Raw genomic sequence first — 57671 nt, forward strand, 5'->3', positions numbered from 1 at the left:
CCGCCACGGTCGCCACCGCGGTCACCGCGGTCGTCACGGTTGAAGCCACCCGACGGACGGTCATCGCGACGGAAACCACCCGACGGACGGTCATCACGGCGGAAACCGCCACGGTCGCCACCGCGGTCACCGCGGTCGTCACGGTTGAAGCCACCCGACGGACGGTCATCACGACGGAAACCACCCGACGGACGGTCATCGCGACGGAAACTACCCGACGGACGGTCATCGCGACGGAAACCACCCGACGGACGGTCATCACGGCGGAAGCCACCACGGTCACCACCGCGGTCGCCGCGGCGGTCGTCACGGTCGTCACGGCGGAAGCCGCCGCGGTCGCCGCGGTCGCCACCGCGGTTGTCCCGGCGCTCGTAGTTGCCGCGGTCGTCGCGCTGGGCGCGGTTCTCCTCGCGGCGCTCCTGCGCGGCGATCTCGGCGGCGGCGGCAGCGGCGGCAGCCGCGACCTCGGCCTCGGCGGCCTCGGCCACCTCGGCGACGGCGGCCTCCGGGTCCTCGCCCCGCTCGCGCGCGGAACGGGCGACCAGGCGGTCGGCCTCCTCGCGCAGTTCGGCGGCGCGGCGCGTCATGCGCTCCAGCTGCTTGGTGAGCTCGGCGACCTCGCGCTCGGCCTGCTTGGCGGCGTTGTTCGCGGAGTCGGCCTGGACCTCGGTCAGCGAACGGGCACCGGTGATCTCGGCGACCTCCGGCTCGAAGGCGCCCGCGCCCTGCACGATGTGGCGCGAGGCGTCGACGCCCGCGTCCTCCATCAGGCGGAAGATCTGGCGGCGCTGGTGCGGCAGCGCGAGGGAGACGACGACACCGGACTTGCCGGCACGGGCGGTACGGCCCGAGCGGTGCAGGTAGTCCTTGTGGTCACCGGCCGGGTCCACGTTCAGGACCAGGTCGATGCCGTCGACATGGATGCCTCGGGCGGCGACGTCGGTGGCGACGAGCGCGTTGACGTAGCCGTCCTTGAAGTCCGCGAGGACGCGGGTACGGGCGCCCTGCGTCATACCGCCGTGCAGCGCGTCGGCCTTCACGCCGGCCTCGACGAGCTGCTCGGCGATGCGGTCGGCGCCCAGCTGGGTGCGGACGAAGATGATGGTGCGGCCCTTGCGGGCGGCGATGGCGGCCGTGACCGGCGCCTTGTCCTTCGGCTTCACGACGAGCACGTGGTGCGTCATGGTCGTGACGTTGCCCTGGGCGCTGTCGACCTCGTGCGTGACGGGGCTGGACAGGTAGCGCTTGACCAGGGTACCGATCTCGTTCTCCATGGTGGCGGAGAAGAGCATGCGCTGGCCGCCCTCGGGGATCTGGTCGAGCAGCTCGGTGACCTCGGGCAGGAAGCCCAGGTCGGCCATCTGATCGGCCTCGTCGAGGACCGCGACCTGGACGTTCTCCAGGGAGCAGGCACCGCGGTTGATGATGTCGCGCAGTCGGCCCGGGGTGGCGACGAGGATGTCGACACCGCGCTCCAGAGCGTAGATCTGGTTGCTCATGGAGGTACCGCCGCAGACAACCTTCATCTTCAGGCCGAGGACGTCGCCGTACGGCTGCAGCGCGTCAGCGACCTGCATCGCGAGCTCACGGGTCGGCGTGAGGATGATCGCGCGGGGCTTCTTCTTCTCGGTGTGGCCGCCGGCCAGCGTGGCCAGGGTCGGCAGACCGAAGGAGAGGGTCTTGCCGGAGCCGGTGCGGCCGCGGCCGAGGATGTCCTTGCCGGCCAGGGCGTCCGGGATGGTCGCGGCCTGGATCGGGAAGGGGGTGGTGACGCCGTTCTGAGCGAGCTTGCGCACGATGCCCTCGGGCAGACCCAGGTCACCGAAGGTGATCGTGGGCTCGGCGTCGGCATCGGCGTCGAAGTCGGAGGAGTCCTCGAAGGACCCGCCGCTCACGTCCGCCTCGAGAGCCTCGATGATTCCCTCGGCCTCTGCGGCCTCGATGGCCTCGGTGACCACAAGGGCTTCGGTGTCGATGATCTCGTTGGAGTCGTTCTCGGGCATGACGGAACGGTCAGAACTGGAAATGGACATGCGAAATGCGAAACCTTCCGGAGTCTCGGCACGCGCCCAAACTCCGTGAATCGCAAATCGACCGCCTCAATGCGGTCAGCCACGGCTAGGGAGAGTACGCGCCACGCGGCGCTCTTCGGATTCGGCGCCGGGCAATGGGATCAAACGATCTATAACCATACGCACCCTCCCCGGGGTCTGGCAAGTCGGCCCGGTGGATTCACTGCTGACCTGCACAAACACCTCGGATCGGGAGGGTGCCGCCACGCCTCCGGAAGCCGTCACCGGCCGAGGACGCCCCTAGACGTGGGGTTCGGGCTGGGTGCTGGGCTCCGGCTGCGGGCTCGACGGACTCGGCGTGGGTTCCGTCACAGGGGGCGTCGGAAGCGGCGGCTGCGGGGTCGGGCTCGCCGACTGCTGGCCGCCGCCCGAGCCGCCCGAGCCGCCCGGCCCGCCCGGGCCACCGGGACTCGAACCGCCGGAACCACCCGTCGGCGGCTGCTGGGGACCCTGGCCGCCGGCCCCGCCGCCCGGTCCCGCCGACGGTGCGGCCGCGCCCGGCGCCCCGCTCGGCGTAGCCGGGCCGGGGGTGGCCCCGGTCGCGCCGGAGGCCTTGCCGTCCTCCTTGTGCTCGCCGCCCTCGCTCTGCGTACCGTCCTTCGCTCCGTGCCCGTTGCCCCGGATCCCGGAGCCCCGCCCGGGGGTGTCCCCGGTGCCCGCCTCGGAGCCCGCGCGCTGCTCCGCTTCTGCGGAGGGCCCGGGCTTCGCCGCGTCCTCGCCGATGCTCATGCAGCCGGCCGTCGCCGCGACCGCGAGCGCGGTGACGGCCAGTCTGAGGGAAGCGGACAACTGGCGCACGGGGGCACCTCCGGAGCCTGGGGAGCCTGGGGACGGGAGGCCCGCAGGAGCGGGTCGTCGTGCCCAACTCCCTTTGCCCCGTAAGGGACACGCCCTCAGGCGAACAGTTGTCGCGCCACTTGCGAGCCGAGGTGCACCGCGCCCAGCCCGACCAGCACCGACATCGCGACGTTCGCCGCCGCCAGGAAACCCCATCCGCGCTCGGCCAGCCGCAGCGTCTCGTACGAGAAGGTCGAGTACGTGCTCAGCGCCCCGCACAGCCCGGGCCCCAGCAGCAGCACCACCCACGAGGAAGCGGCCCCGGCGAGCGCCGCGCCGGTCAGCACCCCCAGCACCAGGCAGCCGGCCGCGTTCACGACGAAGGTCCCCCACGGGAAGACGGAGTCGTGCCGCTGCTGCACCGCGCGGTCCGTCAGGTAGCGCAGCGGGGCACCCACGACCGCGCCCGCCACCACGAACAGCCAGTTCACCGGAGCTCCGGAGCCGTTCCCCGGCCCGCCCCGCGGCCACGCACGGCGAACCGGGTCACCGAGGCCGCCGCCCACACCGCGCCCAGCGCGGCCACCACCGTGAGCCCCGCGTAGGCCAGCGCGGTCCGCGCCTCCCCCTCGTCCAGCAGTCGCGAGAAGTCCGTCGCGTAGGTGGAGAAGGTGGTGAAGCCGCCGAGCACGCCGACCCCGGCGAAGGGCCGCAGCAGCGGGTGCGGCGCCGTCCGCCCGCCCTCGCTGATCAGCACCATCAGGACGCCGATCAGCGCACACCCGGAGGCGTTGATCCACAGGGTCGCCCACGGGAAGGCGCCGGGCGCGGCCGGCCACAGCAGGGAGATCCCGTACCGGGCCGAGGCCCCCACGCCGCCGCCGACGGCCACCGCCGCGAGCACCCGGCCCTGCGGCTCGGCCCGCTGCGCGGGCACGTGCAGGTCGACGTCCGGGTCGATCGCCTCGGCGACGCCGGGGACGGGCCGGGAGCCCCTCCGGCTCACCCGTACCCCAGCGCGTGCAGCCGTTCGTCGTCGATCCCGAAGTGGTGGGCGATCTCGTGCACGCAGGAACACCCGCCAGACACCTTGTCCGACCACGGATTTAGGCTGGTCAGCGGGGTAAGGGGAGGTTTGTATGTCACCACGAGAGCCATTCTCGCGCGCCGCCGCCATCCTGCGCGCGATCCTGTACCTGCGGATCTCGGATCTCACGGACACGTCCACGTCCATTCCCCGCCAGGAGAAGGCGGGCCGGGGCCGGGCCGAGGACCTGGGCGCGGAAGTGACCAAGGTCTTCAAGGACGAGGACAAGTCCGGGTTCCACACCTACGTGAACCGGCCCGACTGGGAAGCCGCCCTCACCATGCTCCGCGAGCGCCTGGCGGACGTGTTGATCGTCTTCAAGGTGGACCGCGCGACGCGCCAGGGCATCCCGCAGGCATCGGAGATCATCCGGATCGTCTACGAGACCGGGTGCCGCTTCATCTCCATCGCGGACGGGATCGACTCGAACAACGAGGGCTGGGAGATCCAGCTCACATTGGCCGCGCACCAGGCCCACAAGGAATCCAAGAACACGTCCATCCGGGTCACGGACCTGCGGGCGGACGAGCGGGACGAGGGCCGCTGGATGGGCAGCCGCCCGTACGGCTTCGTCGTCACGCCGGAACGGAAGCTCACCCCTCACCCGGAGGAGTCGGAGATCATCCGCGCCGTGGTCGCGAAGCTCCTGGACGGCCAGTCCCTGCGCTCCGTCGCGAAGTGGATGAACGACCAGGGCTACGACTCCCCGCGCTGGGCGAGCCGGAAGCAACGCATCGCCCAGCTCGAAGCCAAGGGCGAACCTCTCAAGGCGCAGAAGCTCCGCGAGAAGCCGATCAAGACCCCGAACTCATGGTCGTGGCCCGTCGTCCGACAGCTTGTGATCTCGCCCACCCTGGCCGGGTACCTGCCTCACAAGGGTGAAGTCCACCGTCACACCGTGACCGGCGAGATGGTCCGGGTCAGCGAGGAGATCATCAGTTTCGCGGATCACACACGCCTGCGGTCGATGTTCGGCAGCCGGGTCCCCGTCCACTGGACCCGGGAGGCCACGCCCGGCAGCAAGTCCAAGGAGACGGGCCGGGCGGTCACCGGTCTCATGTCGGATTACCTCTACTGCGGCGAGTGCGGGTCCCGTATGTCCTACGACACAGCGTTCGTACGGAAGGGTGAAGTCTGGCCCCGCTACCGCTGCATCCGCCGACACTTCAGCGGACGATGCCCCGGCGTACTGATCAGCGGCACCCATGCCGATGCCCTGGTGACCGAAGCGATGATCAACCGCCTCGGCGCCCTCGATGACGACGACCCGGCGATCCTGGCCATCGCTCAGCGCTGGGCCGACATGAAGCACCCGGACCGCAAGGCCCGCCGATCCCAGCTTGAGGCCCTGATCCGGGAAGAGGAACAGTTCCTCGACCGCTTGGAGGACGAGAAACTGAACGGCCTCTTCCAGGGCACGCGCGGCGAAGCCCGCTTCAAGCGCCGCTACGACGTGAGCAACGGGCGGCTGGACGGGTACGAGAAGGAGCTGAGGGAGCTCCCAGAAGGACAGGCACTCGACATCACGTTCCTGCGGGACACGGAGCTCTTCAAGGAAGCGTGGGCGAACTGGCCGCTGGCCGAGCGCCGCGAGACCGTCGGTCTCGTGCTGGAACGCGCCTGGGTCTTCAAGGCCCGCAAGACCGGTGTCCGCCCGTCCTTCGACCGCCTACGCTTCTGGTGGGTCGGGGAGGAACGCCCCGAAGGTCTGACGTTCCCCACAACGCTCGCTGAGGCCAACGCCAAGCCGGCGCCCGCCTAGCCGCTCAGAGACCCCCAGTCATGCGTACAGCCCCGGATGGTCCCCGCGGACCACCGGGGCTGTCTTGTGCCCGCAGGCAGGCGTACGGGCGTTCCGTGGCTGTTCGCCAGCGAGCCGCGGGGTAGGGCTGCCTGACCAGCGGGGCGATCGGTGTTGGAGTGACGGTTACAACCGATTTTTTGGAACACATAGAAAAAATAAGAAAGAAGAGAGAACGGCGTCTCGAACAGCACTGCGCCACTGGCAGTCCGTCGGGCGCCCCTTGCTCTCCTCAACACACAGAGGGACGGAGGAGAACACCGATACTGCCTGGCAGGGTCCGGGAAACCTCCGGCTTCCACTATGGCAAACCCAAGAATCAACCGGATCCCCAGCGCGCAGTGCGGGCAAGGCTTGCTCTCCACCACTACGGAAAGAGCAACCGGCACGGCCCCGCGAACTGCGAGGGCAGGCAAGGGCTGCTCTCCACGTAGACCGGAGCAAGAGCGTCCAACCTCACTCCGAGCGGGGCCACCGCCCATGAGTAACCACCCTCCGGGGTGCCGAAAGGGGTTGTAAGCGCGTGCGGTCCCCGTTGCGTCCGGACCGGACCCGAGCCGGCGAGGACATCGAGCACCAGGACCACGGCGAGCACCAGGGGGCCGCACATGCGCTGTATCGACTGCACCGAGCCCGCGACCCATCGGGGACGCTGTACGGCTCATCACGCCGCGTACGAGGGACGAGCGAGTGTCCGTTCCCGCCGAGCACGTAGCCGGCGACGAGCGGCCCGGTACGACGCTGCGGCCCGACTCCGCCGGAGGGTGGACGGGCGGGGCTCGGCCTGGTGCGACTGGTGCCTAGCCGACTTCCCCGCGGACGGGGTGGATGTGGATCACGTGCGCCCGCCGTCCCTCGGTGGCGAGGACACGGACGGCAACGTGCAGGTGCTGTGTCACGGCTGCCACCAGCTCAAGACAGCAACCGAGTTCGGTGGGGTGGGGGGCTCTAGCGCTGCGCCCACCACGTGAGTGCAGCTCCGCATCCTGTGGACACGAGAGTCACGAGCCATGCCGGAACGCGCTGAACGCGGATGCCGGAGCCGTCGCGGAAGTGGAGCGTGAGCAGCGGCTTCTCATCAGGCTTCAAGGGCTCGTGCTGCGACATGGCTAGAGATCCTTTCAGGAATGGTCTGCCTCCGCAGTTTGGCGAGGCATGTTCATCCTGCCCAGGTCCGGCCTCCGATTACTACCACCCCTTTCGGCGGCATAGAATAGCTAGATTTAACTAAATGAAGTGAATTCTCGTTTCTGAGAACTCTCACTTCCGAGAATTCTCGCGTCCGAGAGGTGCCCCCATGCCCCGACGACCCCGCCCCCCTGGCTCAGTACCCGGGTGTCCGGAACTGGCCGCCCGTGGTGGCCGCTGGAGACGTGAACCACGTGCGCCCGTTGCCCCTCCGTGGCGAGGACAGAGACGGCAACGTGCAGGTCTTGTGTCACGGCTGCCACCAACTCAAGACGGGGACCGAGTTCGGGGGCGCGTCCTAGTGGTCGCCGGGGTCGCCTTGCTCGCCGTTCTGGGAAGCTCGCCAATTCGACAGCGCACAGACAGCCAGCACCCCGAGGACGCAGGCTCCCGCCGTGCGGATGATCGACAGTTGCACTCGCTCGGACACGTTCGCGCCCCGTACGTGCAGGCCGTCCTTCCCGGCGTTCAATTCGAACGTCGTGCTCGCCGGGGTGGGCTCCGCATCATCGGCACTGACCAGTTCAGACATGGGGGTAGGACACCGCATCCCCTGGGGCACGTCAAACCTGCATGTCCCTTGTCTGCGGAAGGCACCCCCCATGCCGCGTAGACCCCGCCCCCCGTGCTCTGTACCCGGGTGCCCCGAGTTGACCGCCCGCGGTGGCCGCTGCGCCGCTCATGAGCGCGAGGCGACTGCGCAGCGGGTCACACCGGGGACGAGCGCGTACGGGCCTCGCTGGCCTTACATCCGCCGCACGTACCTGTATCGGAACCCGTGGTGTGTGCTGTGCGGGAAGCCCGCCACGGTGGCGGACCACTTCCCTGACTCGCGCCGGTCGCTGGTGGCTCGGGGTGTTGCCGATCCGGACGTTGCCTCTCGTCTGCGTCCGCTGTGCCTGCCGTGCCACAGCAGAGAGACCGCGAGGCACCAGCCGGGGGGATTCGCTGCGGAAGCGCGGTCACGGCGTGAATCGCTGGAGCGTCCGCCGTTCTGACCCAGGGGGGTGACCCCTGCCCCTCCCGCGACCGCACGTGGGGGAGGCAAAAAACTTGCATGGCTCATTAGAGCCTTCTTGTGGAGCGATACCGAGTTCACGGTTTCGCTCCTTTTCTGTATCCGCTATCTCTATTGGAGAATTCAATGACGCTCACTCTGGCCGAATCCGCCAAGCTGTCGCAGGACCAGTTGCAGCGCGGTGTCATCGAGACGTTCGTACAGGAATCGCCGATCCTGGACCGTCTTCCGCTACTGAAGATCGCTGGCAATGCCTACCGATACAACGAGGAGTCCACCCTTCCCGGCGTCTCCTTCCGTGCGGTCAACGAGGCGTACCCGGAGAGCACCGGCACGCTCAACCAGAAGATCGAGACGCTCGCCATCCTGGGTGGTGACGCGGACGTGGACAAGTTCGTCGCGCAGACCCGCGGCAACCTCAACGATCAGCGGGCAGTTCAGATCATGATGAAGGTCAAGGCGGCATCCGTTCATTTCTCGGATCAGTTCTTCAACGGTGACGTGCTGGTGGACCCCAAGGGGTTCGATGGTCTGCGTAAGCGGCTCTTCGGCACTCAGGTGGTCGACGCCAAGGGGCTCGGACCGGTTGCGAACGGCTACGAGTTCTTCGATGCGCTGGACACTCTGACCGCGCGTGTCCGCGGCATCAACGGTGCCAACGGCGCGCTCTACATGAACGCCGACATCCGGGCCAAGATCGCGTCAGGGTTCCGCCGGCTCGGCGGTTCCGAACTGCTGACTTCGGAGATCGCGGGTAAGCGTGCCGTGATGTGGAACGGGATCCCGATGCTCGACGCGGGCCAGAAGCTCGACGGTACGGATGTCCTGCCCCTGACGACTGGGACCGGAGGCAAGCAGACCGGCGACATCTACGCGGTCCGCTTCGGGTCCACCGAAGCGGATGCAGGAGTCACCGGACTGACCAACGGTGGCGTGCAGGCCACCGACCTCGGCGAGTCCCACGACAAGCCCGTCTACCGGACCCGCATCGACTTCTACTGCGGCCTCGCGCTGTTCGGAGGGAAGGCAGCCGCCCGTCTGACCAACGTGCTGAACGGCTGATCGACCCACAGAGCCCCCGTGCTCGTCTCCCTTCACAGGGCGGCGGGTGCGGGGGCTTCTTTGCGTTCTCGCCCTAGGATCGCGGATCGTCCCCGCGTACCGCCCGGACGAGGAGCGTGCCAATGGTGCGCTTCTCATGGGACGGGGCGGGGATCACGGTCGCCGTCGTTTCCACGAACCCGTACTCCTTGAGGAGCGCGCACCAGATGTCGGGTTCGTAGTCCCAGCGCTTCACGATGGCGGGGTCCTGGTCGTCCCCTCGCGGGATGTACGAGGCCTGGCATCCGTAGCAGCCTTCCACCGGGGGGCGCTGAGAGAGGGCGAATACGCCCCCCGGCTTCAGCCCGGCGTGAACCTGCGGGATCAGTGAGCTGGGATCGGTGAACCAGGCCGCTCCGAACACGCTGTAGACCGCGTCGAAGACCGTGTACGTCGTGCTGAGGTAGGCGATGGCATCGCCTCGGTTCAGCTCCATGCCGTCCACGTCCGGCCAGCGCTCATGAGCCTTGGTGAGCTGTCCGGGGGACAGATCGATACCTACGGCCCTCATCCCCAGGGTGGCAAGATGCGCGAGGTTACCGCCGGACCCGCAGCCCAGGTCGAGTACCGATTCCCCGGGCTTGACCGAGAGGACTTCGGCTCCGGGGCCATGGTCCGCGTACTGGGTCCAGTTGAACCACGTGGTGTCACCCCTGGCGTTGGTATGCCTCCTCTGGGGCTTGCTCTGCGAGTACGTGTCCCAGGCAGCACTACGGGCGTCAGTCATTGCGTGTCCGATCTCGTTCACGGCAGCAGCCGCCCGGCACGGTACCGGGCGGCTGAGGCGTTCATGTGGCTGTCCGCGGGGTTGTTACTTCTTGCCGCCGTTCGGGCTGTCGGTGCAGCCGGCGTGGCACTGTGAGCAGTCGGCGGCGCCCTCGTGGGGCCAGAACTCGGCGTCGATGTCGAACCCGGACGCGCGGATCGCGGCGGTGGTCGCCGCCATCGCAGCCCGCCCCGCTTCGGGGTCCGCCCCGGTCGCTTCGTCCTCCGGGACGTGGTGGATGTAGTCGGCGCCAAGGGCTCGGGAGAAGGCGACGTACGGCACGCTCCGCTGCACGAACGCATGCCAGAACAGGTCAACTCGAAGTGACGGAGTCAGCGCCGCGTCCGTCTGGACGGAGGCGGCCAGAAAAGCCGCCATCTGTGTCACGCCGCGGGTGCCCATGTCGTCGGACAGGTCGGGCCAGGTCTTGCGCACGTCCTGGATGAGGCGGGCCCGGAGATCGGGGCTGATGAGGTTGAGAACCTCGGAGGGGTTCAGTCGGGTGATCGTCACGTCTGTGCCTTCCTTGTCAGGAGATCGGCTGAGCAGGCGACGGTGCAGGAGAGGGGGCGCAGCGGGAGCAGTCACACGGTGGCCAGCGTGCGGAGGCTGCCGGTGACAGGGGCTTCTCTGTAATGGCGCTGGGGTAGCTGACTTCGGCTCCCCAGGTCCGCCCAGAATCGCGGGAGACCCGGATGGTCAGGCTCACCGGGTGTTCCTGTGGTGCTGGTGGCTGCGGATCCTCACGTTCGCGTCCGAGACTGCGGAGTGGTCACCCCGCTTGAAGGCGGCACTGCGCAGTACGGCCTGCTCCCCGCAGATCTCGCAGCCCTCCACCGGGGTCGGGTGCAGTTCCGGCATGGACAGGGTCACGGCCCTGCCGACGCTGCCCCCAGGGAGCCCCTGCTTGTAGCTGGCCATCCACTCACGCCCTCTCGTCCGGTTGCCGTGTCGGTGCACCGATGTTCCCGCCGACGGAAGGACAGAACGACGGCATATCGGGCGTCGTCGGGGCGTCACTCGACGGGGCGTCAATGACGTCTGCGGGGGCGTCAAACCGGTGTCATTCGGAGGCTGTTCGTTCTAGCTTTGACGTCATGACGACAACCGCCGTGGTGCCGAATGATGTGCTGCGGGCCGTTCGAATCGGCCTGCGATTAAGCCAGGACGACTTCGCCAAGGCCCTTCGCCGAGCGGGCGAGGAGCTGGGCGAGCCCAACGAGGCGTCCAAGCGACTGGTGCAGCGCTGGGAATCAGGTACGAGCAAGACGCCCCGTGGCGTGTACGCGAGGGCGCTGGAGCGGGTCACGGGGCGTCCCGTGGAAGCTCTCGGGTTCTCCCTGCCGGTACCGACGGCACGGGTGCACGCGGACGGGATGGGAGGACATGACATGGACGCCGGGACGGAAGGGATCGCCGTGGCCACCGGGAGCCCGCTGGCAGCGCACGCGACCGAAGAGACGTTCTCGGGTGTGTGGCTCAGCCGGTACGAGTTCTACTCGTCGAGCCGGGACACCACCTACGAGTGCAAGCACTACGTGGTGATCGTGCAGCACGGGAACCGGCTCACCGCCCAGAGCCTGCCGGGCGCGAGCAGCAACCCCGAGAGCCCTCTCTCGCTGGACCTGACCGTGGACCGCAACGTGGTCACCGGATCGTGGGTGGAGCAGACCGCCTCGGACGGCTACTACAACGGCGCCCGGTACCACGGAGCCGTGCAAATGCTGATCGAGCCGACGGGCCGACGCATGGCCGGGAAGTGGGTCGGGTTCGGCAAGGACTTCGACGTGAACACCGGGCCGTGGGAGCTTCGGCTGGTCGACCGGTCCACCAGCAAGGCGACCCTGGAGCAGTACGCCCGGGCACCGGAGTGATCGTGTACTCGCGGTAACAGCAGAGCCCCCACTCGCGTGCCTGTCCGGTGCGCCGGTGGGGGCTTCTTCATGTGGCTTGCGGTGAGTGCGGGAGATCGCCCGTTCTCGTGCCGCGACGAACATGCGTGATGTGAGCCACTCTGGCGCCCCTCCAGCGGCGCGAAGCGGAGCAGCCGAGTGGGGTTCTCTGCGCCCGCCCCACTCGGGAGTGACGGTCGTCACGGAGAATGGCCGTGTGCTGGAGATGACGCGAGACGCCTTCGAAGAGCTGGTGGCCGAAGCCCTGGACTCGATCCCGCCTGAGCTGACGCGGGTCATGGACAACGTGGCGGTCTTCGTGGAGGACGAGCCGCCGGCCGACGACCCCGAGCTTCTGGGGCTCTACGAGGGGACTCCGCTCACGGAGCGGGGCGAGTGGTACGCCGGGGTCCTCCCGGACCGCATCTCGATCTACATGGGGCCGACGCTCCGGATGTGCGAGAGCCCCGAAGACGTGGTTCACGAGGTCGCCGTGACCGTGGTCCATGAGATCGCCCACCACTTCGGCATCGACGACGAGCGCCTTCACGAACTCGGCTGGGGCTGATCCAGAACGGCCAGCTCAGGCCGCGACAGTCACCTGAACAGGGGAAACCTCACCCGAAGAGGTGTACGACGGGATACCGTGCACCACGGTGACCTCCGTCTCCGCGACCACGCTCTCCCGGTCCTCGCACATCCGCAACGTGGGATTGCGGTAGATGGTGATCCGGTCCGGCAGGACCCCGGCGTACCACTCGCCGCGGTCCGTGAGCGGGGTCCCCTCGTAGAGCCCCAGCAGCTCCGGATCGTCGGCGGGCGGCTCGTCCTCGACGAACACCGCCACGTTGTCCATCAGCCGCGTCAGCTCCGGCGGGATCCGGTCCAGGGCCTCTGCGACGAGCTCCTCGAACTCCTCGCGCGTCATCTCCAGCACCGGGCCATTGTCCCTCCGGGGGAAACCGTTTTGGCGATAGCTCCCCGGATCCCATATGCTTCTCACGTCCCCGACGCGCTGGAAAGCGCCCAGGCGGGCCTTTAGCCCTCATCGTCTAGTGGCCCAGGACGCCGCCCTTTCAAGGCGGTAGCACGGGTTCGAATCCCGTTGGGGGTACGCATTACCGTGTGCAAGACTTCGTCTCGCACACTGCAAGGTCCTGTGGAGCAGTTGGTTAGCTCGCCACCCTGTCAAGGTGGAGGTCGCGGGTTCAAGTCCCGTCAGGATCGCTGAGGCCGGAAACGGTCTCGTGGCTGGGTAGCTCAGTTGGTACGAGCGATCGCCTGAAAAGCGATAGGTCGCCGGTTCGACCCCGGCCCCAGCCACCACCAGGAAGGCCCCGTCCATCGGACGGGGCCTTCTGTGGTTACTCCGGCGCCTCCTCCGTCCGCGCCCGGCGACGCCACTGCACCAGGCCGAAGACGGCCGCCCCCACGGCGACCAGCCCGAGCAGCGCCCCGTCCGGGACGGCCCCGGCCAGCGCCCGCACCCGCTGCTCCACCGCGAAGGAGTCGTCCACGTCCAGCAGGCCCGGCAGTGCGCTCGCCCCGTCGTAGACGAGGAACAGCACGCCCAGGGTGATGAAGAACAGCCCGGACAACAGCGACGTGCTGTGCACCTCGAAGCGGCCCGCGCGCAGGGCCCGGCCGCGCAGCCAGCGCCGCCGGCCCAGCTCGAACCGCTCCCACAGCAGGGCCATCACGAAGAGCGGGACGGCCATCCCCAGCGCGTAGACGGCGAGCAGCAGACCGCCGTAGACCGGGCTGCCGCTGACCGCCGCGACCGTCAGGACACTGCCCAGGATCGGGCCGGCGCAGAAGCCGGCCAGCCCGTAGACCGCGCCGAGCGCGTACACGGACAGGGCGGTGGTCGGCCGGATCCTGCCGGACAGCTCCGAGATCCGCTTCGGGGCGAAGCCCAGGCCCAGGATCTGCGCGGCTCCGAGCGCGATGATCAGCCAGCCGCCGGCCAGGACCAGCTGGTCGCGGTTGCCGTGGAAGAACCGGCCGGCGTACGAGCCGGCCGCCCCCAGCGGTACGAGGGTGCTCGCGAGGCCCGCGTAGAAGATGCCGGTCCGTGCCAGCAGGCGCGAGGTCGAGTCGATCGAGTACGCGAAGAAGGCCGGCAGGAGCAGTGCGCTGCAGGGGCTGAGCAGCGCGAGGAGGCCGCCCAGCAGGGCGGCCAGGTATCCGATGTCGGTCACCGCTTCGCCGCCGCCCCGGCCTGCTCGATCGCGGCGGTGAAGGCGCCGAGCGGCTGGGCGCCCGCGATCGGACGGCCGTTGACCAGGAAGGACGGCGTGGAGGTGACGCCGATGCGGTAGCCCTCCTCCTGGTCCTTCTTCAGGGCCGCGGCGGCCTCCTCACCGGCCATGTCGGCCTTGAAGCGCTCGATGTCGGGGACCCCGGCCTCGCGGGCCAGCTCCAGGAGCCTCGGCTCGGCGAAGCCCTTCTCCTTGGAGCCGTCGGCGTACGCGGCCGCGTGGAAGGCGGCGAACCGGTCCTGCTGCCCGGCGGCCCAGGCGGCCCTGGCGGCGGCCTCCGATTCGGCCCCGAAGATCGGGAAGTTGCGCCACTCGATGCGCAGGGTGCCGTTGTCGACGTACTTCTTCACCAGTTCGGGCTCGGTGTCCCGGGCGAACTTGCCGCAGTAGCCACACTTGAAGTCGGAGTACTCGATGAGCACGACGGGCGCGTCCGGGCGGCCGACGGCGAGCTTGTCCCCGGGCTCCCGGCGGGCCAGGGCCATGAGCGCGGCGGAGGTGTCGGAGCGGGGCGCGGCCGCGGGCGCGGAGCCTGCGGAGGCCTTGTCGACGGGCGTCTTGTCGGCGGGGGCGGTGGCCTGCCAGGAGACGAGGCCGAGGGTGACGGCGGCGAGGGCGACCCCCGCGGAGATCAGCAGGGGCTTGGCCGTGGACGTGCGGGTTCTGGTCTTGGAATTGGTCTTGGAAGAGGACATGCGGGTGCTCCGGTTCTGCGGGTGAGGTCGGTAGGGGCCGGGCCGGGCGGCCTCCTGGGCGGCGGGCGGGGACGCGGGGTCCCGCGGGCCGGGGAAGGACCGCTCGGGCGGGGCCTCTAGACCCGCATCACCGACAGCTCCACCGGGCCGGGGGCGGGCCGGTCCGGGCCGCGGACGGGCACCCGTACGGGCAGGCCCGCGTGTGGCCGGGCGGCCAGCGGGACCGGGCGGCCCGGCGGGACCTGGGCATGGTCGCCCCCGGCCCGGGCCGGGACGGCGGGCGTCCCGCCGTGGTCGGGGGCCGCGGGGGCGCAGGAGGGCCCGCCGCTCCGGACGGCGACGCCGGAAGCCGGGACGACACCGGGAGCCGGGGCGACACCGGGAGCCGGGGCGACACCGGGAGCCGGGGCGACACCGGGAGCCGGGGCGACACCGGGAGCCGGGGCGGCCTCTGTGCCGGGAGTGCCGAACGCTACGGTCCCGGGGTGCCCGAGGTACCCGGGGTGTCCGAGGTACCCGGGGTGCCCGCCCGCGGCCAGGAGCGCTCCGGGCGTACCGGAGCCCGCGGGGGCCGCGGGGGCCGCGGCCCGGCCGGCCGGGCCGGCATCCGGCAGGACCGTCCCGCCCAGCAGCACCGCCAGGACCGCCAGGACCGCCACCGGCACCGGCACCGCGAGCACGGTGCGTCCGAAAGGGCGGGGGCGGGACAAGGTGGGCTGCCTCTCACTCGTGCGGCCGAGGGACTCGTCCCGAAATGGTACGGGTCCACCCGACAAATGCGTTCGCCACCCGGAGGGCCCAGGTGAGATCCTCGATCAGGTATGTCTACTTCCTTCGCCGCCCTGCAGACGCTTCTCGGTGAGATCTCCCTCCGTGACGCGCACCGCCTCGGCCGCCGCCTCGAAGGCGCCCGCCGCATCCGCAAGCCCGAGGCCAAGCAGGCCGTGCTCGACGAGATCGCCGCGGAGGCCGCGAAGGCCGCCGAGCGACTGGCCGGCCGTGCCTCGCGGATGCCGGAGGTCACGTATCCCGAGAACCTGCCCGTCAGCCAGAAGAAGGACGAGATCGCCGAGGCGATACGCGACCACCAGGTCGTGATCGTCGCCGGTGAGACCGGCTCCGGCAAGACCACGCAGATCCCCAAGATCTGCATGGAGCTGGGCCGGGGCGTCCGGGGCATGATCGGGCACACCCAGCCCCGCCGGATCGCCGCGCGCACGGTGGCGGAACGCATCGCCGAGGAGCTGAGGTCCGAGATCGGGCAGACCGTCGGCTGGAAGGTCCGGTTCACCGACCAAGTGGACCAGGACGCGACCTTCGTGAAGCTGATGACGGACGGCATCCTGCTCGCCGAGATCCAGACGGACCGCGAGCTGCGCGCCTACGACACGATCATCATCGACGAGGCCCACGAGCGCTCGCTGAACATCGACTTCCTGCTCGGCTACCTGGCGACGCTGCTGCCCAAGCGGCCCGACCTGAAGGTCGTCATCACCTCTGCCACGATCGACCCGGAACGCTTCTCCCGCCACTTCGGCGACGCCCCGATCGTCGAGGTCAGCGGGCGGACGTACCCGGTGGAGGTCCGCTACCGGCCGCTCCTCGAAGAGGACTCCGAGGACTCCGACCGCGACCAGATCACCGCGATCTGCGACGCCGTGGACGAGCTCCAGGCCGAGGGCTCCGGCGACATCCTGGTCTTCCTCTCCGGCGAGCGCGAGATCCGCGACACCGCGGACGCGCTGATCAAGAAGAAGCTCCGGTTCACCGAGGTCCTGCCGCTCTACGCCCGTCTCTCGCACGCCGAGCAGCACCGGGTCTTCCAGCCGCACACCGGGCGCCGGATCGTGCTCGCGACCAACGTCGCCGAGACCTCCCTGACCGTCCCCGGCATCAAGTACGTGATCGACCCGGGCAACGCCCGGATCTCCCGCTACAGCCACCGCACCAAGGTGCAGCGCCTGCCGATCGAGCGGATCTCCCAGGCCAGCGCCAACCAGCGCAAGGGCCGCTGCGGCCGTACCAGCGACGGCATCTGCATCCGGCTGTACTCCGAGGCCGACTTCGACGCCCGCCCCGAGTTCACCGATGCCGAGATCCTGCGCACGAACCTGGCCTCCGTCATCCTCCAGATGACCGCGGCCGGCCTCGGCGAGATCGAGAAGTTCCCCTTCATCGACCCGCCGGACCACCGCAACATCCGCGACGGCGTCCAGCTGCTGCAGGAACTCGGGGCGCTGGAGACGGGCGAGAAGTCCTCCGCGGAGGGGAAGAAGGGACAGCGCCTGACGCAGATGGGCCGCAAGCTGTCCCAGCTGCCCGTCGACCCGCGGCTGGCCCGCATGGTCATCGAGGCCGACAAGAACAACTGCGTCCGCGAGGTCATGGTCATCGCGGCGGCCCTGTCCATCCAGGACCCGCGTGAGCGCCCCTCGGACAAGCAGACCCAGGCCGACCAGAACCACGCCCGCTTCAAGGACGAGACCAGCGACTTCCTGTCGTTCCTGAACATGTGGCGCTACGTCCGCGAGCAGCAGAAGGAGCGCGGCTCCTCCTCCTTCCGCCGGATGTGCAAGCAGGAGTACCTGAACTTCCTGCGGATCCGCGAGTGGCAGGACATCTACTCGCAGCTGCGCACGGTGGCCAAGAGCATGGGCATCCACGTCAACGAGGCCGACGCCCCCGAGCAGGTCGTCCACGTCTCGCTGCTGGCCGGTCTGCTCTCGCACATCGGGCTCAAGGACACCGACAAGAACGAGTACCTGGGCGCCCGGTCGGCCAAGTTCGCGATCTTCCCGGGCTCGTCGCTGTTCAAGAAGCAGCCGAAGTTCGTGATGTCGGCCGAGCTGGTGGAGACCTCGCGGCTGTGGGCCCGGGTGAACGCCAAGGTCGAGCCCGAGTGGGTGGAGCCGCTGGCCCAGCACCTGATCAAGCGGACCTACAGTGAGCCGCACTGGGAGAAGGACCAGGCCGCGGTGATGGCGTACGAGAAGGTGACGCTGTACGGCGTCCCGATCGTCGCCCAGCGGGAGATCAACTACGGCCGGATCGACCCCGAGGTCTCGCGCGAGCTGTTCATCCGCAACGCCCTGGTCGAGGGCGACTGGCGCACCCACCACAAGTTCTACGCCGACAACCGCAAGCTCCTCACCGAGGTGGAGGAGCTGGAGAACCGGGCCCGGCGCCGCGACATCGTGGTGGACGACGAGACCCTCTTCGACTTCTACGACCAGCGGATCCCCGAGCACGTCGTCTCCGGCGCGCACTTCGACTCCTGGTGGAAGCACAAGAAGCGCGACGAGCCCGAACTGCTCGACTTCGAGCGGGAGATGCTGCTCACGGAGAAGGCGGCCGGGGTCACCAAGGCCGACTATCCGGACTCCTGGCGCCAGGGGCAGCTGAAGTTCCGGGTGACCTACCAGTTCGAGCCGGGCGCGGACGCGGACGGCGTGACCGTCCACATCCCGCTCCAGGTGCTCAACCAGGTCACCGACGAGGGCTTCGACTGGCAGATCCCGGGGCTGCGCGAGGAGGTCGTCACCGAGCTGATCCGCTCACTGCCCAAGCCGATCCGACGTCACTACGTGCCCGCGCCGAACTACGCGGGCCGGTTCCTGGACACGGCCGTGCCGCTGCAGGAGCCGCTGCCGGTGACGCTGGCGCGGGAGCTCCAGCGCATGGTCGGCGTGCCGGTGTCGGCCGAGGACTTCGACCTCACCCGCGTTCCGGACCACCTGAAGATCACTTTCCGGATCGTCGACGAGCGACGCCGCAAGATCGCCGAGGACAAGGACCTGGAAGCCCTGCGGCTGAGGCTGAAGCCCAAGGCCCGCCAGGCCCTCTCCAAGGCCGCCGCGGCCACCGCCGAGCGGGCGGGCGGGGAGTCCGTGGAGCGGACCGGGCTGACCGACTGGACGATCGGCACGCTGACCAAGGTGTTCGAGACCCGTCGCGCCGGCCAGCCCGTGAAGGCGTACCCGGCGCTGGTGGACGAGGGTACGAGCGTCTCCGTACGGCTCTTCGACACCGAGGCGGAGCAGCAGCAGGCGATGTGGCTGGGCACCCGCCGGCTCATCCTGCTGAACATCCCGGTGAACCCGGCGAAGTTCGCCTCGGACCACCTCTCCAACCAGCAGAAGCTCGCGCTCTCCAGGAACCCGCACGGCTCCGTCCAGGCGCTGTTCGACGACTGCGCGACCGCGGCGGCCGACCGGCTCATCGCCGACCACGGCGGCCCCGCGTGGGACGAGGCGGGCTTCCGGAAGCTCTACGAGGCCGTCCGCGCCGACCTGGTGGACACGACCGTGCGGGCGGTGAACCAGACCCAGCAGGTGCTGGCCGCCTGGCAGGCCTGTGAGCGGCGCCTGAAGGGCACTTCCAGCCTCGCCCTGGTCGCGAACATCCAGGACGTCAGGACGCAGCTGGCGGCCCTGATGCCGGCCGGCTTCGTGACGCTCACCGGGCTGCGCAGGCTGCCGGACCTGATGCGCTACCTGGTGGCGGCGGACCGGCGGCTCCAGCAGATGCCCACGGGCGTCCAGCGCGACACGACGCGCATGGAGAAGGTCCACGAGATGCAGGACGAGTACGCCTGGCTGCTGGAGCAGTTGCCGAAGGGACGGCCGGTCCCGTCCGCGGTGACGGACATCCGCTGGATGATCGAGGAGCTGCGCGTCAGCTACTTCGCGCACGCCCTCGGCACGGCGTACCCGATCTCCGACAAGCGCATCGTGAAGGCGGTGGACGCTGCGGCCCCCTGATCGGTTCGACCGCACCCCCTGAGCTGCTGTACAGTCTGTTTCGCAGCCGCCTACGGGCAGCCGCGAATCAAGGTCCTGTGGAGCAGTTGGTTAGCTCGCCACCCTGTCAAGGTGGAGGTCGCGGGTTCAAGTCCCGTCAGGATCGCAACAACGTCAGGGCCCGTATCCCCCCAGGGGATGCGGGCCCTGACGCGTTGGCGGGCGCCGCCGCCCGGGTCGCGTTGGGGAGGCAGGCCGACGGGGCACGGGTCGGGCGGCCCGGCCGCGGGCCTGTGTCCGGCCCCGCTTCCGCTCCCGGGCCCCACTGCCGCTTCCACTCCCGGCCCCACTGTCGGCCCCGTGTCCGCTCCCGCGGCGGCCCCGGCCCGCTTCCCGCGGCCGCGCGGGTCCCGCGTCGGCCGGTCCGGGGTTCACCCGGGGCACTCCTCGCGATCCCCTACGCACCCGCACGCGCCCGCACGCGCCCGCGGATCGTCCTTCCGGCCGGAATCCCCCGTTCGCATGATGCTCACCGCGACGGACTTCCCCAATACGGGGTGCATTGCCGGATATACAAGAGTGATCATCTGTGACGGGTGTCACCGCATGAGTTTTTCGGACCCACACTTTTATCGCATCCATACGCCCGCTCGATTTAATATGTGCAATGGTACCTACCCCGTCAGGCAGAGCGGCGAGCCTCCGGAACCCCCCTGACCTGGGCATAAAAAGATCGCGCTGGACCCGGCGGAGTCCAGCGCGATCGAACGACCCGAGAACCTGTTGGGGCAGGCCGGGTCGTATGAAGCAATGCGGGTTCTCATCGGATTGGGGGACCCGATGGAGGCCCGTTGAAAGCGGGGTGTTTACGCGACCTCAGGCCTCGCTGCGCTGCTGCGGAATTCCCGCCAGCAGTGCGCGGACCTCGGCCTCGCGGTACCGGCGGTGTCCACCCAGGGTGCGGATGGACGTGAGCTTGCCAGCCTTGGCCCAGCGGGTGACCGTCTTCGGGTCCACGCGGAACATCGTGGCAACCTCAGCCGGGGTCAGCAGCGGCTCGGCATCAGGGGTGCGAGCGGTCATGAGCGGCCTCCTCGGGAGAACCGAACCATCTCGGTTCTTTCCTCTAAATTCTGCACCTTGGCCCGCGTTGCCCGAAATGGACATACGCGGGCCGAGTCGGTTATAGGACGAACGGCTTGTCCTCGGCACTACAACTACACCATCCGTCCAGCCGCGACGGCCAAACCGACGGAATTGCCCTCCGAGGTGTTCATCAGCGGCGGAAGCCCGATGGACCGTCCCATAACGGACAGTCACCCCACTGTGACGATCAGTCACAGAGCGATCAGGAGTCGTCAGACCCCCCGTAGAGTGCAATGCCGAGCATTCCGCCCTTAGTTGGGCGGAAGGAACCCTCCCCGGACTCCTTGTCCTATTTTGGCACGAGGGTAGGGGAAGGGCGCAAGGGTGTGGTTAGTGCGGTCCGTCACCCTTGGGCCAATGGCCCGTATCGGGACGTAGGTCCTGGCACTACGTCCCAAATGCCACAGTCAGGCCTCTGATCAGCCAGTTTTGACCGAACGACCGATACGCGACGGTACGTACGGACCTCCGAAAGGTGAAACCGGCCACAGCGGCGGTTTTCGGCCTAATTCGCAAAAAGCCGCTCGCGGACGGCCCGCCACCGCTCCGCGAGGCCCCCGTACGCCTCCGCCGCACCCTCGGCGTCACCCGCCCGCAGGGCCTCGACACCCGCCGCGAGATCCGCCGCCGAGCGGTCGGCCGCCAGCCGGTCCGCCGGCAGGGCGTGCACCAGCCCGCCGTAGTCCAGCTCGACCATCGACCGCGGATGGAACTCCTCCAGCCAGCTCCCCACCTCGACCAGCCCTTCGGCGAGCATCCCGTACCCCTCCGCGGCGCGCAGCGTCCGCAGGGCCCGGGCGAGGCGCCGGCGCGCCTGCACCATCGGCGTCCGGTAGCGCAGCCGCTCCCCCTGCACGTACTCCCGCTCATCGTCCGCCACCAGCACGAACCAGCGCAGCGGGATCTGCCACACCCCCGTACGGATCCAGGGGCGCGCGTCCGGGTTCCGCTCGCGCCAGCGCTCGTACTCCGCGGCGGCCCGACGGCGCGCCCCCGGCGGCAGCGCCGCGTCCAGCACGGGCAGGGGGAACTGCTCGACCAGCTCCTCCAGTGCCAGCCAGCCGCGCAGGCGGGTGCGCCAGGGACAGACCAGCAGCACCCCGTCGACCTCCGCGGTGAACGCGTCGGCGCTCTCGTGGGCCGGCACCCCCACCAGGGGGACCCGCACCAGTTCCGCCAGCGACCGGCGCAGTTCGTCCTGAGCCGTCGGGGCCGTCCCGCGCCGGGCGTACGCGGCCCAGTGCGTGCGCTCCGGCTCCGCGAAAGCCGCCAGGGGCTCGTAAACGCGCAGGTAGGAGGCGTACGGCACGGTCGGCGCCGAGCGTGCGGAGGGCAGCAGGGGTTCGGGGTATTCGGTCACCCTCTCGTACTCCCCTCTTCAGGGGCCCGGTTCACCTCCGGCCCGCGGGCGGAAGGGCGCGGACCGCCTCCCGTACTCCGGGAGTGTTTCGATCCCCGGACAGATGGCCCCCATCCGGCCCACAGGTCTTACTCTGCTCCCAGCACGTCCTCCCCCACCCGCAGGGGGGCGTCTTCCCGCCGCATCTCTTCCATGGGAGTCACCACCGTGACCGAAATGACCGACGGCGTCCTGCACACCCTGTTCCGCACGGAGCAGGGCGGCCACGAGCAAGTCGTGCTGTGCCAGGACCGAGCCACCGGCCTGAAAGCCGTCATCGCAATCCACTCCACCGCCCTGGGCCCCGCCCTCGGTGGTACGCGTTTCCACGCCTACGCCTCGGACGAGGAGGCCGTGCGCGACGCGCTCAACCTCTCGCGCGGCATGTCCTACAAGAACGCCATGGCCGGTCTCGGCCTCGGCGGCGGCAAGGCCGTGATCATCGGTGACCCCGACGTCATCAAGACCGAGGAACTCCTTGAGGCCTACGGCCGTTTCGTGGAGTCCCTCGGCGGCCGTTACGTCACCGCCTGCGACGTCGGCACCTTCGTCGCCGACATGGACGTCGTCGCACGAGAGACCCGCTGGGCCACCGGCCGCTCCCCCGAGAACGGCGGCGCCGGCGACTCCTCGGTGCTCACCGCCTACGGCGTCTTCCAGGGCATGCGCGCCAGCGCGCAGCACCTGTGGGGCGACCCGACCCTGCGCGGCCGCAAGGTCGGCGTCGCGGGCGTCGGCAAGGTCGGCCACTACCTGGTGGAGCACCTGCTGGAGGACGGCGCCGAGGTCGTGATCACCGACGTCCGCCAGGAGTCGGTGCAGCGGATCCTCGACAAGCACCCGGGCAAGGTCACCGCGGTCGCCGACACGGACGCGCTGATCCGCGTCGAGGGCCTCGACATCTACGCCCCGTGCGCACTCGGCGGCGCCCTGAACGACGAGACGGTCCCGGCCCTCACCGCCACGATCGTGTGCGGCGCGGCCAACAACCAGCTCGCCCACCAGGGCATCGAGAAGGACCTCGCGGACCGCGGCATCCTCTACGCCCCGGACTACGTGGTCAACGCGGGCGGTGTCATCCAGGTCGCCGACGAGCTGCACGGCTTCGACTTCGACCGGTGCAAGGTGCAGGCCACGAAGATCTTCGACACCACGCTCGAAATCTTCGCTCGTGCGAAGTCGGACGGCATCCCGCCGGCCGCCGCCGCCGACCGGATCGCCGAGCAGCGGATGGCCGACGGCCGCCGCACCCTCCCGGTGACGGCCTCCTGAGGAGCCCTTCGCGAGGCCCGCCGGGGTGCGGCGAGACGGAACTCACTGCACTTCGGCGGGTCGCCCGCCAGGAAAGGGTTAAAATCGCAGCTGACCAGCGAGGACGGGGCGCCTTGTTGGTTCTGCACCGGGGCGCGTCATGCGGGCGGCGTACCGTATGGCCGCGGAAGCAGGTACCGTTAAACCCCTACGGACGGTCTCTCCACGGAGAGCCCGCTCCGAACCATGAACGCGTGTCAGACTCTGGGGCCGTCGAGCCCCGTCACCGAGGGGGTCGAGCCATGGGGCGCGGCCGGGCAAAGGCCAAGCAGACCAAGGTCGCCCGCCAGCTGAAGTACAGCAGCGGCGGGACTGACTTGTCGCGTCTGGCCAACGAGCTGGGCGCATCGACCGCAGAACCGCTGTCTGTCAGCGAGCCGGTCGAGGTGGACGACGACGAGCTGGACGAGGACGACCCGTACGCTCGGTACGCGGACCTCTACAACAGCGATGACGACGACGAGGACGACGAGTCCGGTCCGTCGGCACAGCGTCGCGGCGCTTGACGCCCTGAGGCGTCTGCACGACACACAAAAGACTGAAACCCGGTCCAGGGCGTAGCCCCGGGCCGGGTTTCAGTGCTGCTCAGCTCGCGTAGGAACCGGTGAGGGTCGCGCCCTCGGTGCGGTCGCCGCGGTCCAGGATCTCGCCCGCGACCCAGGCGTCCACGCCCCGGTCGGCCAGCGCGGTCAGCGCCACGTCCACCGACTCCTGCGGCACCACGGCCATCATGCCGACGCCCATGTTCAGGGTCTTCTCCAGCTCCAGCTGCTCCACCTGCCCGGCCTTGCCGACCAGGTCGAAGATCGCGCCGGGCGTCCAGGTCGCACGGTCGACGGTGGCGTGCAGGTGGTCCGGGATCACCCGGGCCAGGTTGGCCGCGAGGCCGCCGCCGGTGATGTGCGAGTACGCGTGCACCTCGGCCGTCCGGGTGAGGGCCATGCAGTCGAGCGAGTAGATCTTGGTGGGTTCGAGCAGTTCCTCGCCGAGGGTCCGGCCGAGTTCCGCCACGTGAGCGTCGAGGGACATCCCGGCGCGGTCGAAGAGGACGTGCCGGACCAGCGAGTACCCGTTCGAGTGAAGGCCGGACGAAGCCATCGCGATGACGGCGTCCCCCGTACGGATGCGATCCGCGCCGAGCAGACGGTCGTACTCGACGACGCCGGTGCCGGCGCCCGCCACGTCGAAGTCGTCCGGGCCCAGCAGGCCGGGGTGCTCGGCGGTCTCGCCGCCCACCAGGGCGCAGCCGGCGAGGACACAGCCCTCGGCGATGCCCTTGACGATGGCGGCGACACGCTCGGGGTGCACCTTGCCGACGCAGATGTAGTCGGTCATGAAGAGCGGCTCGGCGCCGCAGACGACGATGTCGTCCATGACCATCGCGACCAGGTCGTGGCCGATGGTGTCGTACACGCCCATCTGGCGGGCGATGTCCACCTTGGTGCCGACCCCGTCGGTGGCCGAGGCGAGCAGGGGACGCTCGTACCGCTTGAGGGCGGAGGCGTCGAAGAGGCCGGCGAAACCGCCGAGGCCGCCGAGGACCTCGGGGCGCTGCGTCTTCTTCACCCACTCCTTCATCAGCTCGACGGCGCGGTCTCCCGCTTCGATGTCGACGCCCGCGGCTGCGTAGCTGGCACCGGTGGTCTTCTCTGTCATGACAGGAGAGAGCTTTCGTGTCGTTACTGCGGTTGGTGCGGGGCCCTGGGAAAAGCCTGAAAGACAGGGCCCCGCGCAGGTCGAGCCGGGGACTCTACGGGCGACGGAGCGCGTCGGCGGCGTCCGCGCCGCCGGCCAGCTCGGTCTCCAGGAGCTGCTTGCCGAGGAGCTGCGGGTCGGGGAGCTCCATCGGGTACTCGCCGTCGAAGCAGGCACGGCAGAGGTTCGGCTTCTGGATCGTCGTCGCCTCGATCATCGAGTCGAGCGAGATGTAGGAGAGGGAGTCAGCGCCCAGCGAGGTGGCGATCTCGTCGACCGTCATGCCGTTGGCGATCAGCTCGGCCCGGGTGGCGAAGTCGATGCCGAAGAAGCACGGCCACTTCACCGGCGGCGAGGAGATCCGGATGTGGACCTCGGCCGCGCCGGCCTCGCGGAGCATCTTGACCAGGGCGCGCTGGGTGTTGCCGCGGACGATCGAGTCGTCGACGACCACCAGGCGCTTGCCCCGGATGACTTCCTTGAGGGGGTTGAGCTTCAGACGGATGCCGAGCTGGCGGATCGTCTGCGAGGGCTGGATGAAGGTCCGGCCGACGTAGGCGTTCTTGACCAGGCCCGATCCGTACGGAATCCCGCTGGCCTCGGCATATCCGACCGCGGCGGGCGTGCCGGATTCCGGCGTCGCTATCACCAGGTCGGCCTCGACCGGGGCTTCCTTGGCCAGGCGCCGACCCATCTCGACACGCGAGAGGTAGACGTTCCGGCCGGCGATGTCGGTGTCCGGGCGCGCCAGGTAGACGTACTCGAAGACACAGCCCTTGGGCTTCGCTTCCGCGAATCGGGAGGTGCGCAGACCGTTCTCGTCGATGGCGACGAGTTCACCCGGCTCGACCTCGCGGACGAAGCTGGCGCCGCAGATGTCGAGGGCGGCGGTCTCGCTCGCCACCACCCAGCCGCGCTCCAGGCGGCCGAGGACCAGCGGGCGGATGCCCTGCGGGTCACGGGCGGTGTAGAGGGTCCCCTCGTCCATGAACACCAGCGAGAAGGCGCCCTTGACCTTCGGGAGCACCACGCGGGCGGACTCCTCGATGGTCAGCGGCTTGCCGTCCGCGTCCACCTGGCCGGCCAGCAGGGCCGTGACCAGGTCGGTGTCATTGGTGGCGGCCACCTGGGTGGCACGGCCGTCCTGACGGGGGAGGTCGGCGACCATCTCGGCGAGCTCGGCGGTGTTCACCAGGTTGCCGTTGTGTCCCAGGGCCAGGGAGCCGTGGGCGGTCGCGCGGAAAGTGGGCTGCGCGTTCTCCCAGACGGACGCGCCGGTGGTCGAATAGCGGGCGTGACCGACCGCGATATGACCTTGGAGCGAACCGAGGGAGGTTTCGTCGAAGACCTGGGATACGAGGCCCATGTCCTTGAAGACGAGGATCTGGGAACCGTTGCTCACAGCGATTCCCGCGGACTCTTGTCCACGGTGCTGCAGCGCATACAGTCCGAAGTAGGTGAGCTTGGCGACCTCTTCACCCGGAGCCCAGACACCGAAGACGCCACAAGCGTCCTGGGGGCCCTTTTCGCCGGGGAGCAGGTCGTGGTTGAGTCGTCCATCACCACGAGGCACGCTCCCGAGTGTAGGCGAGATCGACCACTGGTCCGAATTGGGGACGGCCGGGAAATGTCACAGCACAGAGGGTGACGGCACGCCTCCGTCTCGGTATGCGGATCACCTTGTCGACATCTACGAAGACATTCGTACAGGCTCTCGATCCATGCGGCCTCTCGGTGACCGCGCCGTCACCCTCGTCGGGCGCCGGCCCGTGGACCCGGTCCGTGTCGGGAGCGCCCACTGCCGCTGCCGCGCGTCGCCACAACTCTTCCTCTCCTTTTCCCTCTTCCCATCCGCCCCGGCCCGCTCCGGCCCGCTCCGCCGCGCCGCGCGCCGACCCGCGCCCCGTCCGCAGCCGGCCGGCGGACCGCGCCCGGGAGCCCCTGTGTCTTCGTACGAGAACGAGCTGTCCCCAGGGTGCCTTCACGGGCGCCGTCGGTGTCGCCGCGGCGGCCACTGCCGCGGGGCCGGGAGCTGCCCGCACAGGCTGCCGGGACCCCGTCGGCGGGTCCCGCGGAGCGGGAGTTCCGGGCCTCCCGGGGCCGCCGCCCGTCGCGCCTGCCGAACCTCGTGCGCGGGCCGGTCCGGCCGCGCTATTCGGCGTCGGAGGGCGCCTCCGCGATCAGGCCCTTGCCGTCCGCGGCGGTGAGGGTCAGCCGACGGCCCTCGATCCGGGAGAGGAGCGGGCCGCTCTCGAACAGCTCGGTCAGCTTCGCCTCGACCTCGCCCGCCGGGCCGTCGCACGCCATCCGCGTGGTGGTGAGCGGCCCGAAGGTGAGCCGGTCGCCGTCGCGGGTGACCTGGGCACTGAACCGGTTGCAGCCGAGGGTCCCGCTCACGGACAGGTCGGCGGCGATGGTGAACCGCGCCGGACCGGCGGCCCCGGCGGGCAGCGAGGACACCGAACCGCCGCTGATCAGGGACTGCACGGTCCACTCGACGGCGGTGAGCGGCGCGTCCGGGACCACCGGCTCCGAGGTCATCGCGATCGTGCTCCCGTCGGCGGTCTTCAGGGTGAGCCGGTCGGGCCCCCGGTCGATGGTCAGCCGCCCGGTGAACAGCTTGGCGAAGGCCGTCTCGAACTCCATGTCCGGGCAGGCCATGGCGGTCGTGGCGCCGGGGGTCACGGTCACCGCGGAGGTGCCGGCGAAGGAGACGGCAGCGGTGAAGCCGTTGCAGCCGTAGTTGCCCTCGGCTTTCTTCTCGCCGAGGTCGAGTCGGGCCGTTCCGGGGGCGTGCAGGGTGCGGCCGCCCGTGGTCAGGGATTCGACGGCCCAGCGGCCGACGGGGTCGGGGAGCATCGCGCCCGCGCCGTGCTGCTCGGCCCGGCCGCAGCCGGTCGCGGCGAGCGCGAGGACGAGGACGAGGGCCGGCCCGGCGGGGCCGGGGACGGAGACGTGCCGGAGGGTACGCATGCCCCTGGGACGAACGGGATCTCCGGTCGGTTCCACCACGGCAGCGCCCCCGCTCAGCTCATCAGCGGGAGCAGCGCCGAGAGATCGGCCCGCTCACCGCCGGCCCGCACCCGCGCCGCGTCGAGCGCCTCGGACCAGGTCGTACGGCCGGTCGCGAGCCGGATCCAGGTCAGCGGGTCGGTCTCCACGACGTTCGGCGGAGTGCCGCGGGTGTGGCGCGGGCCCTCGATGCACTGGACCACCGCGAAGGGCGGGATCCGCACCTCGACCGAACCGCCCGGGGCCTTCAGGGCGAGGGAGTCGGCGAGCAGCCGCGTGCAGGCGGCCAGGGCCTGCCGCTCGATCGGGATGTCCAGCCCGGCCGCCCGGTTCAGGTCGTCGGTGTGGACCACCAGCTCCACGATCCGGGTGACCAGGAAGTCGGCCAGGGTCATGTCCCCGACCCACAGCTGGAGGACGCGCCCGCCGGGGTGCGCCGCGAGCGCCGCGGCCATGGCGTCGGCGGCCCGCTCGTACAGCTCGGGCAGCGGGGCCCCGGTCAGGGTCTCCCGGGCCGCCTCGGAGATCTTCCCGGCGAGGGAGGCGGTGGCGAAGGGCCATTCGACGGCCGTCAGCTCGGCGACGGCGGCGGGTGGCCGGGCCAGGCCGACGGCCAGCGAGTCCGCGATCCAGGCCACGTGCGCGGCGAGTTCGGCGACGCTCCAGTGCCCGAGCCCGCTGGGGCGCTCCAGCTGCTCGGGGCCCAACTCCCGTACGGCTCGTCCGACATGGTCGAACTGTGCGATCACGGCCGCTCTGATCCTGGTGTCGTCGTACTTGCGGGTCCTGGGTGCCATGCCGGGAGTCTGCCCGATCAGTCGCCGCCACCGCAGCCGCCACCGCAGCTGCTGGAGCAACTGCTGGAGCAACTGCTGGATCCGCAGCCGCCTGAGGAGCCGCAGGAACCGCCCGCGCCGCCGGGCCGCTGCGCCGCGCGCTGCTTGCGCTGCTCCTCCTCGGCCCGCCACCTGAGGGTGTAGGAGGTACCGGCCGGCCGCCACGACCGCAGGCGGGGCCGGCTGCTCACGCGGTCAGTATGCGGAGCCCTCACGGGTGCGGATACGACGGTCGTGCCACGGAACGGCAACGGCCGCTGGAGCGGTGACGTGGCCGGGCCCCGCACGGGAATTCCGTACGGGGCCCGGCACCGTTCGCTCCGTAGATCAGGCCAGCAGGGCCGGGATCGTCGCCTCGTGGGCCTCGCGGAGCTCGGCCAGGGGCAGGCTGAACTCGCCCTGGATCTCGATCTCGTCGCCGTCCACCACGCCGATGCGGGCGACCGGCAGGCCGCGTGCGCCGCACATGTCGGTGAAGCGGAGCTCCTCGCTGCGCGGGACGGCCACGATGGCGCGGCCCGCGGACTCGGAGAACAGGAACGTGAAGGCGTCCAGGCCCTCGGGGACCACGACGCGCGCGCCGTTGCCGCCCTTGAGGCAGGACTCGGCCAGTGCCTGGACGACACCGCCGTCGGACAGGTCGTGCGCGGCGTCGATCATGCCGTCGCGCGAGGCGGAGATCAGGATCTCGGCCAGCAGCTTCTCGCGGCCCAGGTCCACCTTCGGTGGCAGGCCGCCGAGGTGGTCGTGGACGACCTGGGACCAGGCCGAGCCGCCGAACTCCTCGGCGGTGTCGCCGAGCAGGTAGAGCAGCTGTCCGGCCTCCGCGAACGCCATCGGCGTACGGCGGTTGACGTCGTCGATCACTCCGAGCACGGCCACGACCGGGGTCGGGTGGATCGCCACGTCGCCGGTCTGGTTGTAGAGCGAGACGTTGCCGCCGGTCACCGGGGTGCCCAGTTCCAGGCAGCCGTCCGCGAGACCGCGGGTGGCCTCGGCGAACTGCCACATGACGCCCGGGTCCTCGGGGGAGCCGAAGTTCAGGCAGTCGGAGATCGCCAGCGGCTTGGCGCCGGTCGCGGCGACGTTGCGGTACGCCTCGGCCAGGGCCAGCTGCGCGCCCGTGTACGGGTCGAGCTTGGCGTAGCGGCCGTTGCCGTCGGTGGCCATGGCGACGCCGAGGTCGGACTCCTCGTCGATGCGGACCATGCCCGCGTCCTCGGGCTGCGACAGCACGGTGTTGCCCTGCACGAAGCGGTCGTACTGGTCGGTGACCCAGGACTTCGACGCCTGGTTCGGGGAGGAGACCAGGGCCAGCACCTGCGCGCGCAGCTCCTCGGAGGTCTGCGGGCGGGGCAGCTTGCCCGCGTCGTCCGCCTGGAGGGCGTCCTGCCACTCGGGGCGGGCGTAGGGGCGCTGGTAGACCGGGCCCTCGTGGGCGACGGTGCCCGGGGGCACGTCCACGATCTGCTCACCGTGCCAGAAGATCTCCAGGCGCTCGCCGTCGGTCACCTCACCGATGACGGTGGCGATGACGTCCCACTTCTCGCAGATCTCCATGAAGCGGTCGACGTGCTGCGGCTCGACGATCGCGCACATGCGCTCCTGCGACTCGCTCATGAGGATCTCCTCGGGCGAGAGCGTCGCGTCGCGCAGCGGGACGGTGTCGAGCTCGACGCGCATGCCGCCGGAGCCGGCGGAGGCCAGCTCGGAGGTGGCGCAGGACAGGCCGGCGCCGCCGAGGTCCTGGATGCCCGCGACCAGCTTCTCCTTGAAGATCTCCAGGGTGCACTCGATGAGGAGCTTCTCCTGGAAGGGGTCGCCGACCTGGACGGCGGGGCGCTTGGTCGGCTTCGTGTCGTCGAAGGTCTCGGACGCGAGGACCGAGACGCCGCCGATGCCGTCGCCGCCGGTGCGGGCGCCGTAGAGGATGACCTTGTTGCCGGGGCCGGAGGCCTGGGCGAGGTGGATGTCCTCGTGCTTCATGACACCGATGCAGCCGGCGTTGACCAGCGGGTTGCCCTGGTAGCAGGCGTCGAAGACCACCTCGCCGCCGATGTTGGGCAGGCCCAGGCAGTTGCCGTAGCCGCCGATGCCCGCGACGACGCCCGGCAGGACGCGCTTGGTGTCGGGGTGGTCCGCCGCGCCGAAGCGCAGCGGGTCGACGACGGCGATCGGGCGGGCGCCCATGGCGAGGATGTCGCGGACGATGCCGCCGATGCCGGTGGCCGCGCCCTGGTAGGGCTCGATGTAGCTGGGGTGGTTGTGCGACTCGACCTTGAAGGTGACCGCGTATCCCTGGCCGACGTCGACGACGCCGGCGTTCTCGCCGATGCCGACGAGCATCGCGTCGTTCTGGGGGACCTTCTCACCGAACTGCTTCAGGTGGACCTTGCTGCTCTTGTACGAGCAGTGCTCGGACCACATGACCGAGTACATGGCGAGCTCGGCGCCGGTCGGGCGGCGGCCGAGGATCTCCCGGATCCGGGCGTACTCGTCCTCCTTGAGGCCGAGCTCCTTCCAGGGCTGGGAGGCGTCCGGGGTTTTGGTGGCGTTCTTGACGGTGTCGAGGCTCATGCGCTGACCAGCTTCTTCAGGACCGACGTGAAGAACGGGAGGCCGTCGGTGCGGCCGGTCCCGATCAGCGGCTCGACCGCGTGCTCGGGGTGCGGCATCAGGCCGACGACGTTGCCCTCGGCGTTGGTGATGCCGGCGATGTCGCGGAGCGAGCCGTTGGGGTTCATGTCGAGGTACCGGAAGGCCACGCGGCCCTCGGCCTCCAGTTCGTCGAGCGTGCGCTCGTCGGCGACGTACCGGCCGTCCATGTTCTTGAGCGGTACGGAGATCTCCTGGCCGGCGGTGTAGTCGCCGGTCCACGCGGTCTCCGCGTTCTCCACCCGCAGCTTCTGGTCGCGGCAGATGAAGTGCAGGTGGTTGTTGCGGAGCATCGCCCCCGGCAGCAGGTGGGCCTCGGTGAGGACCTGGAAGCCGTTGCAGATGCCGAGGACCGGCATGCCGGCCCTGGCCTGCTCGATGATGGTCTCCATCACCGGCGAGAAGCGGGAGATGGCCCCGGCGCGCAGGTAGTCCCCGTAGGAGAAGCCGCCCGCGAGGACGACCGCGTCGACCTGGTGCAGGTCCTTGTCGCGGTGCCACAGCGAGACGGGCTCGGCCCCGGCGAGGCGGACGGCACGCAGCGAGTCACGGTCGTCGAGCGTTCCGGGGAACGTGACGACACCGATGCGAGTGGTCACCGTCAGGCCTCGACCTTCACGGTGAAGTCTTCGATGACGGTGTTGGCGAGGAACGTTTCGGCCATCTTGTGGATGCGGTCGAGGGCGGCCTGGTCGACCGGACCCTCCACTTCCAGTTCGAAGCGCTTCCCCTGACGGACGTCGGCGATGCCCTCGAAGCCCAGGCGCGGCAGTGCACGCTGCACCGCCTGGCCCTGGGGGTCGAGGATCTCCGGCTTGAGCATGACGTCGACTACGACGCGTGCCACTGGCACTCCCGATGAGGTGGTTGGTGCAAGGCGGTTCCTTCAGCGTACCCGCCCGAAATTTCTACGCGGGTAGATATCCGAGGGCCTTGATCACCGGGCTGTTTCGGCTTCACCAACGCTTCGCAAAATCCCCAGGAAAACCACCTACCCGACATTGCGGCGGGACACGCGGAGAGAATTAACTGAGCTTCGCAATGCAATGGGAATCGCGGTACAAAGGAATCAACCGGGATTCCGGCCGAAAGCCCCATTGCCCCAAAACATCCGAACAGGCGACATCGCCGCACGTCAGCAGCTGGCGGCGTCGCACGAAGGGACCGATATCCGTGGCGCAGCGCGTAGTAGTCACGCTCTCCGACGACATCGACGGCGGAGAAGCGGCGGAAACGGTCATGTTCGCCCTGGACGGTAAGTCCTACGAGATCGACCTCAATGCCGCCAACGCAAAGAAACTGCGGAAGAGCCTCGCGCCCTTCGTGGCCGCCGGCCGCCGCCGGTCACGCTCGGGGAAGACCTTCAAGCACACCTCGGTCGCGCCCGACCCGGCGGTCGTCCGCGCCTGGGCCCGGTCCAACCAGCACGACGTGCCGCCCCGGGGCCGCATCCCGAAGAAGATCTACGAGGCCTACAACGCGGCCCACTGAGGGCCGATTTGCCATCCACCCCCTCCCTTCGGCTAATGTGTGGATCACGCCGAGGGGCGAGGCCGCAGGTCAGAGCCTCCGAGGTCGTGCGGGTGTAGTTCAGTAGCAGAACATCCCTCTTCCAGAGGGAAGGCGCAGTGTGCGATTCCTGTCACCCGCTCTGCATGACTTTCCGACCACTCCGGTGGATCGGGTAGAGTGATGCACGTGCTGCTTCGGCAGTGCACTGCCTGCGGACGTAGCTCAGTTGGTAGAGCACCACCTTGCCAAGGTGGATGTCGCGCGTTCGAGTCGCGTCGTCCGCTCTGTAAGCCGAAGGCCCCGATCATCACGATCGGGGCCTTCGGCGTATTCCGCCGCATCCGGCACCGGGCCTTCTGACAAATGTCATCGCCGGTCATGACAGCGCGCACTGCCGACCCGTTCCGGGCGCCGGGACGCTTGGATCATGACTGACACCGTGATCGAAGCCCGGGACCTGCGCCGCGGCTACACCGGAGGATTCGAGGCCGTACGGGGCGTCTCCTTCTCCGTGGCGCGCGGTGAGGTCTTCGCCCTGCTGGGAACCAACGGCGCGGGCAAGACCTCCACCGTCGAACTGCTGGAGGGACTCGCCGCGCCGAGCGGCGGACAGGTCCGCGTCTTCGGCCTCGACCCGCTCACCCGGCGGGCCGAGGTCCGGCCGCGCACCGGGGTCATGCTCCAGGAGGGCGGCTTCCCCTCCGACCTGTCGGTCGCCGAGACCGTGCGGATGTGGGGCGGTGTCACCACCGGCGCCCGCCCGGCGGCCGAGGTGCTGGAACTGGTCGGCCTGGCCGCACGGTCCTCCGTACGCGTCAAGCAGCTGTCCGGCGGCGAACGGCGGCGCCTCGACCTGGCGCTGGCCCTGCTCGGCCGGCCCGAGGTGCTCTTCCTGGACGAGCCCACCACCGGCATGGACCCCGAAGGGCGCCGGGACACCTGGGCCCTGGTGCGCGAACTGCGCGAGCAGGGCACCACGGTGCTGCTGACCACCCACTACCTGGAGGAGGCCGAGGAACTCGCCGACCGCCTCGCCATCCTCCACGAGGGCGAGCTCGTCCTGTCGGGCACCCCCGCCGAGGTGACCGCCACCCGGCCCGCCCGGATCCGGTTCACCCTGCCCGACGGGGTGCCCGCGGCCCGGCTCCCGCTGGCCCTGCGGGCGGCGGCCTTCGGGCAGCGCGTGGAGATCCGTACCGAACGGCTCCAGGAGGACCTGACCGAGCTGCTCGGCTGGGCCCGGCAGGACGGCGTACGGCTGTCCGGGCTCGACGCCCGGTCGGCCTCGCTGGAGGAGGCCTTCCTGGAGATCGCCCGGAGCCACCGCGGCGCCGGCGACCGTACCGAGGACACGATGGCGGGGACCCGATGAACACGCCCACCCTGAACGCCGGCCGGATCACCGCACTCGGCCGCTCCGAGCTCACCCTGCTGGTGCGCAACCGGGCCACACTGACCCTGGCCCTGCTGATGCCGCTGCTGATGGTGTTCGTCCTGCGCTCCTCCCTCGGCGACACCGAGGGCGCCCGGGCCGTCGGCGAGGCCACCCTGACCGGCGGGATCGGCATGGTGCTACTCCTGGTCGTCCACATGAACCTGGTCTCCTCCTACGTCGCCCGCCGCGAGGAGCTCGTCCTGAAACGACTGCGGACCGGCGAGGCGAGCGACCTGGAGATCCTGGCCGGGACCGCGCTGCCCGCCGCCGCCCTCGCACTCGCACAGATCGCCGTCCTCGCGGTCGCCGGGGCGGCCGCCCTGGACGTGCGCATGCCGCAGAACCCGCTGCTGCTCGTGGCGGCCGTCCTCGCCGGCGTCCTGATGCTCGCCGCGCTGTCCGCGGTGACCAGTTCCTTCACCCGCACCGTGGAGACCGCCGGCCTCACCACGCTGCCGCTGTTCCTGGCGACCGTGCTCGGCTCGGGGCTGTTCGCCCCCACGGACACGCTGCCCGACCTCGCGGCCTCACTGTGCGAACTGCTGCCGCTCAGCGGGGTGATGACGCTCGTACGGGCCGGCTGGAGCGGCAGCGCCGGGGGCGGGGACCTGCTGGGCGCCGGGCTGAACACGTTGGCCTGGATCGTGATCAGCGTGTTTGCTGTCCAGCGGTGGTTCCGCTGGGAACCGCGCCGCTAGGACGAGTCGGGGGACAAGGCCGTGTCGAAGCTGACCGGATGGTGGAAGAACCGGAGTACCGCGGGGAAGGTCGAGCTGTACACCCGCGGGTCGTTCTACCTCTTCGTGGTCCTGGAAGTCCTGTCCTTCGGGCTGACCCCGCTGGTCGCCGCGGCCGCCGAACGCACCTCCTACGTCGTGCCCCTCGCGCTCTTCCTCATGATGTGCGCGCACGCGGCCCTGTGCGGGGTGCTCAGCTCCCGGGCGCTGCACTGGGTGGTGGGGCGGCGCGAACGCCCCACCCGGCTCGCGGTGGCCACCGCCCTGGTGTCGGCGGGGTGCGTCCTGGCCGTCCTCGCGTTGCGGACCACCGGAGAGTCCCAGGCGACCGTGGCACCGACCATGGTGGCGGGGCTCGCCTGGTTCACCTCCGGGGCGCTCGTCCTGTGCCTGAAGTCGGTACGGCGCATGTGGTACGTCTCGGCGGCGGCGGCCGTCGCCACCGGACTGGCCGCCCTGGGCCTCGGAATGCCGGCGGCGAAGGCCCTCGGGTACGCCGTCGGCGTGCTGCTGGGAGGCCTGTTCTTCGGCGCCACCTGCGGGTTCTCGGGCTGGCTGCTGAGGACCGTCTACGAACTGGACCGCTCCCGCGAGGTCCAGGCGCGGCTGGCGGTGGCCGAGGAGCGGCTGCGCTTCGGCCGCGACCTGCACGACGTGATGGGCCGCAACCTGGCCGTCATCGCCCTCAAGAGCGAGCTGGCGGTCCAACTGGCGCGGCGCGAACGACCGGAGGCGGTGGATCAGATGATCGAGGTCCAGCGGATCGCCAGGGAGTCCCAGCGGGAGGTACGGGACGTGGTGCGCGGCTACCGGGAGGCGGACCTGGCGGTGGAGCTGGAGGGCGCGCGCGGCGTGCTGACCGCGGCCGGAATGGACTGCCGGGTCGACTTCCGGCCCGACCGGGACCTGCCCTCCGAGGTCCAGTCCGCGCTGGGCTGGGTGGTCCGCGAGGCCACGACGAACGTGCTGCGGCACGGGGACGCGCAGCGCTGCCGGATCCGGCTGGCGGCTCCGGAGAGCGGCCCCGTGACGCTCGTGGTGGAGAACGACGGCGCGCCGGAGGCCCCTGCCGGGCCTCCCGGCTCGGGAATCGCCGGGCTGCGGGAACGGCTCGCCGTACTGGAAGGGACGCTGGAGGCGGGACTGGTCGGCGACGGCCGGTTCCGGCTGCGGGCCGAGATACCGGGCCCACGGCTCGATGGACTGGAGGTGCGGGCGTGAGCCCCGTACGCGTACTGCTCGCCGACGACGAGCACCTGATCCGCGGGGCACTGGCCGCGCTCCTCGCGCTGGAGGACGACCTGCTGGTCGTCGCGGAGGCGGCGTCCGGCCCCGAGGCGCTGGCGATGGCGCGGGCGCACCGCCCGGACGTGGCCGTGCTGGACCTGCAGATGCCGGGGGCCGACGGTGTGAGTGTCGCCACATCCCTGCGCGCCGAACTCCCCGACTGCAGGACGATGATCGTGACCAGTCACGGCCGTCCGGGACACCTGAAGAGGGCCCTGGCCGCAGGGGTGCGGGCCTTCGCCCCGAAGACGGTCTCGGCGCAGCGGCTGGCCGAGCTGATCCGGACCGTGCACGCCGGAGGCCGTTACGTGGACCCGGAGTTGGCGGCCGACGCGATCAGTGCCGGGGACTCCCCACTGACCGCCCGGGAGGCCGAGGTGCTGGAACTGGCGGGCGACGGGGCACCGATCGCGGAGATCGCGGAGCGGGCCTCGCTGTCGCAGGGGACGGTGCGCAACTACCTGTCCTCGGCAGCCACGAAGCTGGGTGCCGAGAACCGTCATGCGGCAGTGCGTCTCGCGAGGGAGCGAGGTTGGGTATAGTAGGTCTCGCCTTACGGCGCTTGCGGACATAGCTCAGTTGGTAGAGCACCACCTTGCCAAGGTGGATGTCGCGCGTTCGAGTCGCGTTGTCCGCTCTGTAAGGAAGAAGCCCCGGTCCTCGGACCGGGGCTTCTTCGTTTCCCTACGACCAGTCCAGACCGGTCAGGCGCTCGTACGCCTCGATGTACTTCGCGCGGGTCTGCGCGACAACCTGCGTCGGGAGGGCCGGCGGCGGGAGTTCGCCCTTCGGGTCCCAGCCGGAGGCCGCGGAGGCCAGCCAGTCGCGGACGTACTGCTTGTCGAAGGAGAGCTGCGCGCGGCCCGGCTCCCACGCGTCGGCGGGCCAGAAACGGGAGGAGTCCGGGGTCAGCACCTCGTCCGCGGCAATCAGGGTGCGGTCCTTCGGGTCGAAGCCGAACTCGAACTTCGTGTCGGCCAGGATGATCCCGCGCTCACGGGCGATATCCCGGGCGCGGCTGTAGACGGCGAGGGTGGTCTGGCGCAGCAGCGCGGCCGTCTCGGCCCCGGTGGTGCGCGCCACCTCCTCGTAGGAGACGTTCTCGTCGTGCTCGCCGACCTCGGCCTTGGCGGCCGGGGTGAAGATCGGACCGGGCAGCTCGGAGCCGTCCACGAGGCCCTCGGGCAGGCCGAGTCCGCAGACCGTGCGGGTCTGGTTGTACTCGGCGAGGCCGGAGCCGGTGAGGTAGCCGCGGGCCACGCACTCGACCGGGACCATGTCGAGGTCCTTGCAGACCAGCGTGCGGCCGGCCCAGTCGGCGGGGGCGCCGGCGGGCAGCTCGGTGGAGATCACGTGGTTCGGGACGAGGTCCGCGAGCTGGTCGAACCACCACAGGGAGAGCTGGGTCAGGACACGGCCCTTGTCCGGAATCTCGGTGGGCAGCACCCAGTCGAAGGCGGAGATGCGGTCGCTGGCGACCATGACGAGGCGGCCGTCCTCGTCCCGGTAGAGGTCGCGCACCTTTCCGGTGTGGAGGTGGACGAGGCCCGGAACCTGAACCGGCTCGGGCTTTTCTACGAATCCGGACACGGGGTCTCCCTGTGGTTCTGTATGACGCGCACCCCCGATTCTCGCGCACCCGGGTCCCCTCCCGGGGACAGGGGTGCGCCGGCCGCCCGCCGCCGTGTCAGTCGTGCTTGCAGATCCGGTCGAGGAGATTGGCCGTGGCCCGCTGCACACGCTCGTCGACGTGGCCGGGGCGGTCGAGGGCCGGGGACCAGGCGAACGTGCCGGAGGCGAAGACCAGGGAACCGCTGGGCGCCCGGTAGAGGGAGGTCTCCTGGTGGCGGCGCTGGCCCTCGCTGTCGAGGTACGGGGAGTGCGCGAGCAGGATCCGGTCCTGGTGCTCGGGGAGCTGGATGCGCGGGAAGTACCGGTCGGCCTCGCCCGCGACCAGGCCGGGCAGCTCGTCGTTCTCGCCCGCGCCGGTGGAGTCCCACAGCCAGTGCGTGGCGTTGCGCACGATCATCGGCGCGGGCTCGGGGACGCGGCCCGCGTACTGGATGCCGAGCAGTTGCTGCTCGGGGCGGTCGACCTCGCGCCAGAGGCTCGGGCGGCCCGGTCCGCGGCGTTTGCGGCAGGTGAGCAGCCGGTCGGCGACCCCGGAGGGTGACGGGGCCAGCTCGACCTGCCAGTACATGGTGTTCGCGGAGAGGAAGACGAGCGACGTCCCGTGGCTGCGGGCCCGCTCGACGGCGCGGCGCATCGGGGCCGACCAGTACTCGTCGTGGCCGGGGAAGACCAGGCCCCGGTAGCGGGTGGGGTCGACGCGGCCGGCGTGCAGGTCCCGGGTGTCGGCGTAGGCGATGTCGTAGCCATAGCGCTCGGCCCAGCGGATGAAGTCGTAGGCGTGGCCGACGTGGAGGGGCAGGCCCGCGCCCGCGTAGGGCCGGTCGAAGGAGACGGTGACGGCCGCGTCCTGCTCGCCGAGGAGCCGGCCGGCCTCGTCCCAGGCGTGGTAGAGGCTGGCGCCGGTCCGGCCGTCCTCCGGGTAGAGGTTGTAGGCCTGCCAGGTGATGTCGGGGAGCAGGAGCAGGAGGTCGGCGGGGTGGTCGTCGCGGACCGTGAAGGGGATGTGGGAGCGGTAGCCGTCGGCGGTGGTGAGGACGGCCACGTACGCGCCGACGCTCCAGTACGACGGGACCTGCAGACGCCAGGAGAGCCACCAGTGGTGGCAGGAGACGGTGCGGTCCGCGGCGAGGGGGGCCGGCTGGACGATGCCGGACAGGCGGGGGCTGGTGGTGATCTTCGAGGCGCCGTCGCCGCCGTAGTGGCCGATCCGGTAGACGTCGACGGAGAACTGCTGGGGCGGGTCGACGGTGATGTGGAAGTCGATGGCCTCGCCCGGGGCGACGGCGCCGGTGGAGGCGAAGCCCTTGATCTGGCGGTGCACGTCGTCGGCCGTGCGGGGGCCGCCGTTGCCGCGGGCCCGGGGGATCTGGCCGGTTCCGGCGGCCGCCGCGGCCGGGTCCACGTACCAGGGGACGACCTGGCCGGTGTCGTCGAAGTAGAGCTCGCTGCCCCGGAACCAGGGCAGGGGCCCCTGTCCGAAGGGGTCGTTCACCGCGTGCGCGAGCGCACCCGACTCCCACCGCCGGATCTGGTCGGTACCCATGACCGCTCCCCTCCCTCGCTCCGTCCCGCCGCGACCGGTCCCAGCACATCACATTACGCACGCGGTCCGTCACCGTTCGTCGCGAATTGGCGAGACCGGAACACTGGCATGCGCTGGTGCGTGCGGTCCGTCGCCCCACCAGGGGAGGTGGCGGGGCCCTCCTCAGACCAGGCGGACCGGCTTCTCCGTACGGACGCCCAGGGCCGACAGCCACTCCCGCAGGGGCGCCGGGTCGCCGTCCTCGACCAGGCAGAGCACGCGGGGCGCCAGATCCGCCCGGCGGTCGCCGCCGATCAGCAGGACCGGCCCGTCGAGCCAGTCCAGGCCGGGGGCGGCCCCGGCCGAGTCCACGGCCGCGCAGCACACCATCGCCGTCACATGGTCGGCCAGCAGGTCCCGGCCGCTGCGCGGCGGCTGGAGCGGGAACAGCGGTACGGCGTCCGCGCCGTGCGCCTTCCCGGCCCCGGCGGCGGTGCCCGCGGCCCGCTCCTCACGGGCCAGGTCGGCGCTGAGCCGGCCGGCCAGGGCCTCCCCGAGCGCCCCCTCTCCCGAGGCGCCGGCGAGGCAGCCGAGCACCCGCTCCAGGGTGGGCCCGGCGAAGCCGTCCACGGTGGGGGGCACCGCGCCCGAGGCCTCGATCGTGGCGGGTCCCGCCGCACCGGACGGACCGGACGGGGCGGGTGAGCCGGAGGCGCCGGCGGCGGGCGCCACCGAGGCCGCAGGAGCGGCGGACCCGGCACCGGCCGGGCTCGCGGAGCCGACGGCACCGGAGGATCCGGCGGGCCTGGCCGGACCGGCCGCCCCGGACAGGCCCGCCGCCCCGGACAGGCCCGCCGGACCGGCGAGCGCGTCCAGCGCGGTGTGCAGACGGGCCGCCTCCGTACGCCACTTGCGGTCCACGACCTCGTCCGGATACTCCGCCCACTCCACCGGGGACCAATCGGGCCCGGCCTCGGCGGGTCCGCCGTGGAAGAGCCGCGCCGCCAGCAGCGAGGTCGCCTCGTCGATCACGCCGGGCTGCTCCAGCAGGTCGCAGGCGGGCCGCTCGCCGAGCCGCGAGGTGAATCCCTCCGCCAGCCGGTCGCGCCGCGACAGCTCGGTCAGCGCCGAGACCACCCCGGCATCGAGGTGCGCGGGCCAGCGGCCCATCCGCCAGGCGGGCAGGGCCACCCGGGTCAGCAGCCGGTCCCAGCCCGCGTAGGCGAGGCCGACCTGCTCCTGCGCGACGATGCGCAGCCCGTAGTCCACACCCTGTGCACGGTCCGACGCGGCGGCGGCCACCCCGCGCTCCATCTCGGCGGCGTCCGTCCGGCACAGCCTCAGCAGCAGCCGGGCCGGGGCGGCGATCCAGCCGAGCCCGCGGCGGCTGCCCACGTCCACGGCCGCGTCCAGGCCCCGCACGAAGCCCCGCGCGTCCGCTATGTCCGGGTGCGCGGAAGGACCCGTACCGGCGACGACCGGAGCCAGGACCGCCCGCAGCTCCGCGACCCGCATCCACCACAGGAACGGCGACCCGATCACCAGCACCGGGGCCGCACCGCGCGCGGACTGGGGGCCGCCGTCCGTGCCGCCCCGGCGGTGCGCCGCATGGGCGCGGTCCTCCAGCCAGCTGTCGCAGTCCGGCGTCAGGGCTATCGCGGACGGCGGCGGCACGTCCATCCGGTCGGCCAGGTCCCGCACCAGGCGGTAGAGATCGGGGGCGGCGGCCTCGGACAGCGGCACCGTCGGCGTCACCGCCGGGCTCGCCCGCAGCACCACCGCGGCGAAGATCCCGCCGAGGAGCAGCACCAGCGCGGCCACCGCGCACACCGCGAGCGTCACGGCGCCCCAGGGCTCGCCCGCCAGCCGTCCCGTCCCCCGGGCCGCCACCAGCACCACCGCGAGGGCGGCCGGCAGCAGCGCGACGGCCAGGGCCCGGCTGCGCACGCGCAGCACGGCCAGGGCGCGGGACCGCGCGGACGGAACGCCCGCTTCCATGATCGAACCGATTCCGGACACGGCCGGTCTCACCCCCTCTGCCCTGCGGCTGCGTTGCTCACTCCCCCACTGTGACACCCGCCACTGACATCGCAAGGTCGGTGGGCCAAGTGCCGGAATGCTTGCGCCGCACCCTAGTTGGGGCGCGCCCGGCCGTCAGGCAGACAAGCTGACGATCACCCGATGGAATGGCTTTGGGTAAAGGTGGATGCGTTCGAACGAAGCCGGATGCAGTCGCACGCGGACACGCCCGCGGGCCCGGGCGCGCGACGTGCGCACCGGGCCCGCGGGTCTGCGGAGCCGCCGCTCAGCGGAGCCCGGCCGCCTTCGCGGCGATGTCCGTACGGTGCTGCGAGCCGTCCAGCCGGATGCGCGCGACCGCCGTATACGCCTTCTCGCGCGCCTGCGCCAGATCGGAACCGGTCGCCGTCACCGACAGCACGCGACCACCCGCGCTGACGACGGCGTCACCCTCGCGCCGGGTACCGGCGTGCAGGACGTAGGCGTCGGGCGCGTCCTCGGCGGCCACCTCGGCCAGGCCCTCGATCGGGTCCCCGGTGCGGGGGGTGTCGGGGTAGTTGTGGGAGGCGATGACGACCGTGACGGCCGCGTCCTCGTGCCACACCAGCGGCGGTTCGTCGGCCAGCGTGCCCTTGGCGGCGTTCAGCAGCACGCTCGCGAGCGGGGTGCGCAGCCGGGCAAGGACCACCTGCGTCTCGGGGTCGCCGAAGCGGGCGTTGAACTCGATGACCCGGGTGCCGCGGCCGGTGATCGCGAGGCCGGCGTAGAGCAGCCCGGAGAAGGGGGTGCCGCGGCGGCGCAGCTCGTCGACGGTCGGCTGGAGCACCAGCTCCATGACCTCGTCGACCAGCTTCGGATCGGCCCAGGGCAGCGGGGAGTACGCGCCCATGCCGCCGGTGTTGGGGCCCTGGTCGCCGTCCAGGGCGCGCTTGAAGTCCTGCGCCGGCTGCAGCGGGACCACGGTGACGCCGTCGGTGATGGCGAAGAGGGAGACCTCGGGGCCGTCGAGGTACTCCTCGATGACGACGCGGTCGCAGCCCAGCGCGTGCGCGCGGGCCGCCTCCAGGTCCTCGGTGACCACCACGCCCTTGCCGGCCGCCAGACCGTCGTCCTTGACGACGTAGGGGGCGCCGAAGGCGTCGAGGGCCGCGTCCACCTCCTCCGGGGTGGTGCAGACGTAGCTGCGCGCGGTCGGGACCCCGGCCGCCGCCATCACGTCCTTGGCAAAGGCCTTGGAGCCTTCGAGCTGCGCCGCCTCGGCGGACGGGCCGAAGACGGGGATGCCGACGGCGCGCACGGCGTCGGCGACGCCGGCGACCAGCGGGGCCTCCGGGCCGACGACGACCAGACCGGCGCCGAGTTCCGTCGCGAGAGCGGCAACGGCTTCGCCGTCGAGGGCGTCGACCGGGCGGAGCTCGGCCACCTCGGCGATGCCGGCGTTGCCGGGAGCGCAGTAGAGCGCGGAGACGTCGGGGTCGAGGGACAGAGAGCGGCACAGGGCATGTTCGCGGGCGCCGCCGCCGATGACGAGGACCTTCACGCTGCTCAGCCTAGCCCGGACGACCGCGACGGCTTCGTGCGGCCACCCAATCAGGACGGGCTACTCATTTGTGTATTCCTCCACAACGGTCGCTCCGAGCTCGCGCACGATCAGGTCGTGTCCGGTCAGCGCGCTCTCGACGAGGTCGGGGTCGTCGTCCTCCGCGAAGTCGTCCTCGGGGGCGACCGGCGGGGGTGCCTGCGGTACGGGCGGGGGCGGCGCGGAGACCGGCTGCTGGGGCTGTTGCGCCTGCTGCGGCTGCTGGGACTGCTGCTGGGACTGCTGTTGCTGGGGCGCGGCGGGGGCCTGCGGCGCGGGGGGCTGCGGCGGCGGGGGCGGCGGGCTGTAGGCCGGGGCGGGCGCGGACGGAGCGCCGTACGACGGGCCGTAGGACGCGCCGGGGGCCGACGCCGGGACCGGGGAGCCGCCGCCGACGACGGCGTCGATCTTCCAGTTGACCTGGAAGTGCTCGGCCAGGACCGCCTTGAGCACGTCCTCGCTGCCGCTGCTGGCGAAGTTGTCGCGGGCTCCGGCGTTGGGGAAGCCGAGCTGCAGGGTGGTCCCGTCGAAGCCGGTGACCTGGGCGTTCTGACTGAGCAGGATCCAGGTGAAGCGACGGCGGTTCTTGACGGCCTCCAGGACGCCGGGCCACATCGCCTGAACCTGACCGGCGCCCGCGGCCATACCGGGGGAGGGCACGGCCGCGGCCGGGGCGGCCGGGGCGGCGGGGCTCGGCGCCGGGGTGGCCGGAACCTGCACGGGTGCGGGCGCGCCCTGTCCGGGAGAGCCCTGTCCGGGAGCGCCCTGTCCGGGAGCGGCCGCACTGGGCCAGGCGCCGGGAGCGGGAGCCGCGGCGGCGGGCCGGGCGGCCGGGGCACCGCTGCCGGGCTGCGCGGCTCCGGGCCACGCCCCGGGGGCAGCAACGGGCGCGGCCTGCGGCTGCACCGGGGGAGCCGCAGCAGGCGCGGGAGCCTGTACGGGAGCCTGCACAGGAGCGGCGACCGGCGCGGCGGGAGCCGGAGCCGGCATCGCGGCGGCAGCGGCGGCCCGCGCGGCGGCGGGCCCCCCGCCCGGACCGGCGGGTGCCATGGCGTGCGCCTCGGGCCCGGGCACGTAGCCCATGGCGGGCGGCCCGGCGGCGAAGGCGGCCGCCCCGCTGCGCTCCAGGCGGTCCAGACGGGCCTGGAAGGACCGCTCGTCATCGAAGGCGGCGGGGAGCAGCACGCGGGCGCAGATCAGCTCCAGCTGGAGCCGCGGCGAGGTCGCGCCGCGCATCTCGGTGAGCCCGGCGTTGACCAGGTCGGCTGCGCGCGAGAGCTCGGCGGAGCCGAACACGGACGCCTGGGCCTGCATCCGCTCCACGACATCGGCGGGAGCGTCGATCAGCCCCTTCTCCCCGGCGTCGGGCACGGCGGCGAGGATGACCAGGTCGCGCAGCCGCTCCAGCAGGTCGGCGACGAACCGGCGCGGGTCGTTCCCGCCCTCGACGACCCGGTCGACGACCTCGAAGGCGGCCGCGCCGTCACCGGAGGCGAAGGCGTCGACGACGGAGTCGAGCAGCGAGCCGTCGGTGTAACCGAGGAGCGAGGTGGCCATGGCGTACGTCACACCCTCCTCGCCGGCGCCGGCGAGGAGCTGGTCCATGACGGACATCGAGTCACGCACGGAGCCCGCTCCGGCGCGCACGACGAGCGGCAGCACGCCGTCCTCGACCCGGGCGCCCTCCCGGCCGCAGACCTCGCCCAGGTACTCGCGCAGGGTCCCGGGCGGGACCAGCCGGAAGGGGTAGTGGTGCGTCCGGGACCGGATGGTCCCGATCACTTTCTCCGGTTCGGTGGTGGCGAAGATGAACTTGAGGTGCTCCGGCGGCTCCTCGACCACCTTCAGCAGGGCGTTGAAGCCCGCCGAGGTGACCATGTGCGCCTCGTCGATGATGTAGATCTTGTAGCGGCTGGAGGCGGGGCCGAAGAAGGCCTTCTCGCGCAGGTCGCGGGCGTCGTCCACACCACCGTGGGAGGCGGCGTCGATCTCGATGACGTCGATGGACCCCGGCCCGTTCCGGGCGAGGTCACGGCAGGACTGGCACTCCCCGCAGGGGGTCGGAGTGGGACCCTGCTCACAGTTGAGGCACCGGGCGAGGATGCGCGCGCTGGTGGTCTTTCCACACCCGCGCGGCCCGCTGAACAGGTACGCGTGATTGACCCGGTTGTTCCGCAGGGCCTGCATCAGGGGTGCAGTGACATGCTCCTGACCGATGACCTCGGCGAACGACTCGGGGCGGTAGCGGCGGTACAGCGCAAGGGACGACACGTCTACGAGGTTATCCGGGCCCACCGACAACAGCGGCCCGCGGACGCCACCGGCTCCGGAGCATGAGGGCCGGGAGCGGGCCGGGAACAGCAGGACCGGGGAACACAAAGGGCCCCCCACGCACCCGCCAGAGCCCACTTACCCTTGCTGCCTTCCGGCCCTGGGGGAGTTGGGTGAGATAGCGCCACGTGAGGGGCTGGGCCCCACCCTAGCGGATCCGCACCCCCGGAATCGACCCCGCCCCCGCCCCGCCCCCCGCCGGACCCCCGGCGAACGATCACGTTCGCGAGCACCCCTCCACGTCTTGTATTGTTTGCGGCGGAGGATTCGCCTAGAGGCCTAGGGCGCACGCTTGGAAAGCGTGTTGGGGGCAACCCCTCACGAGTTCGAATCTCGTATCCTCCGCAGCCGCCTGAACAGGCGAAACGAAGACCCCGGACCGCTTCTGCGGCCGGGGTCTTCTGCATGCTCTGGTCTCAGTTCTGGTCTCATTTACTTCGGGCATCCACCCACAAATCTCCCGCCTCATTCGGCACTCCAGGCGCATCCTGTGACGGGCCCAGATCCACGTTCAGTACAGCGCTACTACGATCGCCGGTCATGGACTGGCTGGAGCGGACCGCGACGTTGAGGCAGTGGACCAAGGGCGGGGCGCGTGCTCCCCACAAGCCGCTGCTCCTGCTCTACGCCCTCGGCCGGTTCCAGGAGGATGCCGACGGCGAGCTGTTCTACAGCTCGGTGGAGGAGGACCTGAAGCGGCTGCTGGCCGAGTACGGTCCGCCCAACAGGACAACGCCCGCCTACCCCTTCCACCACCTGGTCAGCGACGGGGTGTGGGAAGTGCGCACCGACCGCGGACCCGGCAGTCCCGGGAGCGCGGTGCGGGAGCTGCGGGCATCCCGCGCTGTCGGGCGGCTGGCGCCGGAGCTGCGGGCGGCACTGCGGCGGGAGCCCGCGCTGCTGGGCCGGATGGCGCGCGTACTGCTCGACCAGCACTTCCCGCCCTCCCTCCACGGGGAACTGTCCGATGCGATCGGACTGGAGCTGGAGCCGACGGAGACCGGACGGCTGCCATCCGCGCGGCGGCAGAGGGACCGGCGGATGCGGGAGCTGGTTCTGACGGCCTACGAGTACCAGTGCGCCTTCTGCGGATACGACGGGCGGATCGGGGCGGTGCCGGTCGGACTGGAGGCCGCACACGTGCGCTGGTGGGCGTTCGGCGGCCCGGATGACGTCGACAACGGCCTCTGCCTGTGCTCGCTGCACCACAAGCTCTTCGACAAGGGCGCCCTCGGCGTCGGCGACGGCCACCGCATCCTCGTCTCGCAGCACTTCGTCGGGCGCAGCCCCGCAGCCCGCGAGCACGTCATAGCCCTCGCGGGCCGCACACTCATCGGCCCGCAGCCGGGAGTCCACCCCGTGGCGACGCACCATCGCTCCTGGCACACCAGCCAGGTCTTCCACGGCTCCCCGCGCCCCGGCGCGGATCTTCCACGAACTCGATCTCGCGGGGGCTCGCCCAGCCGCCCGCAGGTCAGCCCTCGTACTCCCACGGGTTGAGCAAGAGCGCGCCAGTCCGGGCCAGGTGCTTGACGTTCCGGCTCACCAGGGTCCACCCGTTCGCGAGGGCGGTGGCGGCGATCAGCGCATCCGGCGGATCGATGCTGGTTCCGGCGCTCTTCAGCTTCCGGTGAAGGGCGAGGTACGCGAGAGCCTCCTGCTCTCCGACGGCCGCGATCCGGTCGCTGTAGTCAACGCGAATGCCGTCGAGCGCCCGCTCGAAAGCGGCACGCCGTACCAAGTCCGGTGTCGCGGCGATGCCGGTCTCGATCTCAGCGATCGTGATGACACTCAGGTAGAGACCGGTAGAAGGGACCGAACGTGCCCAGGCGACAACAGCCGGAGCCGGCTTCGACCGAGTGGTGATCTCGGAGACCATGTTGGTGTCGAGCAGATAGATCACTCGCCGTCCGCCGCATCGTCGTAGGAACGCTGCCCGAACTCCAGACCCTCGAACGGTGCCGCCTCAAGCCGATCAAGAAATCCGTCACTGCCGAGGGTGGCCCAGCGGTGAAGCATCTCTGGAAGGGCGTCAATGTCCGTGTCGGCGAGTTCGGCGTCGAAGTGCCCAAGCTGCTGTTCGGGCAAGGACTCCCGGATCTCCCGAATCGTCCGCAGCGGATGTGGATCTTCAGACCGACGGGGCGGGAGCGGGAGGTTCGGGGCAGTACTCATAATCGGCTCCTCCACGAAGCGGTCCGCGGGCCCATACCTGGGGACAAGCCTAGAGTGGTCGGCCGCCGAGCCTGCATGATCCGGGCGAACCCCGACCAGCCTGGTCTCAGTTCTGGTCTCATTCATTTCGGACATTCGACCGCAAACCCCTCTGGTGTCACTACGATCGCCGGTCATGGACTGGCTGGAGCGGACCGCGACGTTGAGGCAGTGGACCAAGGGTGGGGCGCGTGCTCCCCACAAGCCGCTGCTCCCGCTCTACGCCCTCAGCCGGTTCCAGGAAGATGCCGACGGCGAGCTGTTCTACAACGCGGTGGAGGAGGACCTGAAGCAGCTGCTGGCCGAGTACGGTCCGCCCAACAGGAAAACGCCCGCCTACCCGTTCCACCATCTGGTCAGCGACGGAGTGTGGGGAGTGCGCACCGACCGCGGACCCGGCAGTCCCGGAAGAGCGGTACGGGAGCTGCGGGCAGCCCCGTCGGGTCCGGTACGAACACGGATCGTGGCATGCTGGCCACGGGTGCAGACGAAACTCGTCTGGAACGGATCCGGGGCCACGAGATCGATCGTGCTAAGCGCTCTCCGGACGAGGTCCAGCTCACACACCGGATCGGCAAGGAACTGGGGACCTCCCCTGAGCCGTCCGACACAAATCGCGGCTGTGCTTCACGCGCCGCTTGGCGTCGCCGATCGCGGGGCACAGCAGTTCGCCGAGGGACGCGGCATGGTCACGTGTGGGGTGGAAGTTCGCGTTCCAGCTGGTTCCGAGGGGTCGGCAGTCGCTAGCCTTCCGTTGCACAGGCTGCCACGGGGGACGCGCCTGGATGGCTTCCAGTCGGTTCCTCGAGGGCTCGTGCTGCCCGAGAGGTGACGGATGATCGAATTCGACGACCCCCGACTGCCCGAACAGGACCTGGTCCTGCTGCCCGACAAAGCCTTACGGGGCGGCGAACCCGATACCGGTCAGGGCCCCGACGCTCCCCCACCACTGCGCGGCCGGGTCCGGCTGGGCGGCCCTCTCGCCCAGCGCCTCACGCCCGAGCAGTTGGCCGGCGATCCGGGCCTGAGCGAATACCTCACCGGCCAGGCCGACACGTACGACTACTACCTGGTCCACCTCTCCCTCACCTTCGCCCCCACCCCCCAGCGACCCCGGCTCGAATTCGCCCACCTCGCCTTGGACCTCTCCGCCAAGCCCGAGACTCCGCCACCGCTGGCCCATTCCATGGACCCGATGCGCCTGACGGACGCCGTCCAGGTCACCCGGACCCGCCGGCTCGGCCCGCAGCTCTCCCTCCTCGGTGCCGACGCCTCGCTCGGCGAGGTCGGGCGGAGCCAGGAGTTCACCAGCCACCAGCCCTTCGCCCAGGCCCTGGGCCTGCACGAGTCCACGCCAGGCTGGGAGTTCCGACGGACTGTCGCCAACGAACTGACCGGCTGCCACCGGCTGCGCCTGGTCGTCCGTACCGCCGCAGGCTCCGTCACGGACCTGGCGTGCACCGTCACCGCCGGGGTCAAGATCCCCCTGCTGCGCCGCTACACCCGCACCCTGCCCCACCCGCTGTGCCTGGAAGCGACCCTGTGAGCGGGGGCCACGCCGACGCTGGCCACCCCGACGCCGGCCGCCCGGAGCCGCTGCTCCGGCAGGAGATCGCCGAACTGGCCACCGTCTACAACACCCCCGGCCAGGCCGAGGTGCTGCTGCTGGCCGCCGGCTACCCGGCCGACGCGATGCCGTACGCGCCGAAGTCGCCCCGGGAGTACTGGGAGATGGTGTCGGTGAACCTCGCGACGGGCGTCATGGCCGACGGCCGCCGCCTGATCCTGGCCGAGGCCCGGGAGAGACGGCCGTTCAACCCGGTGTTCAAGGCGGCACCCCCGCCGGGGTTGCCTGACGTCACTCCCGCCCCGGCGGCCGCGACCGCCACCGGTCTCCCCAAGGTCATGGTGCTCGGCGCCGAGCCCGCCCGGCGCGGCGCCGTACGGGCGGCCGCCGAGCTGCGCGAGATTTTGCAGGCCGTCCGCGGCCGCCTGGAGGTCGTCCCCGCCCCCGCGGCCACCGCCGCGGACCTGGTCCGGATCCGGCGCGAGCTACCCGACGTCCTGCACCTGGCCTGCCACGGCACCGAGGAGGGGCTGCTGCTGGAAGACCAGGACGGCGAACCCCACACCCTGCCCGCCGCCGAACTCGCCCGGACGCTCCAGCTGGCCTCCGACCACTACGGCCACCACCTGAGGGCGCTGGTCCTGCGCTCGTGCGACAGCGACCTGATCGCCGGGCGGTTCGCCGAGCTGGCCGACGTGGTGATCGCCCACCGCGGCCGGCTCGACGCGGACTGCTCGACTCTCTTCGCCGCCGCCTTCTACGAGGAACTCGCCGTGCTAGCCGATCCGTTGACCCGCAAAGGGCTCGTCGCCGCTGCGCACGTGGCCGCCCAGGACGTGGTGAACCGCGCCGGGGTGTGCCGTCCGATCAGCACCGACCTCATCGTTCTGACCCGCACCTCCTGAGGCGAAGGAAACCAGTGCCGCTTTCCAACATGCCTGAACCAGATCTGAGCGACGAGAAGGACGACGAGCCCGGCCCCTGGGACATTCCCCGGGAGGACTGGAACAACCTCGTCGCCCTGCTGTGCCGGGCCTACGACCTGTCCGGGTGGCGGCGGATCCTCCAGGAACTCGGGTACCCAGCCGCCGCGTTCCCGACGGACACCGTGAACGGGGACTCCTTCTGGTGGCAGATCCGCGACAAGTGCGAGACCGGGCGGGTCAAGTGGGGCTGGCGCAGGATCGTTCGCCACCTGGGCCAGGAGGGCAGCGACGTCGCCCACAACCCGACCATTACGGCTCTGATCACTAAACACGAACTGGGGCAGCCGGCCTCCACCCCCATCCCCGCCCCCGAACCGGTGACCGTCACCGCCGTCATCCCACCCCAGTCGGTGCCCTGTCCGGATGCCGGCGCCGTACCGCGGACCGGCGGACCATCCGCCGCGCCGCCGGCGCACGCCCGCGACGACCGGCTGCCCCCCGTCAGCGGGTACGGGGAGTTGCTTCCCAAGTCCCCCCGCCCCGACCGCCGGGAGGCGCTGCTGGAGCTGTGGGAGAAGAAGCTCGGCCCGTGGGAGGAGCTCAACCAGTTCCAGCAGGAACTCGTCCAGGTCTGCCGGAAGATCATCGACGACCGCGGCGTGGCCCTGGTGTACGCGGTGACCAACAGCGGCAAGACCACCATCGCCCGTGTCGGCATGACGATGGCCCTCAACAACGACGAGTCGGCCATGATGCTGCTGCCGATCAAGGCGCTGGTGGCGCAGGAAGAGGCCCAGTGGCAGAGGTGGCTCGGCGGCAACGAGGCACTGAAGCGGCTCCAGGGGCAGGTGTACGGGGTGTCGCGCGACTACCCCGAGAGCGACCGGCCTGTGGGCAACGGCCACTACAAGGTCGCCGTGGCCATTTACGAGAAACTCGGCGTATACCTGGTCAACGGTATGCGCCCTCTGGACAGCACCCGTCTGGTGGTCGTCGACGAGCTCCAGATGCTGTCCGAGACCAGCGACCGCGCGGCCAAGCTGGAGGCCCTGCTCACCCTGATCAAACTGCGGCCCGGTGACCGGCCGGCCCTGCTCGGCCTGTCGGCCGCGCTCAGCCCCGAGGCGGGTGAGACGCTGGAGCGGTGGCTGGGCGACCAGCGCACCACCTTCACCCCGAGCAGCAACGAGCGGCCCGTCCCTCTCGACACCTACGTCGTGGACCAGGGGTACTGGCTGGTCCAGCGCGACGCCCATCTGCTTAGCATGAACATGCCCGGCAGTCGGACACCGCCGGAGGCAGTGCGGGAGCAGCACCGGCTGCCCGCCCTGCGTAGCCAGTACTCCACCGCGCTGTCCAAGGGCCTCAACGGCCTCCAGCGCAAGCTGTCCACGGCCGAGCTCGCCGCCACCCTCGTCCTCAGCATCCTGGAGGAGAACGACGAGCGTCGGATCATCTGCTTCGTCCCGACCCGGACCGCCGCCGACCAGCTGGCGGCCGGCATCCGGCAGGTCCTAGACGCGGCGTTCAAACGGCCCAAGGGCGGCTCACCCTGGGTCGACGGCCGTTACAAGAGCGTCAAGTCCGCCCGCCGCGACCAGGAGGGCGAACTGTACGACCGACTGATGACCTCAGACATCCCGGGCTACGAGCTGGTCATCCGCGGCCTGCGCACGGGCGTGGCCGCGCACTCGGCCGCACTGGCGCCCCCGATGCGGCGGCTGCTGGAGGAGGAGTTCCGGGCCGAGGATGGCCTGCTGCGCGTGCTGGTGGCCACCGACACCCTCGCCGTGGGCCTCAACCTCCCCGCCGACACAGTCATCGCGACCAGCATCTCCGGTCTGTCCGGCGCCGGTTCGCAACGCGCCCGGCAGTTGCTGCTGCCCGCGGACCTGGACAACAAGGGCGGCCGGGCGGGCCGCCGGGGCCAGACGGTGGCCGAGCGCGGCCAGTTCTACATCCTGGTGCCCTCCGACCTTGAGCTGCAGAACGTCGACGGGCTGACCACCGTCGACATCAAGGAGCTGGCCACGGTCGAAGGGGTCTCCAAGCAGTTCGTGCGGAGCAAGCGCCGTTCCCTGGCCGTCCGGTCCCAGTACCGCGATCTAGAGTCGATCAGCGGACTGGTGCTCCAGGTGCTGTGTCAGTACAACCAGAAACTGGTTGAGAAGAAGTGGCTGGAGCGGGTCCAGGTGATCCTCGACAACCTGCTCATCAGCTACGAGCCGGACCACCCCGCGCTGCCCGAACCCAGTAACGTCCTCCAGGAGTTGCAGCGCCGCAAGCTGATCCACGAAGTGGGCGGCACCACCCTCCCCGGCGCGGGCAGGCGCCTGGATCTCACCGAGCTGGGCAAGGCCGTCGGGCGGTCCGGCCTGGAGCTGGACGACGCACCCGACCTGGAACGCCTGGCCGGGCTCGTCCGCAGCGGGGCCGGGACGATAGAGCTGCTCTGGCACGCCTCCCGGGCTCGTTCCATCAAGCAGGTCACGGCCTGGGTGGCGCTCCCCGGCCAGGGGAGCAACCGCCATCTGCCCTCCCTGAAGGGCGCGGTTCTCACCATGGCCCTGACGTACTGCGCCGATCGCGAGCAGATGCGCCAGGACTGCGCGAACTGGGTGGCCGCCGAGGGCGCCCCGCTGCCCGAGCGGCTGCTGCGGGAGGCCGGGCGGCCGGTGATCTCAGCCGAGCTCCAAGAACTGATTGCCAGCGACGAGGACGCCGCACCTACCGACGAGATCAACGCCCTGCTGCGGGCGGTGGTGGCGTACGAGTGGCTGCACGGGGTGCCCTTCGCCGAGATGCAGCAGCGGTTCTCGGGGACGATCAAGTCGGCGGAGGATCCCGACAAGGGGCAGTACAAGCCGCCGTCCCTGTCGCTGTACTACTCCGACGTTGAGCAACTCTGCGAGCAGATGGCTGGCTACATCCGGGCGGCCGCGGACATCAGCTTCACCGAGGACGGGGTCGACCACTCCGCGCGGATGCAGCTGATCGCCCAGCAGGTGGAGTCCGGGCTGCCGGCGTGGCTGGCGAAGGTGTCCAAGATGCGGATCACCGGACTGCACCGCGAGCGGCTGGCGAAGCTGGCCGGCCTGCCCGAGGACCAGCAGCCCGACCCGCCGTCGCTGCTGGTGGACATGGACCCGCTGAAGGAGGGCCTGACCCACGCCGAACGCGCCGACGCCCGGCGGATCATCGACAGCCGGCTGGCTCAGGAGCAGGCACACCGCGAGCGGATCGCCCGCGAGTGGGCCGAGGTGGTGATCCCCAACGGCGGTGGCCACAACTTCGGCGACGTGTCGGCGGACCTGGAGATGGCAAACGGGGCTGCCGCGTACCTGGAGCGGCTCGGCGAACTCGCCGAATGCCTGGGCCTGGAGGTCACCGACGCGATGACCGACGGGTCGTTCTACGTCGCGGAGTGGAGCGCCGGGGGGGCCGGCGCGGCGGTGACCCTCAGGGTGCCGGCGACCGACCTCACCGCCCAGATGGTCGCGGACGTCCGGGAGGAGCGCACGCTGGTCGTGGTCCGGGGGCGACGGCCGGGGGTGCAGGAGGCGCTGGCCGCGCAGGGCCTGCTGGCCCGGTTCCTGGAGCCCGACCACCTGCTGTCGGTCCTCGCGCACCTGGTGAAAACCCGGGGCGGGCAGGCGCCCGGGGAGGAGGTAGTGGAGGAGCTGTCGGGTATCCGCCTGTCGTCTTTGGGCAGCATCAGCTGGGCGGTGCCGGCGCAGGCGAACTGAAGGGGTTGGAGCCGTCCGGGGGGGGCGCCTGCCAGAGATCCATCAGTTGCGTAGCGCAACCTGAGGCCAGACAGCGACGTAATCGCTATCTCTGGTCTCAGTCGTGGTCTCATTCGCCCCCGTCCGGACCCGCCCGAACGTGACCACCCCGAACGCTCCGCCGCAGTTCAGGACGGGTACGACCCCCAACGGACACCCGTACGAACATGTGGAAAGCCTGTTGGGGGCAACCCCTCACGAGTTCGAATCCCGTATCCTCCGCAGCCGCCTGAACAGGCGAAACGAGAAGCCGAGCCGCGATACGCGACTCGGCTTCTCGTCGTGCTCTGGTTGCCTTTCTGGTTGCATTTACACGCACCCCATTCGGATATTTCGAGGATCCGGGCTGCCCCGCTCCCGCCATGCCGCGGATGCCGGCGCCCACCGAAAGGGGAGTCCTGTCCCGCACGGCATCCGCGGATCATAGGGATACGACATCCTTGATAGCCCGCGGCGAGTCCCCCCGCTGCCATGGTCCTGATCCCGCGAGGTGCCCGGTATGAAGTCCCGATCGACGCTGGCGACATGGCTGGGCGGCCTCGACAGCTGTCGTCTGGCACGCGTTCTCGAGACGCGGAGGGACGCGGCGGCCCCTCCGGAGCCGCGCTCGGTGGGGGAACTGGCCGACCGTCTTCAGCGCCCGGGATCGGTGGCGCTTGCCCTGCCACAGCTCGCGCTCCCGCAGCTCCAGGTCGCCGAAGCGCTGGCGGCGCTGCGTACGCCCGCGTCGCGCGAGGCACTGGCGGAGCTGTTGGGAGCGGCGGACGACGAAGCCGGCGAACTGGAGGCCGTGCTGGAGACTCTGGCCGATCATGCTCTGGTCTGGCCGGACAGGTCGGGCAAGCTCCGCATGGCCGGCCCGCTGCGGCAGGCGTGGGGCGCGCCCCTGGGACTGGATGCCCCGCTGGAGGAACTGCTCTCCGGCACGACCTCCGACGAACTGCGCGGCATGCTGGCGGCACTGGGCGTCAAGCCGCCGAGCAGCAAGGCGCAGCGGCTGGCCGCGCTGGTGGAGCACCACAGCGACCCGGAGCGGATCCTCTCCGTGGTCGCCAAGGCCCCTGCAGCGGCCCGGAAGCTGCTCGAAGGCCGAGCGGGGGCCGGGTCGGCGAGGCCCGCGCGGTTCGTCATGTTCGGGAGTCCGGGCCCCGATGTCGAACCGGGCGCTCGATGGGCACTGGAACGGGGGTTCCTGGTCCAGGACCGTCACCGCTACGGTCCGGCCCGTATGCCCGCCGAGGTGGCGCTCGCGTTGCGCGGGCCCGGCTGGCACGCCCCGTTCCAGCCCGTCCCGCCTACCGTGGGATTGGCGCCCGTCACCCCGACGGAGGTCGACCATGAGGCGTCCGCCGCCGCTGCGGCGTTCGCTGCCGGTGCCGCCTCGGTCCTGTCGGCCTGCTCTGCGTCCGCGCCGGCCCGGCTGAAGTCCGGTGGAATCGGTGCGCGTGAACTGGCCCGGATCGGCAAGGCCGCCCAGGCCGACGACGCCGTCGTACGCCTCACCCTGGAAACCGCGTACGCCGCCGGGCTGCTGGCCCGCGACGGCGATCGCGTGGCCCCCACCGAGGCATACGACGCCTGGGCGGCGCAGGAACCCCCGGAGCAGTTCGCCGTACTGCTCCAGGCATGGCGGAACCTGCCGCTCACCCCCACCCAGGCGCGCGACGAGGACAACAAGGCGCTCCCCGCACTCGCCGCCGCACCGCCGTGCAACGGCTGTGTGCAGGCCCGCCACGGGCTGCTGACCGCAGCGAACCGGCTCCCGGCTGGGCAGGGCGTGCGGGTCGCGTCGGATCTGGGTCCGCTGATCGCCTGGTACCGCCCCCTCGCCGACTCGACGCCGGACGGACCGCCGTTCGCCACCGTGATCCGCGAGGCCGAACTCCTCGGCGTGCTCGCACGCGGTGCTCTGTCCGCCATCGGCATCCACCTGCGGACCGGAGACGCCGAAGGGCTGGGAATCGAGTGCCGGCGGCTGCTGCCCTCGGCCACCGCGACGGCCCGGATCGGGGCCGACCTCACCGCCGTCGTCACCGGCACCCCGTCCGCGCGGCTGGCCGCACTCCTGGACTCCGTCGCGGACCGGGAGACCAGTGGCACGGCGTCGGTGTGGCGGTTCAGCGCCGGCAGTGTCCGACGGGCTCTGGACGCCGGTCGTACTCCCGAGGACATCACAGCGGACCTGGCCGCCGTCGCCGCCGGGCCGCTGCCACAGCCCCTGTCGTACCTGATCGCCGACACCGCACGAGGCCACGGGCGCGTACGCATCGCCCCCGCCGTCTGCGTCCTCCACGGCGCCGAGCCCGCGCTCCTGGCCGAACTCGCCGCCCACCGCAAGCTGGCCAAGCTCGGACTGCGACAACTGGCGCCGACGGTGCTGATCAGCCGCAGCCCGCTCGACACGACGCTCGCCGCGCTCCGGGCCGAGGGATACGCCCCCGTCGCCGAGACCGCCGAGGGAGCCGTACGCATCGAGAAGTCCCGGCCTCGGCGCGCCGCCGCTGCCGTTCCGGCTCCGCGCGGCTCAGGGGCGAGGAGTGGCGGCCGGATCGCTGCCACGAGCAAGGCGAAGCCATCCGCCGCCCTCGACCCGAGCACGTTGGCGACCCGGCTGCTGGCCGCCCCGGCCACGACTCCCGAACCGGCACCGTTCGACGGAGGAGCGCCCTTCGCCACGGACACCGAGGAGATCGTCGCGGGGTGGGCGAAGCACCTGCCGTACAGCGACATCCGCCAGCTCGCCCACGCCATCGACGCCGGTCAGGCCATCACCGTCGAGTACGTCGCCACCTCGGGCAACCGGACCGTGCGCACCCTCAGCCGCCTGGAGCTCGACCCGCCCTACATCGAAGCCTGGTGCCACCTTCGGGACGCCGACCGCGTTTTCACGCTCTCCCGCATCCACGGCGTCATGAGCGCCGCACCCGAGTAGGGGGAGATGGTAGCGGCAGCGACAGTATCTCTGTCGATACCCTTGCTCGCGGGAAACGTGCATGCGGCGTTTCAACAGTCGGGACCGGAAGCTGCACGTGCTCGGCAGCGCCCTGCGGTCGGTCCAGGATGCCGTCGGCTCGGCAAAGCCGGGACAGTGCGTCCTCATGCGCGGGCGGAGGCGAGTCGGCAGGTCCAAGCCTCGTCGAGGAATTCCTCTGTGACCACGACTTCGACTGCATCGCCGCGGTAACCGGCCAGCCCGTCCAGTGGTACGGCCCGGAGGGCCGTACGTAGCCGAGCAGCAGTTGCAGTTCTGGTGGCATCCGCCTCCGTCCGGGGCCGTCCGGACGAGGCCGCCCAGGACGGGCCGCCGCGGTTCAGCACGGGCACGGCCCCACGGCCCCACCGGGCGCGGTCGTCGGCGGGCCCGCGGGCGGAATCAGCCGAAGGCCGGCATCTCACCGACCGTCGTGGTCAGGTCGATCACCGCGAAGGCGGCGCCCTGCGGGTCCGAGACCGCCGCGAACCGGCCGAACGGGCTGTCCATCGGGCCGAAGTGCAGCTTCCCTCCGTGCTTCTGCGTCTTCGACACCGCCTCGTCGCAGTCCGGGACCGCGAAGTAGACCTGGATGTACGGCGGCAGCTCCGGCGGGAAGTCGTCGTCCATCTTCATCCGCCCCAGCACCGGCTGCCCCGGGTCACCGGCGCTGAAGACCATGAAGTCCATGCCGGCCGCCTCC

At 70.8% G+C, this 57671-nt stretch carries 48 protein-coding genes, 8 tRNA genes, 1 other RNA gene and 3 pseudogenes (1 of these 60 only partly in view); 28 read left to right on the forward strand and 32 right to left on the reverse strand.

Features of this window, described 5'->3' with window-relative positions; genetic code table 11:
• The 5 genes and pseudogenes from ACIPXC_RS26245 to ACIPXC_RS26265 form a co-directional block, all read right to left on the reverse strand.
• Positions 1-2033 (reverse strand): DEAD/DEAH box helicase (locus ACIPXC_RS26245; protein WP_401622939.1); only part of this gene is annotated, 2033 nt, incomplete at its 3' end.
• Positions 2034-2312: 279 nt separating this feature from the next.
• On the reverse strand, positions 2313-2870 hold the full coding sequence (locus ACIPXC_RS26250) for a hypothetical protein (RefSeq protein ID WP_401622942.1): 558 nt from the start codon (positions 2868-2870) through the stop codon (positions 2313-2315).
• A 95-nt stretch (positions 2871-2965) separates the two neighbouring features.
• Positions 2966-3340, reverse strand: coding sequence for a fluoride efflux transporter FluC (locus ACIPXC_RS26255; RefSeq protein WP_401622945.1), 375 nt, complete (start codon positions 3338-3340; stop codon positions 2966-2968).
• Positions 3337-3855: a CrcB family protein gene (locus ACIPXC_RS26260; RefSeq protein ID WP_401622948.1), complete on the reverse strand. Its 519-nt coding sequence runs from the start codon at positions 3853-3855 to the stop codon at positions 3337-3339. The genes ACIPXC_RS26255 and ACIPXC_RS26260 overlap by 4 nt, the downstream gene beginning before the upstream one ends.
• Positions 3852-3917: pseudogene (locus ACIPXC_RS26265) on the reverse strand (metallopeptidase family protein); the annotation flags it as partial. The gene ACIPXC_RS26260 and the pseudogene ACIPXC_RS26265, both read right to left, overlap by 4 nt.
• Positions 3918-3988: 71 nt before the next feature.
• Here ACIPXC_RS26265 and ACIPXC_RS26270 point away from each other — a divergent pair.
• Both ACIPXC_RS26270 and ACIPXC_RS26275 read left to right on the forward strand, forming a co-directional pair.
• Positions 3989-5698, forward strand: coding sequence for a recombinase family protein (locus ACIPXC_RS26270; RefSeq protein ID WP_401622951.1), 1710 nt, complete (start codon positions 3989-3991; stop codon positions 5696-5698).
• A gap of 647 nt (positions 5699-6345) precedes the next feature.
• A complete protein-coding gene (locus tag ACIPXC_RS26275) occupies positions 6346-6708 on the forward strand; it encodes an HNH endonuclease (protein ID WP_401622954.1) in 363 nt (120 codons plus the stop codon).
• Positions 6709-7223: 515 nt separating this feature from the next.
• On the opposite strand, the gene ACIPXC_RS26280 is transcribed toward ACIPXC_RS26275, so the two are convergent.
• Positions 7224-7457, reverse strand: coding sequence for a hypothetical protein (locus ACIPXC_RS26280; protein WP_401622961.1), 234 nt, complete (start codon positions 7455-7457; stop codon positions 7224-7226).
• A gap of 612 nt (positions 7458-8069) precedes the next feature.
• Between ACIPXC_RS26280 and ACIPXC_RS26285 the strand changes: the two genes are divergently transcribed.
• Entirely contained in the window at positions 8070-9005 is a 936-nt protein-coding gene (locus ACIPXC_RS26285; protein ID WP_401622965.1) for a major capsid protein, read from the forward strand.
• Positions 9006-9078: 73 nt separating this feature from the next.
• On the opposite strand, the gene ACIPXC_RS26290 is transcribed toward ACIPXC_RS26285, so the two are convergent.
• The 3 genes from ACIPXC_RS26290 to ACIPXC_RS26300 all read right to left on the reverse strand — a co-directional run bounded on the left by ACIPXC_RS26290 (position 9079) and on the right by ACIPXC_RS26300 (position 10731).
• The gene (locus ACIPXC_RS26290) at positions 9079-9771 is read right to left on the reverse strand and encodes a class I SAM-dependent methyltransferase (RefSeq protein WP_401622968.1); all 693 of its coding nucleotides are present in this window, start codon (positions 9769-9771) and stop codon (positions 9079-9081) included.
• A gap of 84 nt (positions 9772-9855) precedes the next feature.
• Positions 9856-10323 carry a hypothetical protein gene (locus tag ACIPXC_RS26295; protein WP_401622971.1) on the reverse strand — a complete coding sequence of 156 codons (468 nt, stop codon included), beginning with the start codon at positions 10321-10323 and terminating at the stop codon, positions 9856-9858.
• A 192-nt stretch (positions 10324-10515) separates the two neighbouring features.
• Positions 10516-10731 (reverse strand): hypothetical protein, encoded by a 216-nt coding sequence (locus ACIPXC_RS26300; RefSeq protein WP_401622974.1) that lies wholly within the window; start codon positions 10729-10731, stop codon positions 10516-10518.
• A 176-nt stretch (positions 10732-10907) separates the two neighbouring features.
• Between ACIPXC_RS26300 and ACIPXC_RS26305 the strand changes: the two genes are divergently transcribed.
• Positions 10908-11684 (forward strand): helix-turn-helix domain-containing protein, encoded by a 777-nt coding sequence (locus ACIPXC_RS26305; protein WP_401622977.1) that lies wholly within the window; start codon positions 10908-10910, stop codon positions 11682-11684.
• A 235-nt stretch (positions 11685-11919) separates the two neighbouring features.
• Positions 11920-12270: a metallopeptidase family protein gene (locus ACIPXC_RS26310; protein WP_266352419.1), complete on the forward strand. Its 351-nt coding sequence runs from the start codon at positions 11920-11922 to the stop codon at positions 12268-12270.
• A gap of 15 nt (positions 12271-12285) precedes the next feature.
• Here ACIPXC_RS26310 and ACIPXC_RS26315 read toward each other — a convergent pair whose 3' ends face one another.
• On the reverse strand, positions 12286-12639 hold the full coding sequence (locus ACIPXC_RS26315; protein WP_401622980.1) for a metallopeptidase family protein: 354 nt from the start codon (positions 12637-12639) through the stop codon (positions 12286-12288).
• A gap of 104 nt (positions 12640-12743) precedes the next feature.
• On the opposite strand from ACIPXC_RS26315, the gene ACIPXC_RS26320 reads away from it, so the two are divergent.
• From ACIPXC_RS26320 to ACIPXC_RS26330, 3 genes are all read left to right on the forward strand, one after another.
• Positions 12744-12816: transfer RNA gene (locus ACIPXC_RS26320), tRNA-Glu, on the forward strand.
• Between the two features lie 39 nt (positions 12817-12855).
• Positions 12856-12929 (forward strand) — tRNA-Asp (locus ACIPXC_RS26325).
• A gap of 22 nt (positions 12930-12951) precedes the next feature.
• Positions 12952-13028 (forward strand) — tRNA-Phe (locus tag ACIPXC_RS26330).
• Positions 13029-13066: 38 nt separating this feature from the next.
• Here ACIPXC_RS26330 and ACIPXC_RS26335 read toward each other — a convergent pair.
• From ACIPXC_RS26335 to ACIPXC_RS26345, 3 genes are all read right to left on the reverse strand, one after another.
• Positions 13067-13903: a cytochrome c biogenesis CcdA family protein gene (locus ACIPXC_RS26335; protein ID WP_401622983.1), complete on the reverse strand. Its 837-nt coding sequence runs from the start codon at positions 13901-13903 to the stop codon at positions 13067-13069.
• Positions 13900-14658, reverse strand: a complete 759-nt coding sequence (locus tag ACIPXC_RS26340) for a DsbA family protein (RefSeq protein WP_401622986.1) — start codon at positions 14656-14658, stop codon at positions 13900-13902. The genes ACIPXC_RS26335 and ACIPXC_RS26340 overlap by 4 nt, the downstream gene beginning before the upstream one ends.
• A gap of 116 nt (positions 14659-14774) precedes the next feature.
• Complete coding sequence (locus ACIPXC_RS26345) at positions 14775-15329, reverse strand: hypothetical protein (protein WP_401622989.1); 555 nt, start codon at positions 15327-15329, stop codon at positions 14775-14777.
• A gap of 150 nt (positions 15330-15479) precedes the next feature.
• On the opposite strand from ACIPXC_RS26345, the gene hrpA reads away from it, so the two are divergent.
• Both hrpA and ACIPXC_RS26355 read left to right on the forward strand, forming a co-directional pair.
• Entirely contained in the window at positions 15480-19418 is a 3939-nt protein-coding gene (gene hrpA, locus ACIPXC_RS26350; RefSeq protein ID WP_401622992.1) for an ATP-dependent RNA helicase HrpA, read from the forward strand.
• 71 nt (positions 19419-19489) lie between these two features.
• Positions 19490-19563 (forward strand) — tRNA-Asp (locus tag ACIPXC_RS26355).
• Positions 19564-20273: 710 nt separating this feature from the next.
• On the opposite strand, the gene bldC is transcribed toward ACIPXC_RS26355, so the two are convergent.
• Together bldC and ACIPXC_RS26365 are read right to left on the reverse strand one after the other, a co-directional pair.
• Complete coding sequence (gene bldC, locus ACIPXC_RS26360; protein WP_003949541.1) at positions 20274-20480, reverse strand: developmental transcriptional regulator BldC; 207 nt, start codon at positions 20478-20480, stop codon at positions 20274-20276.
• Between the two features lie 568 nt (positions 20481-21048).
• Positions 21049-21903 carry a hypothetical protein gene (locus ACIPXC_RS26365; RefSeq protein ID WP_401622995.1) on the reverse strand — a complete coding sequence of 285 codons (855 nt, stop codon included), beginning with the start codon at positions 21901-21903 and terminating at the stop codon, positions 21049-21051.
• Positions 21904-22095: 192 nt separating this feature from the next.
• On the opposite strand from ACIPXC_RS26365, the gene ACIPXC_RS26370 reads away from it, so the two are divergent.
• On the forward strand, positions 22096-23214 hold the full coding sequence (locus ACIPXC_RS26370; RefSeq protein WP_401622998.1) for a Leu/Phe/Val dehydrogenase: 1119 nt from the start codon (positions 22096-22098) through the stop codon (positions 23212-23214).
• A 233-nt stretch (positions 23215-23447) separates the two neighbouring features.
• The gene (locus tag ACIPXC_RS26375; protein ID WP_304949879.1) at positions 23448-23759 is read left to right on the forward strand and encodes a DUF3073 family protein; all 312 of its coding nucleotides are present in this window, start codon (positions 23448-23450) and stop codon (positions 23757-23759) included.
• 79 nt (positions 23760-23838) lie between these two features.
• Here the strand turns inward: ACIPXC_RS26375 and purM are convergent, their stop codons facing one another.
• The 8 genes from purM to purS form a co-directional block, all read right to left on the reverse strand.
• The gene (purM, locus tag ACIPXC_RS26380) at positions 23839-24909 is read right to left on the reverse strand and encodes a phosphoribosylformylglycinamidine cyclo-ligase (RefSeq protein WP_401623002.1); all 1071 of its coding nucleotides are present in this window, start codon (positions 24907-24909) and stop codon (positions 23839-23841) included.
• A 94-nt stretch (positions 24910-25003) separates the two neighbouring features.
• Positions 25004-26521: an amidophosphoribosyltransferase gene (gene purF, locus ACIPXC_RS26385; RefSeq protein WP_046777511.1), complete on the reverse strand. Its 1518-nt coding sequence runs from the start codon at positions 26519-26521 to the stop codon at positions 25004-25006.
• A 578-nt stretch (positions 26522-27099) separates the two neighbouring features.
• A complete protein-coding gene (locus ACIPXC_RS26390) occupies positions 27100-27921 on the reverse strand; it encodes an META domain-containing protein (protein WP_401623006.1) in 822 nt (273 codons plus the stop codon).
• Positions 27922-27974: 53 nt separating this feature from the next.
• Entirely contained in the window at positions 27975-28757 is a 783-nt protein-coding gene (locus ACIPXC_RS26395; RefSeq protein ID WP_401623009.1) for a sterol carrier family protein, read from the reverse strand.
• 17 nt (positions 28758-28774) lie between these two features.
• Positions 28775-28987: a hypothetical protein gene (locus ACIPXC_RS26400; RefSeq protein WP_401623012.1), complete on the reverse strand. Its 213-nt coding sequence runs from the start codon at positions 28985-28987 to the stop codon at positions 28775-28777.
• Between the two features lie 136 nt (positions 28988-29123).
• On the reverse strand, positions 29124-31373 hold the full coding sequence (gene purL / locus ACIPXC_RS26405) for a phosphoribosylformylglycinamidine synthase subunit PurL (protein ID WP_401623015.1): 2250 nt from the start codon (positions 31371-31373) through the stop codon (positions 29124-29126).
• Positions 31370-32050 carry a phosphoribosylformylglycinamidine synthase subunit PurQ gene (gene purQ, locus ACIPXC_RS26410; protein ID WP_046777515.1) on the reverse strand — a complete coding sequence of 227 codons (681 nt, stop codon included), beginning with the start codon at positions 32048-32050 and terminating at the stop codon, positions 31370-31372. Before purQ ends, purL begins: the two co-directional genes overlap by 4 nt.
• Positions 32051-32052: 2 nt before the next feature.
• A complete protein-coding gene (purS, locus tag ACIPXC_RS26415) occupies positions 32053-32304 on the reverse strand; it encodes a phosphoribosylformylglycinamidine synthase subunit PurS (RefSeq protein ID WP_008740952.1) in 252 nt (83 codons plus the stop codon).
• Positions 32305-32624: 320 nt separating this feature from the next.
• Here purS and ACIPXC_RS26420 point away from each other — a divergent pair, with 320 nt between their 5' ends.
• From ACIPXC_RS26420 to ACIPXC_RS26455, 8 genes are all read left to right on the forward strand, one after another.
• Positions 32625-32942 (forward strand): Lsr2 family protein, encoded by a 318-nt coding sequence (locus ACIPXC_RS26420; RefSeq protein ID WP_037920109.1) that lies wholly within the window; start codon positions 32625-32627, stop codon positions 32940-32942.
• Positions 32943-33030: 88 nt separating this feature from the next.
• Positions 33031-33102, forward strand: a tRNA-Gly gene (locus tag ACIPXC_RS26425).
• 72 nt (positions 33103-33174) lie between these two features.
• Positions 33175-33247 (forward strand) — tRNA-Gly (locus ACIPXC_RS26430).
• 143 nt (positions 33248-33390) lie between these two features.
• On the forward strand, positions 33391-34335 hold the full coding sequence (locus ACIPXC_RS26435) for an ABC transporter ATP-binding protein (protein ID WP_401623020.1): 945 nt from the start codon (positions 33391-33393) through the stop codon (positions 34333-34335).
• Positions 34332-35096 carry an ABC transporter permease gene (locus ACIPXC_RS26440; RefSeq protein ID WP_401623023.1) on the forward strand — a complete coding sequence of 255 codons (765 nt, stop codon included), beginning with the start codon at positions 34332-34334 and terminating at the stop codon, positions 35094-35096. Before ACIPXC_RS26435 ends, ACIPXC_RS26440 begins: the two co-directional genes overlap by 4 nt.
• A 21-nt stretch (positions 35097-35117) precedes the next feature.
• Positions 35118-36356 carry a sensor histidine kinase gene (locus ACIPXC_RS26445; protein ID WP_401623026.1) on the forward strand — a complete coding sequence of 413 codons (1239 nt, stop codon included), beginning with the start codon at positions 35118-35120 and terminating at the stop codon, positions 36354-36356.
• Positions 36353-36964, forward strand: a complete 612-nt coding sequence (locus tag ACIPXC_RS26450; protein WP_401623029.1) for a response regulator — start codon at positions 36353-36355, stop codon at positions 36962-36964. Before ACIPXC_RS26445 ends, ACIPXC_RS26450 begins: the two co-directional genes overlap by 4 nt.
• Before the next feature lie 22 nt (positions 36965-36986).
• Positions 36987-37059 (forward strand) — tRNA-Gly (locus ACIPXC_RS26455).
• 47 nt (positions 37060-37106) lie between these two features.
• Here ACIPXC_RS26455 and ACIPXC_RS26460 read toward each other — a convergent pair.
• From ACIPXC_RS26460 to ffs, 6 genes are all read right to left on the reverse strand, one after another.
• Positions 37107-38012, reverse strand: a complete 906-nt coding sequence (locus tag ACIPXC_RS26460; protein WP_401623032.1) for a phosphoribosylaminoimidazolesuccinocarboxamide synthase — start codon at positions 38010-38012, stop codon at positions 37107-37109.
• Between the two features lie 97 nt (positions 38013-38109).
• Positions 38110-39597 (reverse strand): N,N-dimethylformamidase beta subunit family domain-containing protein, encoded by a 1488-nt coding sequence (locus ACIPXC_RS26465; RefSeq protein WP_401623035.1) that lies wholly within the window; start codon positions 39595-39597, stop codon positions 38110-38112.
• Positions 39598-39759: 162 nt separating this feature from the next.
• Complete coding sequence (locus ACIPXC_RS26470; RefSeq protein ID WP_401623037.1) at positions 39760-41595, reverse strand: hypothetical protein; 1836 nt, start codon at positions 41593-41595, stop codon at positions 39760-39762.
• A 286-nt stretch (positions 41596-41881) separates the two neighbouring features.
• Positions 41882-43135 (reverse strand): phosphoribosylamine--glycine ligase, encoded by a 1254-nt coding sequence (gene purD, locus ACIPXC_RS26475; protein ID WP_401623040.1) that lies wholly within the window; start codon positions 43133-43135, stop codon positions 41882-41884.
• A gap of 60 nt (positions 43136-43195) precedes the next feature.
• The gene (locus ACIPXC_RS26480) at positions 43196-45445 is read right to left on the reverse strand and encodes a DNA polymerase III subunit gamma and tau (RefSeq protein WP_401623043.1); all 2250 of its coding nucleotides are present in this window, start codon (positions 45443-45445) and stop codon (positions 43196-43198) included.
• 104 nt (positions 45446-45549) lie between these two features.
• Positions 45550-45646: signal recognition particle sRNA small type (gene ffs, locus ACIPXC_RS26485), an RNA gene on the reverse strand.
• Between the two features lie 119 nt (positions 45647-45765).
• Here ffs and ACIPXC_RS26490 point away from each other — a divergent pair.
• Together ACIPXC_RS26490 and ACIPXC_RS26495 are read left to right on the forward strand one after the other, a co-directional pair.
• Positions 45766-45850, forward strand: a tRNA-Ser gene (locus ACIPXC_RS26490).
• Between the two features lie 195 nt (positions 45851-46045).
• Entirely contained in the window at positions 46046-47005 is a 960-nt protein-coding gene (locus tag ACIPXC_RS26495; RefSeq protein ID WP_401623046.1) for a phosphorothioated DNA-binding restriction endonuclease, read from the forward strand.
• On the opposite strand, the gene ACIPXC_RS26500 is transcribed toward ACIPXC_RS26495, so the two are convergent.
• Positions 46980-47408 carry a type II toxin-antitoxin system VapC family toxin gene (locus tag ACIPXC_RS26500; RefSeq protein WP_401623049.1) on the reverse strand — a complete coding sequence of 143 codons (429 nt, stop codon included), beginning with the start codon at positions 47406-47408 and terminating at the stop codon, positions 46980-46982. The genes ACIPXC_RS26495 and ACIPXC_RS26500 overlap by 26 nt on opposite strands.
• Entirely contained in the window at positions 47405-47806 is a 402-nt protein-coding gene (locus tag ACIPXC_RS26505; protein ID WP_401623052.1) for a hypothetical protein, read from the reverse strand. The genes ACIPXC_RS26500 and ACIPXC_RS26505 overlap by 4 nt, the downstream gene beginning before the upstream one ends.
• Before the next feature lie 49 nt (positions 47807-47855).
• Between ACIPXC_RS26505 and ACIPXC_RS26510 the strand changes: the two are divergent.
• The 6 genes and pseudogenes from ACIPXC_RS26510 to ACIPXC_RS26535 form a co-directional block, all read left to right on the forward strand.
• Positions 47856-48155, forward strand: a pseudogene (locus ACIPXC_RS26510) (restriction endonuclease); the annotation flags it as partial.
• 399 nt (positions 48156-48554) lie between these two features.
• Entirely contained in the window at positions 48555-49265 is a 711-nt protein-coding gene (locus ACIPXC_RS26515; RefSeq protein ID WP_401623055.1) for a hypothetical protein, read from the forward strand.
• Positions 49262-50191 carry an effector-associated domain EAD1-containing protein gene (locus ACIPXC_RS26520; protein ID WP_401623058.1) on the forward strand — a complete coding sequence of 310 codons (930 nt, stop codon included), beginning with the start codon at positions 49262-49264 and terminating at the stop codon, positions 50189-50191. The genes ACIPXC_RS26515 and ACIPXC_RS26520 overlap by 4 nt, the downstream gene beginning before the upstream one ends.
• Positions 50192-50220: 29 nt before the next feature.
• Positions 50221-53958 carry a DEAD/DEAH box helicase gene (locus tag ACIPXC_RS26525; protein WP_401623061.1) on the forward strand — a complete coding sequence of 1246 codons (3738 nt, stop codon included), beginning with the start codon at positions 50221-50223 and terminating at the stop codon, positions 53956-53958.
• 538 nt (positions 53959-54496) lie between these two features.
• Positions 54497-56929, forward strand: a complete 2433-nt coding sequence (locus ACIPXC_RS26530; protein WP_401623064.1) for a helicase-associated domain-containing protein — start codon at positions 54497-54499, stop codon at positions 56927-56929.
• A gap of 61 nt (positions 56930-56990) precedes the next feature.
• A pseudogene (locus ACIPXC_RS26535) lies at positions 56991-57147 on the forward strand (ATP-binding protein); the annotation flags it as partial.
• Positions 57148-57370: 223 nt separating this feature from the next.
• On the opposite strand, the gene ACIPXC_RS26540 reads toward ACIPXC_RS26535, so the two are convergent.
• A protein-coding gene (locus ACIPXC_RS26540; protein ID WP_401623067.1) for a VOC family protein crosses the window boundary here: on the reverse strand, positions 57371-57671 show its end. It continues 512 nt past the right edge of the window; only the last 301 of its 813 coding nucleotides appear in the window; its start codon lies beyond the right edge, outside the window; its stop codon occupies positions 57371-57373.

Source organism: Streptomyces sp. NPDC090021, assembly GCF_044748225.1.
Lineage (GTDB): Bacteria > Actinomycetota > Actinomycetes > Streptomycetales > Streptomycetaceae > Streptomyces.

What these genes read in the sequence shown, in the direction of transcription:
- ACIPXC_RS26270 (WP_401622951.1), top strand. Translation starts at nt 3,989, where the DNA reads ATGTCACCACGAGAGCCATTCTCGCGCGCCGCCGCCATCCTGCGCGCG.
- ACIPXC_RS26275 (WP_401622954.1), top strand. Translation starts at nt 6,346, where the DNA reads ATGCGCTGTATCGACTGCACCGAGCCCGCGACCCATCGGGGACGCTGT.
- ACIPXC_RS26280 (WP_401622961.1), bottom strand. Translation starts at nt 7,457, where the DNA reads ATGTCTGAACTGGTCAGTGCCGATGATGCGGAGCCCACCCCGGCGAGC.
- ACIPXC_RS26285 (WP_401622965.1), top strand. Translation starts at nt 8,070, where the DNA reads ATGACGCTCACTCTGGCCGAATCCGCCAAGCTGTCGCAGGACCAGTTG.
- ACIPXC_RS26290 (WP_401622968.1), bottom strand. Translation starts at nt 9,771, where the DNA reads ATGACTGACGCCCGTAGTGCTGCCTGGGACACGTACTCGCAGAGCAAG.
- ACIPXC_RS26300 (WP_401622974.1), bottom strand. Translation starts at nt 10,731, where the DNA reads ATGGCCAGCTACAAGCAGGGGCTCCCTGGGGGCAGCGTCGGCAGGGCC.
- ACIPXC_RS26305 (WP_401622977.1), top strand. Translation starts at nt 10,908, where the DNA reads ATGACGACAACCGCCGTGGTGCCGAATGATGTGCTGCGGGCCGTTCGA.
- ACIPXC_RS26340 (WP_401622986.1), bottom strand. Translation starts at nt 14,658, where the DNA reads ATGTCCTCTTCCAAGACCAATTCCAAGACCAGAACCCGCACGTCCACG.
- hrpA (WP_401622992.1), top strand. Translation starts at nt 15,480, where the DNA reads ATGTCTACTTCCTTCGCCGCCCTGCAGACGCTTCTCGGTGAGATCTCC.
- bldC (WP_003949541.1), bottom strand. Translation starts at nt 20,480, where the DNA reads ATGACCGCTCGCACCCCTGATGCCGAGCCGCTGCTGACCCCGGCTGAG.
- ACIPXC_RS26370 (WP_401622998.1), top strand. Translation starts at nt 22,096, where the DNA reads ATGGGAGTCACCACCGTGACCGAAATGACCGACGGCGTCCTGCACACC.
- purM (WP_401623002.1), bottom strand. Translation starts at nt 24,909, where the DNA reads ATGACAGAGAAGACCACCGGTGCCAGCTACGCAGCCGCGGGCGTCGAC.
- ACIPXC_RS26390 (WP_401623006.1), bottom strand. Translation starts at nt 27,921, where the DNA reads ATGCGTACCCTCCGGCACGTCTCCGTCCCCGGCCCCGCCGGGCCGGCC.
- ACIPXC_RS26395 (WP_401623009.1), bottom strand. Translation starts at nt 28,757, where the DNA reads ATGGCACCCAGGACCCGCAAGTACGACGACACCAGGATCAGAGCGGCC.
- purL (WP_401623015.1), bottom strand. Translation starts at nt 31,373, where the DNA reads ATGAGCCTCGACACCGTCAAGAACGCCACCAAAACCCCGGACGCCTCC.
- ACIPXC_RS26435 (WP_401623020.1), top strand. Translation starts at nt 33,391, where the DNA reads ATGACTGACACCGTGATCGAAGCCCGGGACCTGCGCCGCGGCTACACC.
- ACIPXC_RS26440 (WP_401623023.1), top strand. Translation starts at nt 34,332, where the DNA reads ATGAACACGCCCACCCTGAACGCCGGCCGGATCACCGCACTCGGCCGC.
- ACIPXC_RS26465 (WP_401623035.1), bottom strand. Translation starts at nt 39,597, where the DNA reads ATGGGTACCGACCAGATCCGGCGGTGGGAGTCGGGTGCGCTCGCGCAC.
- ACIPXC_RS26495 (WP_401623046.1), top strand. Translation starts at nt 46,046, where the DNA reads ATGGACTGGCTGGAGCGGACCGCGACGTTGAGGCAGTGGACCAAGGGC.
- ACIPXC_RS26505 (WP_401623052.1), bottom strand. Translation starts at nt 47,806, where the DNA reads ATGAATGAGACCAGAACTGAGACCAGGCTGGTCGGGGTTCGCCCGGAT.
- ACIPXC_RS26515 (WP_401623055.1), top strand. Translation starts at nt 48,555, where the DNA reads ATGATCGAATTCGACGACCCCCGACTGCCCGAACAGGACCTGGTCCTG.
- ACIPXC_RS26525 (WP_401623061.1), top strand. Translation starts at nt 50,221, where the DNA reads ATGCCTGAACCAGATCTGAGCGACGAGAAGGACGACGAGCCCGGCCCC.
- ACIPXC_RS26530 (WP_401623064.1), top strand. Translation starts at nt 54,497, where the DNA reads ATGAAGTCCCGATCGACGCTGGCGACATGGCTGGGCGGCCTCGACAGC.